General features: G+C 59.1%; 60 protein-coding genes and 1 pseudogene (2 of these 61 cut by a window edge). 26 read left to right on the top strand and 35 right to left on the bottom strand.

Annotated features, from left to right (window positions below; genetic code table 11):
* The 3 genes from BR48_RS0122865 to BR48_RS0122855 form a co-directional block, all read left to right on the top strand.
* Positions 1-1,109, top strand: partial view of a cytochrome b N-terminal domain-containing protein gene (locus tag BR48_RS0122865; RefSeq protein ID WP_027233439.1) — the 3' portion only. The gene continues 190 nt to the left of window position 1, outside the view; only the last 1,109 of its 1,299 coding nucleotides appear in the window; the start codon falls outside the window, past its left edge; it ends in the stop codon at positions 1,107-1,109.
* A 29-nt stretch (positions 1,110-1,138) separates the two neighbouring features.
* Positions 1,139-2,002 (top strand): cytochrome c1, encoded by an 864-nt coding sequence (locus BR48_RS0122860; protein ID WP_027233438.1) that lies wholly within the window; start codon positions 1,139-1,141, stop codon positions 2,000-2,002.
* 107 nt (positions 2,003-2,109) lie between these two features.
* The gene (locus BR48_RS0122855) at positions 2,110-2,655 is read left to right on the top strand and encodes an adenine phosphoribosyltransferase (RefSeq protein ID WP_027233437.1); all 546 of its coding nucleotides are present in this window, start codon (positions 2,110-2,112) and stop codon (positions 2,653-2,655) included.
* Between the two features lie 40 nt (positions 2,656-2,695).
* On the opposite strand, the gene BR48_RS0122850 is transcribed toward BR48_RS0122855, so the two are convergent.
* The 7 genes from BR48_RS0122850 to BR48_RS0122820 all read right to left on the bottom strand — a co-directional run bounded on the left by BR48_RS0122850 (position 2,696) and on the right by BR48_RS0122820 (position 7,979).
* The gene (locus tag BR48_RS0122850) at positions 2,696-3,163 is read right to left on the bottom strand and encodes a MaoC family dehydratase (RefSeq protein ID WP_027233436.1); all 468 of its coding nucleotides are present in this window, start codon (positions 3,161-3,163) and stop codon (positions 2,696-2,698) included.
* Complete coding sequence (locus tag BR48_RS0122845) at positions 3,160-3,630, bottom strand: MaoC family dehydratase (protein WP_027233435.1); 471 nt, start codon at positions 3,628-3,630, stop codon at positions 3,160-3,162. Before BR48_RS0122845 ends, BR48_RS0122850 begins: the two co-directional genes overlap by 4 nt.
* Positions 3,631-3,645: 15 nt before the next feature.
* Positions 3,646-4,749, bottom strand: coding sequence for a redox-regulated ATPase YchF (gene ychF / locus BR48_RS0122840; protein ID WP_027233434.1), 1,104 nt, complete (start codon positions 4,747-4,749; stop codon positions 3,646-3,648).
* Between the two features lie 12 nt (positions 4,750-4,761).
* On the bottom strand, positions 4,762-5,487 hold the full coding sequence (gene pth / locus BR48_RS0122835) for an aminoacyl-tRNA hydrolase (protein WP_027233433.1): 726 nt from the start codon (positions 5,485-5,487) through the stop codon (positions 4,762-4,764).
* Between the two features lie 30 nt (positions 5,488-5,517).
* Positions 5,518-6,147: a 50S ribosomal protein L25/general stress protein Ctc gene (locus tag BR48_RS0122830; RefSeq protein WP_027233432.1), complete on the bottom strand. Its 630-nt coding sequence runs from the start codon at positions 6,145-6,147 to the stop codon at positions 5,518-5,520.
* Positions 6,148-6,362: 215 nt separating this feature from the next.
* Positions 6,363-7,295 carry a ribose-phosphate pyrophosphokinase gene (locus BR48_RS0122825; protein ID WP_027233431.1) on the bottom strand — a complete coding sequence of 311 codons (933 nt, stop codon included), beginning with the start codon at positions 7,293-7,295 and terminating at the stop codon, positions 6,363-6,365.
* 144 nt (positions 7,296-7,439) lie between these two features.
* Positions 7,440-7,979: a hypothetical protein gene (locus BR48_RS0122820; protein WP_228017890.1), complete on the bottom strand. Its 540-nt coding sequence runs from the start codon at positions 7,977-7,979 to the stop codon at positions 7,440-7,442.
* 552 nt (positions 7,980-8,531) lie between these two features.
* Here BR48_RS0122820 and BR48_RS0122810 point away from each other — a divergent pair.
* The 3 genes from BR48_RS0122810 (at position 8,532) to BR48_RS0122800 (ending at position 9,613) form a co-directional block, all read left to right on the top strand.
* A complete protein-coding gene (locus BR48_RS0122810; RefSeq protein WP_027232003.1) occupies positions 8,532-8,711 on the top strand; it encodes a DUF3606 domain-containing protein in 180 nt (59 codons plus the stop codon).
* A 127-nt stretch (positions 8,712-8,838) separates the two neighbouring features.
* Positions 8,839-8,991: a hypothetical protein gene (locus tag BR48_RS26510; RefSeq protein ID WP_197030385.1), complete on the top strand. Its 153-nt coding sequence runs from the start codon at positions 8,839-8,841 to the stop codon at positions 8,989-8,991.
* Positions 8,992-9,136: 145 nt separating this feature from the next.
* Positions 9,137-9,613, top strand: coding sequence for an Hsp20 family protein (locus BR48_RS0122800; protein WP_027233428.1), 477 nt, complete (start codon positions 9,137-9,139; stop codon positions 9,611-9,613).
* 346 nt (positions 9,614-9,959) lie between these two features.
* Here BR48_RS0122800 and BR48_RS0122795 read toward each other — a convergent pair whose 3' ends face one another.
* The 4 genes from BR48_RS0122795 to lgt are packed head-to-tail and all read right to left on the bottom strand — an operon-like array spanning position 9,960 to position 13,908.
* Positions 9,960-11,111 (bottom strand): Xaa-Pro peptidase family protein, encoded by a 1,152-nt coding sequence (locus tag BR48_RS0122795; RefSeq protein WP_027233427.1) that lies wholly within the window; start codon positions 11,109-11,111, stop codon positions 9,960-9,962.
* 4 nt (positions 11,112-11,115) lie between these two features.
* On the bottom strand, positions 11,116-11,907 hold the full coding sequence (gene pgeF / locus BR48_RS0122790; RefSeq protein WP_027233426.1) for a peptidoglycan editing factor PgeF: 792 nt from the start codon (positions 11,905-11,907) through the stop codon (positions 11,116-11,118).
* Between the two features lie 49 nt (positions 11,908-11,956).
* The gene (locus tag BR48_RS0122785) at positions 11,957-13,060 is read right to left on the bottom strand and encodes a class I SAM-dependent methyltransferase (RefSeq protein ID WP_027233425.1); all 1,104 of its coding nucleotides are present in this window, start codon (positions 13,058-13,060) and stop codon (positions 11,957-11,959) included.
* Positions 13,057-13,908, bottom strand: a complete 852-nt coding sequence (gene lgt, locus BR48_RS0122780; protein ID WP_027233424.1) for a prolipoprotein diacylglyceryl transferase — start codon at positions 13,906-13,908, stop codon at positions 13,057-13,059. Before lgt ends, BR48_RS0122785 begins: the two co-directional genes overlap by 4 nt.
* A gap of 179 nt (positions 13,909-14,087) precedes the next feature.
* Here lgt and BR48_RS0122775 point away from each other — a divergent pair.
* A pseudogene (locus BR48_RS0122775) lies at positions 14,088-14,324 on the top strand (accessory factor UbiK family protein); the annotation flags it as partial.
* A 140-nt stretch (positions 14,325-14,464) separates the two neighbouring features.
* Here the strand turns inward: BR48_RS0122775 and BR48_RS26400 are convergent.
* The gene (locus BR48_RS26400) at positions 14,465-14,638 is read right to left on the bottom strand and encodes a hypothetical protein (RefSeq protein WP_155810955.1); all 174 of its coding nucleotides are present in this window, start codon (positions 14,636-14,638) and stop codon (positions 14,465-14,467) included.
* Between the two features lie 517 nt (positions 14,639-15,155).
* Here BR48_RS26400 and BR48_RS0122765 point away from each other — a divergent pair.
* From BR48_RS0122765 to BR48_RS0122750, 4 genes are all read left to right on the top strand, one after another.
* Positions 15,156-15,656, top strand: a complete 501-nt coding sequence (locus BR48_RS0122765) for a YbjN domain-containing protein (protein ID WP_027233422.1) — start codon at positions 15,156-15,158, stop codon at positions 15,654-15,656.
* Between the two features lie 32 nt (positions 15,657-15,688).
* The gene (locus BR48_RS0122760; RefSeq protein WP_091923824.1) at positions 15,689-16,024 is read left to right on the top strand and encodes a tRNA-binding protein; all 336 of its coding nucleotides are present in this window, start codon (positions 15,689-15,691) and stop codon (positions 16,022-16,024) included.
* Between the two features lie 97 nt (positions 16,025-16,121).
* The gene (locus BR48_RS0122755) at positions 16,122-17,111 is read left to right on the top strand and encodes an AraC family transcriptional regulator (RefSeq protein WP_027233420.1); all 990 of its coding nucleotides are present in this window, start codon (positions 16,122-16,124) and stop codon (positions 17,109-17,111) included.
* A 60-nt stretch (positions 17,112-17,171) separates the two neighbouring features.
* Positions 17,172-18,386, top strand: coding sequence for an MFS transporter (locus BR48_RS0122750; protein ID WP_027233419.1), 1,215 nt, complete (start codon positions 17,172-17,174; stop codon positions 18,384-18,386).
* 104 nt (positions 18,387-18,490) lie between these two features.
* Here the strand turns inward: BR48_RS0122750 and BR48_RS0122745 are convergent, their stop codons facing one another.
* From BR48_RS0122745 to BR48_RS0122735, 3 genes are all read right to left on the bottom strand, one after another.
* A complete protein-coding gene (locus BR48_RS0122745; protein WP_027233418.1) occupies positions 18,491-20,062 on the bottom strand; it encodes a GMC family oxidoreductase in 1,572 nt (523 codons plus the stop codon).
* A 46-nt stretch (positions 20,063-20,108) separates the two neighbouring features.
* Positions 20,109-20,675, bottom strand: a complete 567-nt coding sequence (locus BR48_RS0122740; RefSeq protein WP_027233417.1) for a hypothetical protein — start codon at positions 20,673-20,675, stop codon at positions 20,109-20,111.
* Positions 20,676-20,771: 96 nt separating this feature from the next.
* The gene (locus tag BR48_RS0122735) at positions 20,772-21,167 is read right to left on the bottom strand and encodes a glyoxalase superfamily protein (protein ID WP_027233416.1); all 396 of its coding nucleotides are present in this window, start codon (positions 21,165-21,167) and stop codon (positions 20,772-20,774) included.
* 218 nt (positions 21,168-21,385) lie between these two features.
* On the opposite strand from BR48_RS0122735, the gene BR48_RS0122730 reads away from it, so the two are divergent.
* Positions 21,386-21,706: a ribbon-helix-helix domain-containing protein gene (locus tag BR48_RS0122730; protein ID WP_027233415.1), complete on the top strand. Its 321-nt coding sequence runs from the start codon at positions 21,386-21,388 to the stop codon at positions 21,704-21,706.
* Between the two features lie 14 nt (positions 21,707-21,720).
* Here BR48_RS0122730 and BR48_RS0122725 read toward each other — a convergent pair whose 3' ends face one another.
* From BR48_RS0122725 to BR48_RS0122715, 3 genes are all read right to left on the bottom strand, one after another.
* Positions 21,721-23,061 (bottom strand): ATP-binding protein, encoded by a 1,341-nt coding sequence (locus BR48_RS0122725; protein WP_027233414.1) that lies wholly within the window; start codon positions 23,059-23,061, stop codon positions 21,721-21,723.
* A 125-nt stretch (positions 23,062-23,186) separates the two neighbouring features.
* Positions 23,187-23,891: a response regulator transcription factor gene (locus BR48_RS0122720; protein ID WP_027233413.1), complete on the bottom strand. Its 705-nt coding sequence runs from the start codon at positions 23,889-23,891 to the stop codon at positions 23,187-23,189.
* Positions 23,892-23,961: 70 nt separating this feature from the next.
* Positions 23,962-24,465, bottom strand: a complete 504-nt coding sequence (locus BR48_RS0122715) for a MarR family winged helix-turn-helix transcriptional regulator (protein ID WP_027233412.1) — start codon at positions 24,463-24,465, stop codon at positions 23,962-23,964.
* Between the two features lie 251 nt (positions 24,466-24,716).
* Between BR48_RS0122715 and BR48_RS0122710 the strand changes: the two genes are divergently transcribed.
* From BR48_RS0122710 to BR48_RS0122700, 3 genes are all read left to right on the top strand, one after another.
* Positions 24,717-25,607 carry a branched-chain amino acid aminotransferase gene (locus BR48_RS0122710; RefSeq protein ID WP_027233411.1) on the top strand — a complete coding sequence of 297 codons (891 nt, stop codon included), beginning with the start codon at positions 24,717-24,719 and terminating at the stop codon, positions 25,605-25,607.
* 132 nt (positions 25,608-25,739) lie between these two features.
* Positions 25,740-26,051: a hypothetical protein gene (locus BR48_RS0122705; RefSeq protein WP_027233410.1), complete on the top strand. Its 312-nt coding sequence runs from the start codon at positions 25,740-25,742 to the stop codon at positions 26,049-26,051.
* A 191-nt stretch (positions 26,052-26,242) separates the two neighbouring features.
* Positions 26,243-26,890, top strand: a complete 648-nt coding sequence (locus BR48_RS0122700) for an MBL fold metallo-hydrolase (protein WP_027233409.1) — start codon at positions 26,243-26,245, stop codon at positions 26,888-26,890.
* A 48-nt stretch (positions 26,891-26,938) separates the two neighbouring features.
* Here the strand turns inward: BR48_RS0122700 and BR48_RS0122695 are convergent, their stop codons facing one another.
* The 3 genes from BR48_RS0122695 to BR48_RS0122685 form a co-directional block, all read right to left on the bottom strand.
* Positions 26,939-27,352, bottom strand: a complete 414-nt coding sequence (locus BR48_RS0122695; RefSeq protein WP_027233408.1) for a BA14K family protein — start codon at positions 27,350-27,352, stop codon at positions 26,939-26,941.
* Between the two features lie 311 nt (positions 27,353-27,663).
* Positions 27,664-27,879, bottom strand: coding sequence for a cold-shock protein (locus tag BR48_RS0122690; RefSeq protein WP_027233407.1), 216 nt, complete (start codon positions 27,877-27,879; stop codon positions 27,664-27,666).
* A gap of 392 nt (positions 27,880-28,271) precedes the next feature.
* Entirely contained in the window at positions 28,272-29,102 is an 831-nt protein-coding gene (locus BR48_RS0122685) for a lytic transglycosylase domain-containing protein (RefSeq protein WP_228019381.1), read from the bottom strand.
* 166 nt (positions 29,103-29,268) lie between these two features.
* Between BR48_RS0122685 and BR48_RS0122680 the strand changes: the two genes are divergently transcribed.
* The gene (locus BR48_RS0122680; protein WP_244532949.1) at positions 29,269-29,994 is read left to right on the top strand and encodes an HAD family hydrolase; all 726 of its coding nucleotides are present in this window, start codon (positions 29,269-29,271) and stop codon (positions 29,992-29,994) included.
* Here BR48_RS0122680 and BR48_RS0122675 read toward each other — a convergent pair whose 3' ends face one another.
* The 3 genes from BR48_RS0122675 to BR48_RS0122665 form a co-directional block, all read right to left on the bottom strand.
* Positions 29,995-31,515 (bottom strand): ATP-binding protein, encoded by a 1,521-nt coding sequence (locus tag BR48_RS0122675; RefSeq protein WP_027233404.1) that lies wholly within the window; start codon positions 31,513-31,515, stop codon positions 29,995-29,997.
* Between the two features lie 128 nt (positions 31,516-31,643).
* A complete protein-coding gene (locus BR48_RS0122670) occupies positions 31,644-32,948 on the bottom strand; it encodes an MFS transporter (RefSeq protein WP_027233403.1) in 1,305 nt (434 codons plus the stop codon).
* 33 nt (positions 32,949-32,981) lie between these two features.
* Positions 32,982-34,025, bottom strand: a complete 1,044-nt coding sequence (locus BR48_RS0122665) for an aldo/keto reductase (RefSeq protein WP_027233402.1) — start codon at positions 34,023-34,025, stop codon at positions 32,982-32,984.
* Between the two features lie 116 nt (positions 34,026-34,141).
* Between BR48_RS0122665 and BR48_RS0122660 the strand changes: the two genes are divergently transcribed.
* Positions 34,142-34,714 carry a TetR/AcrR family transcriptional regulator gene (locus tag BR48_RS0122660; protein ID WP_027233401.1) on the top strand — a complete coding sequence of 191 codons (573 nt, stop codon included), beginning with the start codon at positions 34,142-34,144 and terminating at the stop codon, positions 34,712-34,714.
* A 27-nt stretch (positions 34,715-34,741) separates the two neighbouring features.
* Here BR48_RS0122660 and uvrB read toward each other — a convergent pair whose 3' ends face one another.
* From uvrB to BR48_RS0122645, 3 genes are all read right to left on the bottom strand, one after another.
* Positions 34,742-37,552 carry an excinuclease ABC subunit UvrB gene (gene uvrB / locus BR48_RS0122655; protein WP_027233400.1) on the bottom strand — a complete coding sequence of 937 codons (2,811 nt, stop codon included), beginning with the start codon at positions 37,550-37,552 and terminating at the stop codon, positions 34,742-34,744.
* Between the two features lie 114 nt (positions 37,553-37,666).
* Positions 37,667-37,924 carry a SemiSWEET transporter gene (locus BR48_RS0122650; RefSeq protein WP_027233399.1) on the bottom strand — a complete coding sequence of 86 codons (258 nt, stop codon included), beginning with the start codon at positions 37,922-37,924 and terminating at the stop codon, positions 37,667-37,669.
* Between the two features lie 199 nt (positions 37,925-38,123).
* Positions 38,124-39,320, bottom strand: coding sequence for a mandelate racemase/muconate lactonizing enzyme family protein (locus BR48_RS0122645; protein ID WP_027233398.1), 1,197 nt, complete (start codon positions 39,318-39,320; stop codon positions 38,124-38,126).
* 187 nt (positions 39,321-39,507) lie between these two features.
* Here BR48_RS0122645 and BR48_RS0122640 point away from each other — a divergent pair, with 187 nt between their 5' ends.
* Positions 39,508-39,885 (top strand): acyl-CoA thioesterase, encoded by a 378-nt coding sequence (locus BR48_RS0122640; protein WP_036815387.1) that lies wholly within the window; start codon positions 39,508-39,510, stop codon positions 39,883-39,885.
* A 4-nt stretch (positions 39,886-39,889) separates the two neighbouring features.
* Here the strand turns inward: BR48_RS0122640 and BR48_RS0122635 are convergent, their stop codons facing one another.
* A complete protein-coding gene (locus tag BR48_RS0122635) occupies positions 39,890-40,312 on the bottom strand; it encodes a VOC family protein (protein WP_027233396.1) in 423 nt (140 codons plus the stop codon).
* Between the two features lie 175 nt (positions 40,313-40,487).
* Here BR48_RS0122635 and BR48_RS0122630 point away from each other — a divergent pair, with 175 nt between their 5' ends.
* The gene (locus BR48_RS0122630) at positions 40,488-41,675 is read left to right on the top strand and encodes a low temperature requirement protein A (RefSeq protein WP_027233395.1); all 1,188 of its coding nucleotides are present in this window, start codon (positions 40,488-40,490) and stop codon (positions 41,673-41,675) included.
* Here the strand turns inward: BR48_RS0122630 and BR48_RS26875 are convergent, their stop codons facing one another.
* A complete protein-coding gene (locus tag BR48_RS26875) occupies positions 41,676-42,659 on the bottom strand; it encodes an extensin family protein (protein WP_348271670.1) in 984 nt (327 codons plus the stop codon).
* Between the two features lie 250 nt (positions 42,660-42,909).
* On the opposite strand from BR48_RS26875, the gene BR48_RS0122620 reads away from it, so the two are divergent.
* Complete coding sequence (locus BR48_RS0122620) at positions 42,910-43,260, top strand: DMT family protein (protein WP_027233393.1); 351 nt, start codon at positions 42,910-42,912, stop codon at positions 43,258-43,260.
* Here BR48_RS0122620 and BR48_RS25310 read toward each other — a convergent pair.
* Positions 43,189-44,133: a DMT family transporter gene (locus tag BR48_RS25310; protein WP_051615415.1), complete on the bottom strand. Its 945-nt coding sequence runs from the start codon at positions 44,131-44,133 to the stop codon at positions 43,189-43,191. The genes BR48_RS0122620 and BR48_RS25310 overlap by 72 nt on opposite strands.
* 83 nt (positions 44,134-44,216) lie before the next feature.
* A complete protein-coding gene (locus BR48_RS0122610; protein ID WP_027233392.1) occupies positions 44,217-45,353 on the bottom strand; it encodes a PQQ-dependent sugar dehydrogenase in 1,137 nt (378 codons plus the stop codon).
* A gap of 306 nt (positions 45,354-45,659) precedes the next feature.
* Here BR48_RS0122610 and greA point away from each other — a divergent pair, with 306 nt between their 5' ends.
* Genes greA through BR48_RS0122595 form a run of 3 tightly spaced genes read left to right on the top strand, consistent with a single transcriptional unit; the run spans position 45,660 to position 47,929 of the window.
* Complete coding sequence (greA, locus tag BR48_RS0122605; protein ID WP_027233391.1) at positions 45,660-46,133, top strand: transcription elongation factor GreA; 474 nt, start codon at positions 45,660-45,662, stop codon at positions 46,131-46,133.
* A gap of 3 nt (positions 46,134-46,136) precedes the next feature.
* Positions 46,137-47,198 (top strand): glycosyltransferase family 4 protein, encoded by a 1,062-nt coding sequence (locus BR48_RS0122600; protein WP_245273693.1) that lies wholly within the window; start codon positions 46,137-46,139, stop codon positions 47,196-47,198.
* Complete coding sequence (locus tag BR48_RS0122595) at positions 47,195-47,929, top strand: glycosyltransferase family 25 protein (RefSeq protein ID WP_027233389.1); 735 nt, start codon at positions 47,195-47,197, stop codon at positions 47,927-47,929. Before BR48_RS0122600 ends, BR48_RS0122595 begins: the two co-directional genes overlap by 4 nt.
* Here the strand turns inward: BR48_RS0122595 and BR48_RS0122590 are convergent.
* Both BR48_RS0122590 and BR48_RS0122585 read right to left on the bottom strand, forming a co-directional pair.
* Positions 47,926-48,396 carry an Lrp/AsnC family transcriptional regulator gene (locus BR48_RS0122590; RefSeq protein WP_027233388.1) on the bottom strand — a complete coding sequence of 157 codons (471 nt, stop codon included), beginning with the start codon at positions 48,394-48,396 and terminating at the stop codon, positions 47,926-47,928. The genes BR48_RS0122595 and BR48_RS0122590 overlap by 4 nt on opposite strands.
* 98 nt (positions 48,397-48,494) lie before the next feature.
* Positions 48,495-49,895 (bottom strand): TrkH family potassium uptake protein, encoded by a 1,401-nt coding sequence (locus tag BR48_RS0122585; RefSeq protein WP_027233387.1) that lies wholly within the window; start codon positions 49,893-49,895, stop codon positions 48,495-48,497.
* A gap of 312 nt (positions 49,896-50,207) precedes the next feature.
* Here BR48_RS0122585 and trxB point away from each other — a divergent pair, with 312 nt between their 5' ends.
* From trxB to BR48_RS25305, 3 genes are all read left to right on the top strand, one after another.
* The gene (trxB, locus tag BR48_RS0122580; RefSeq protein WP_027233386.1) at positions 50,208-51,182 is read left to right on the top strand and encodes a thioredoxin-disulfide reductase; all 975 of its coding nucleotides are present in this window, start codon (positions 50,208-50,210) and stop codon (positions 51,180-51,182) included.
* Between the two features lie 152 nt (positions 51,183-51,334).
* Positions 51,335-52,231, top strand: coding sequence for a LysR family transcriptional regulator (locus BR48_RS0122575; protein WP_027233385.1), 897 nt, complete (start codon positions 51,335-51,337; stop codon positions 52,229-52,231).
* Between the two features lie 81 nt (positions 52,232-52,312).
* Entirely contained in the window at positions 52,313-52,822 is a 510-nt protein-coding gene (locus BR48_RS25305) for a DUF2380 domain-containing protein (protein ID WP_051615414.1), read from the top strand.
* A gap of 232 nt (positions 52,823-53,054) precedes the next feature.
* On the opposite strand, the gene msrP is transcribed toward BR48_RS25305, so the two are convergent.
* Both msrP and BR48_RS0122560 read right to left on the bottom strand, forming a co-directional pair.
* Positions 53,055-54,026, bottom strand: a complete 972-nt coding sequence (gene msrP, locus BR48_RS0122565; protein WP_027233384.1) for a protein-methionine-sulfoxide reductase catalytic subunit MsrP — start codon at positions 54,024-54,026, stop codon at positions 53,055-53,057.
* Between the two features lie 134 nt (positions 54,027-54,160).
* Positions 54,161-55,079, bottom strand: partial view of a pyridoxal phosphate-dependent aminotransferase gene (locus BR48_RS0122560; RefSeq protein WP_027233383.1) — the 3' portion only. 284 nt of this gene lie beyond the right edge of the window; the window shows 919 of its 1,203 coding nt (coding positions 285-1,203); the start codon falls outside the window, past its right edge; it ends in the stop codon at positions 54,161-54,163.

The raw sequence follows: 55,079 nt of genomic DNA, 5'->3' as shown, positions 1-55,079 counted from the left end.
TGCTTGCCATGCATTATGCCGCCAGCACCGGCATTGCCTTCAATTCCGTCGAAAAGATCATGCGTGACGTGAATTCGGGCTGGCTCCTGCGCTACCTGCATTCCAACGGCGCTTCGATGTTCTTCCTCGCCGTCTACATCCACATTTTCCGCGGCCTTTATTACGGCTCGTACAAGGCGCCGCGCGAACTCCTTTGGATTCTCGGTGTAATCATCCTCCTCCTGATGATGGCGACGGCCTTCATGGGTTACGTGCTTCCGTGGGGCCAGATGTCCTTCTGGGGTGCGACGGTCATCACCGGCTTCTTCACCGCGTTCCCGATCATCGGCGATCCGATCCAGCAATTACTGCTCGGTGGATTTGCCGTCGACAACCCGACGCTCAATCGCTTCTTCTCGCTGCACTACCTGCTCCCGTTCATGATTGCCGGCGTCGTCGTCCTGCACGTCTGGGCGCTGCATGTGACCGGCCAGACCAACCCGACCGGCATAGAAGTGAAGTCGAAGACGGATACGGTTGCCTTCACGCCTTACGCCACCGTTAAGGATGCGTTCGGTCTCGTGCTGTTCCTGATCCTCTTCGCCTATTTCGTCTTCTACTTGCCGAACTTCATGGGCCATCCGGATAACTATATCCAGGCAGACTCGCTGAAGACACCGGCCCATATCGTTCCCGAATGGTACTTCCTGCCCTTCTACGCGATGCTTCGTGCCATCACCTTCAATATCGGCCCGATCAACTCGAAGCTCGGCGGCGTCCTGACGATGTTCGGTTCGATCGCGATCCTCTTCCTCGTGCCCTGGCTCGATACGTCGAAGGTTCGCTCGGCCGTCTACCGGCCCTGGTACAAGCTGTTCTTCTGGATCTTCGTTGCCAACGCCATCATGCTCGGCTGGCTCGGATCGCGTCCTGCCGAAGGTCTCTACGTGGTCTTCTCGCAGCTCGGAACGGCCTATTATTTCGGCTTCTTCATCATCCTCATGCCATTGCTTGGACTGGTTGAAACCCCGCGCCGACTCCCGAATTCGATCACCGAGGCGGTGCTCGCGAAAACCAAAGGTGGTGGCCGGCCGGTAGGCGTCACCGCGGCTCCGGAAACCAAAGGCTGAGAATCGTGAAGGGCTCAAGGAACTTTCCCATGAAAAAAATCCTCCTCGGTCTTGCAGCTGCCGGTCTCGGAACCATGCTGGCATTCGGAACGGTTGCGACCGCCGAAGAAGCGCATAATGCCGCCGAACCGACGCACTTCCCGATCAAGAAGCCGGAAGAGATGAACTGGACCTTTGCGGGGCCGTTCGGACGCTATGACAAGCAGCAGTTGCAGCGCGGCCTCAAGATCTACAAAGAGGTCTGCTCGGCCTGCCATTCGATGAACCTCGTGGCATTCCGTTCGCTGGCGGAACTCGGCTATAGCGATGCTCAGATCAAGGCATTTGCGGCCGAATACGAAGTGCCGGGCGAACCCAACGCCGATGGCGAGCCTACAACCCGCAAGGCTATCCCTGCCGATCATTTCCCGTCGCCTTACGCCAATCCGGAAGCGGCGGCAGCAGCCAATGGCGGCGCGGTGCCGCCGGACTTTTCTCTGATCGCCAAGGCGCGTGCGGTAGAGCGCGGCTTCCCGCGCTTTCTGATCGATATCTTCACGCAGTACCAGGAAGGCGGTCCGGACTACATCCACGCGCTTCTGACCGGCTTTAACGAAACGCCGCCGGAAGGCATGCAGATCCCTGAAGGCACGCACTATAACCCGTTCTTCATCGCCGCCAAGTCGTTGAAGATGGCGCAGCCTTTGCAGGACGGCCAGGTCACCTATGACGATGGATCGCCGCAGACACTTACGCAGTATTCGCAGGACGTTGCCGCGTTCCTGATGTGGGCGGCCGAGCCGCACCTCGAGGCCCGCAAGAAGACCGGCTTCCGCGTCATGCTGTTCCTGGTTCTCTTCGCAGGCCTCATCTATGTGGCGAAGCGCCGGATCTGGTCCGACGTCGAGCATTGACCGGATCGGTAGAATCAATTTGAGGGAAGGGCGCTATGCGCCCTTTTCTTTTGAGGGCGGGGCTGCATAGATTGTCTGCCCGCTGACAGCGCGAAGGGAACGATCAGATGGATTCAAGCCTCAAGCAGACGCTGGTTGATGCCATCCGCAACATTCCGGACTATCCGAAGCCCGGCGTCATGTTTCGCGATATAACCACACTCCTTGGCAATGCCCGCGCCTTTCGCCGCGCCGTGGATGAACTGGTGCACCCCTATGCCGGTGGCAAGGTAGATCAGGTTGCAGGCATCGAGGCGCGCGGCTTCATAATTGGTGGCGCCATGGCGCATCAACTGTCATCGGGCTTCGTGCCGATCCGCAAGAAGGGCAAGCTGCCGCGCGATACCGTGCGGATCGCCTACAGTCTCGAATATGGTCTCGATGAGATGGAGATGCACCGCGACGCTATCGCGCCCGGCGACAAGGTCATCCTCGTTGACGATCTGATCGCGACGGGCGGGACCGCCGAGGCCGCGGTCAAGCTTCTGCAGCAGATGGGCGCCGATATCGTCGCCGCCTGCTTCATCATCGACCTTCCGGAACTCGGCGGCCGCAAGAAGCTCGAGGCACTCGGCGTCAACGTACGGACGCTGGTCGCCTTCGACGGGCACTGAGCGGATTCATTGTTTTACACTTTTGTTGGCCTGCCGACCTTCAAGCGGGCAGCGCAACAAGGGCGGTGCTGTCGAATGAAAGAACCTTGTCGCCATTCTGGTTATAGGCGGCGGAGGACATCTGCATCATCGACCAGCCCGGCCGCGACTTGAGCGGGCGCACGTCGTGCAAGGTCCGGGTAAAGCGGATCGTATCGTCGGCATAGACCGGCTTCAGCCATTTCAGGTTCTCAAAACCCGGTGAGGGGCCGAATTGCGGCGGCTGTTCGCCTCGTTGCAAGGCTTCTGCGATGATCCGCTTCATGTCCTCGACATTGAGGCGCATCCATATAGCCGTCGTATGCCAGCCCGAGGCACAAAGTCCGCCGAAATTGCTTTTCCTAGCCGCTTCAGGATCGACATGAAAGCGTTGCGGATCGTACTTCGACGCAAAATCAATGATCTCGCTGGCGTTGAAGCGATGGGTGCCGAGGTCGCGCTCCACGCCAATGTATTGTTCGATGCTCATGCTTGCACGGGTTCCCGTGTCGAGAACATCGCGGTATGTTCGAGCTCGCATACCAATATGCCATCCTGATTGAAGACGTCGTGATGCATCTTGACGAACCCGAGGGAAGGTTTCGACTTCGACAGGCGTTGTTCGAGGATCGTCGTTCGTCCTGTGAGCGTGTCGCCGGCGAGAACCGGATACTTCCATTTGACGAAGTCGATCCCTGGCGCGCCTTGCGAGGTCGAATCGAGAAGATAGGCGTCGCATAGCATGCGCATGAACATCGAGACCGTGTGCCAGCCCGAGGCCGCCAACCCGCCGAGGATACTGGCCCTGCCCGCGGCCTCATTCAGATGAAAGGGCTGGGGATCGAACTGACTGGCGAAATCGATGATTTCTTCCGTCGTCACCTGCTTGGAGCCGAGCGACCATTCACTGCCGACGATGAAATCCTCATAGGCGTAGGTGGGCGTGCGTTCAGCCATTTCAATACAACCGTATCAGGTGTTGAACTTGAACAGCATGATATCGCCGTCCTGGACGATGTATTCCTTGCCCTCGTCGCGGGCCTTGCCAGCTTCCTTGGCGGCCGCTTCGCCGCCGAGGCCCACATAGTCTTGATAAGCGATGGTCTGGGCGCGAATGAAGCCACGCTCGAAATCCGTATGGATGACACCAGCCGCCCTTGGCGCTTTCGAACCGCGCTCGACGGTCCAGGCGCGTGCTTCCTTCGGGCCTACGGTAAAGTAGGTGATGAGGTGCAGCAGTCGGTAGCCGGCGCGGATCAACCGATCGAGGCCGGGCTCGTCGAGGCTCATTGCCTCAAGATATTCGCGCGCTTCTTCATCGGGAAGCTGCGCGACTTCGGCCTCGATGGCGGCTGAGATGGTGACTGTCTCGGCGCCCTGTCCGGTCGCCATTTCCTCGACAGCCTCGGTATATTCATTGCCGGTTGCGGCATCGCCTTCGGCAACGTTGCAGACGTAAAGAACGGGCTTGGAGGTCAGGAGATTGAGGTCCTGAAGGATAGCGAGATCGTCGGGCGCGATGCCGTTCAGCATGAAGCGAACCGGCTGCCCGTCCTGGAGTAGTGAGAGGGCCTGTTCCATGATCGGAAGCACAGCGAGCGCTTCCTTGTCCTTGCTGCTCGCACGCTTGCGGAACTGGACGATGCGCCGTTCGAGGCTTTCGAGGTCGGCGAGCATCAGTTCGGTCTCGACGGTCTCCGCGTCGGCGACGGGATCGATGCGGCCTTCGACATGGGTAATGTCGTCGTCCTCGAAGCAGCGCAGCACGTGCACCACTGCATCCACTTCGCGAATATTCGCAAGGAACTGGTTCCCGAGGCCTTCACCCTTCGATGCGCCGCGCACGAGGCCGGCAATATCGACGAAGCTGATACGCGTCGGGACAATATTGGCGGACTTGCCGATCTTGGCGATGGTTTGCAGGCGCGGGTCGGGAACCGCCACTTCGCCCGTATTGGGTTCGATCGTACAGAACGGGTAGTTGGCGGCCTGCGCCGCCGCCGTCTTGGTCAGGGCATTGAAGAGCGTGGATTTGCCGACGTTAGGCAAGCCAACGATGCCGCATTTGAAACCCATAATGTGCGATCCTTATTCTTTCTTGCCGAAGAGCTTGTTCAGCATGTCGGCCATGGGGCCGGATTTTGGAATGGTGACGGCAGGCTTTTGCTGGCGCGCCTGCCGGATATGGCTTTGTCCGGTACTTTTTGCAACCGGCTTTTCGGTTGTCGCGGGCTCGCTCCTGGCGTTGCCGCCGACGGCAAGCGCGACGCGGTTCATGAAACCGGAATCATCCTTGCGGACCAGCAGTCCGGCATTGGCGGCAATCGCCTCGAGCAGGGGATCGAGCCATTCGCGATCCGCCTTGGCGAAATTGCCGAGAACATGGTTGGAGACCATTTCCTTGCCGCCTGGATGGTTGATACCGAGGCGGACGCGCTTGTAATCCTTGCCGCAATGGGCGTCGATCGATTTGATGCCGTTATGGCCGCCCGAACCGCCGCCGATCTTGACGCGCACCTTGCCTGCGGCCAGATCGAGTTCGTCATAGATCACGATGAGATCGCCGACGCCGAGCTTATAGAAGCGCATGGCTTCGCCGACGGCCTGGCCTGAAAGGTTCATGAATGTCTGGGGCTTGATCAGGATGGTCTTTTCGCCGTCGATCATCCCATCGGCGATCAGTGCCTGGAACTTGCGGGTCCAGGGAGAAAAACCATGGCGGCGATGTATTTCATCCGCCGCCATGAAACCGATATTGTGCCGGTTTGCAGCATATTGGGAGCCCGGATTGCCAAGACCTGCGATAAGCAGCACGCGCCTAGCTCCCAATAGTCGAAAGGACGATTACTCGCCTTCTTTTTCTGCAGTTTCAGTCGGTTCCGCTGCTTCGGTGATGTCTTCGTCAGCGGTTGCATGGCCAGCGATCGTAGCAATCGTGAAATCGCGATCCTGAATGACCGGTGTCGCGCCCTTCGGCAGCGTCACAGCGGAAATGTGGATCGAGTCGCCGATCTGCGTGCCGGTGAGATCGATTTCGATTGCTTCCGGAATTGCATTGGCCGGAACATGCAGCTCGATGTCGTGGCGAACGATGTTGAGAACGCCGCCGCGCTTGATGCCGGGCGAAGCCTCTTCGTTCAGGAAGTGGATCGGTACATGGACGTTGACGACCGACTTGGCCGATACGCGCAGGAAGTCGACATGGACCGGCTTGTCGCTGACCGGATCGAGCTGGTAATCCTTGGGCAGGACCTGGATCGACTTGCCATCCAGAAGGATGTTGGCAATCGTCGTCTTGAAGCCGCCGCCGTGAATCTTGTAATACAGCGTCTTGTAGTCGAGGGTGATCGAGATTGGCGCCTGCTTGTCACCATAGATGACTGCTGGCACTTTACCGTTGCGGCGAATGTCCCGGGCGGACCCCTTACCGACCCGTTCGCGCGCCTCGGCCTTGAGCTCGTATGCTTCGCTCATGGCATTTCCTTTCGAGGTTCAAATCTGGAGTGTTTTTCGAGACCACAAGGTGGATGCACAAAAAACATGAAGCGGTCCAATGCTCATCCGAGACCGGATGAATGACCGCCCCATTCCGCGTTGCCTCCAAGGGTGTCTACGCGGATGGCGGCTCTATAACGGAAACCCGGCGCCAGTGCAAGTTTGTTGGTCGGCGTCCGATCAACCCGTTCGGCTTAGTCGAACAGGCTGGAAACGGATTCTTCCGAGGCCGTGCGCGATACCGCCTCGCCGATCAGGTCGGAAATCGACAGGACGCGGATGTTGTGCGCAGATTCGATAGCTGGCGTCGGCTGAATGGAATCGGTGATGACGAGTTCCTTCAGCTTCGAACTCGCTATGCGGGCGACTGCGCCGCCTGAAAGAACACCGTGGGTGATATAGGCGGTGACGCTCGTTGCGCCCTTGGCGAGGAGGGCCTCGGCCGCATTGCACAGCGTGCCGCCGGAGTCGACGATATCGTCGAAAAGCAGGCAATCCTTGCCGCGCACATCGCCGATGACGTTCATCACTTCGGATTCGCCCGGGCGGTCACGCCGCTTGTCGACGATTGCTAGCTGCGCATCGATGCGCTTTGCCAGCGAGCGCGCGCGCACCACGCCGCCGACATCGGGGGAGACGACCATGACGTTCGATGTGCCGTAATGGGCGCGCACATCGCGCGCAATGACCGGCACAGCATAGAGGTTGTCGGTCGGGATATCGAAGAAACCCTGGATCTGGCCGGCATGGAGATCAAGCGTAAGGACGCGATTGGCACCGGCCTCGGTGATCAGATTGGCAACGAGCTTTGCCGAGATCGGCGTGCGCGGACCAGGCTTGCGGTCCTGGCGGGCGTAACCGAAGTAGGGAAGCACCGCGGTGATGCGCTTGGCCGAGGAACGGCGGAACGCATCGATCATGATGAGCAGTTCCATCAGGTGGTCGTTGGCGGGAAACGAGGTGGACTGCATGACGAAGACATCTTCGCCGCGGACATTCTCCTGGATCTCGACAAATATCTCCTGGTCGGCAAAGCGGCGAACGCTGGCTTTTCCAAGCGGAATATTCAGATATTTGGCGACAGATTCAGCGAGAACACGATTGGAATTGCCCGCGAACAGTTTCATGCCGATTTTTCCCCACGTCTTTTCAGAGCGTCAGCCAATTAAAGGATATGGCGGGCCTTTTACTGTGCTTCCCGCACAATGCAAGCATGCAGCAAGAAATCCAACTCTATTCCGTGGCATTATCCGGCAAAACGCGTAAATATGTCACGTCTTGGCGCCGGAAACCCAGGCGAGATAACCCTGTATCGCCTTGTCGGCGATGCCTTCCATGGTCTTGGCCGGTACCGTGCTCCAGGGATCGGCGCCGCCACCCGGCACTTTTTCCTGGCCCTGGATACGGTGCAGCCGGGTTCCGGCCGGATCGAGTACGTCCCATACATAGATGATCGTCGTCTGGTTGCCGTCGGGCAGGGCCGAGAAATAACCCTTCATGATGTGCGTGTTGTCGGTATCGGCGGCGGTGCCGAGGACAATACCCTTTTCCTTGGCAAGAGCCGAAAGGCGCTGCGACAGCGGCGTTGCGGCAGCGATTGGCGCGCCGACGATAGGGGCAAAGCGAAGCTTGGCGGTGCGCGCGGCGCCTGGCGCATTGGCGGTGGTGGTCGGTGCGGCCCCGGCAGTTGCGGGGAGGGGGGCACCGGCAGTCGTCTGCGCCGCTGTGGCGGTCGTTTGGGCTGTACCAGGCGTTGCCGGTGTGGTCGCGCCGCCCTGTGCCGCGGGCAGGTCGGCCTTGCTGACGCCCATCGGCGATTCCGAACTGTTGCAGGCGGCGAGCGCGAGTGTTGCAAGCAATGCGACCGCGCATGTCAGTGAGTTACGAGACCACATCTTCAGTCAAACCCCGTCATGAGCCACCTTATCAAAATAGAAGCAGAAGAGAGTTTTATTTTACGATCAAGTCAACCCGGCTATTGACTATGCTTCGTTTTTTGTCGCGTCGCCCGCACCTTTATCGCGATGCGGGTATAGTTTGTTCGCTGCACGTTCTGCAAGCCTCTTCCGTTCAGCGCTTCTCGCATCAGTTCTGCGAAACCCCGTATAAGCATTATGTTCATCGCGAGATGGGCCTGTGTTGCGACGGCGTGCTTGGCCTGAAATCTCTCACCGCGTCCACGTATGATGGACATTGCTTTTAGGCAATTCCGTGGAGACGTCGTCACCCTTGCGCTTCACGCGCTTGCGAGCTGCCGGACTGCTCCAACCCCGACGAAGCTTCTATCAGTTCGGGCCGGGAGCGGAACCTAAATCCTTTGCGGCTGTTGAGAAACAATCAGCCACAGCCGCGGAGAAACCCAAATGTCAGATGACAAATCCAAGCAGGACAATCGAGACCGCGCCACAGTATCGGCAAGCGAGGACTACGAGGTGAACTACCTCATGACGAAACATGACATCAGCAAGGACCGGGCGCTTGAGCTGATCAAGAAGCACGGCGGCAGTCGCAAGAAGATCGAGAGCGAACTTGGAGGCCGCTGACCCATGGCCGCCTATGATCTGTTGTGGACGACACTTCCAGTTTTGATCGCCGCCCTTCTCTTCTCCATTCCCGAGATCGGCCCACCCAAAAGTGGTCATCGTCATCTTGCTACCGAAGGACGGTAGAATGGAGTATTTGTGGTTTGCGGTGGTGTTTGGCGGCCCGATCGTCCTCGGCGCAATCCTTGCCTTTGGCATGATGAAGCGCCGGCGCCTGACGGAACGAGAAAAACAGGCCTCAAAACAAGCAACCAGGAAGCTTTATCGCTCGGACGATTAGCAATTTTTTTGCACCGAAAATCTTGACAGCGTTTCCTGCCATTACCAAATTTTCGCGGTCGGTTGCACGTCAGTGGACCGACGTCAGGGAGCGCCAAGCTTCTTGGCGCGCCTCATTTCTATGTTGCTCAAAGGAGGACCTAGCTATGAGAAGCAACGTCGATTTTTCCCCGTTCTACCGGTCGAGCGTCGGCTTTGACCGAATTTTCAATCTGCTCGAAAACTCCACCCAACCGCAAGGCTCGGACAGATGGCCCCCCTATGACATCGTCAAGCTCGGGGAGGACAAATATCGCATCGTGATTGCTGTGGCCGGCTTCAGGCAAGATGACCTCGCCATCACCCATGAGCCGAATCTGTTGGTGGTCAAGGGCGACAAGTCCTTTGATGAAGAGCTGCAGTATCTTCACCACGGTCTGGCGCTGAGGCCATTCGCCCACCGCTTCGAGCTCGCGGACCATGTAAGCGTCACCGATGCGCGTGTCGACAATGGTCTGCTGATCATCGATCTCAAAAAGGAGATCCCCGAGGAAATGAAGCCGCGTCGGATCGCGATCAGCGGATCCGCCAATACGATAGCCGGCGATAGTTCCAACCGGGTCAGCGATAATCGGGCTGCCTAGGAGTGCCTTCCTCCACCTCATCAACTGGGTGAGGTGGAGGCCAGTTTGCCTTGATCTTTGTGAAGGGTGAAAGCCATGCAAGCTATAACATCAGGACCAAAACAGCAGCGGACAGTCCCTCCGGACCTGTTGCGAAAGATAAAATCCCAAGCGTCGGAAACCGTCCAGGCCACCCAGACACTTGCCGACATTTTACGAAAAGCCAAGGGTGGGTATATGAGGCATCGATTCAAAACCAATAAGTCTTGACCGATGCATTTATTGGCGAGTCCCTGAGTTGGGACTCGCACTTGGTTGCGGCAGGCCGGATTTGCAGCGACGATCTAGTTTGCGATAGCAACCATGGTTACTTTACGATCAAGTCAAGAGGTTGGCGCGACAGGGTTTCAGCCGCGCCGTTGGTCGTAAGATAGGTCCGGCCCAGCGTCATCGCCGTATTGGTGTCGGAGTCGAATATGATCATGTGCCCAAACAGCGTCATGTCCGGCTGGATACGCTCTGAGTTTCCCGGATAGAACATCGGCATGTCCATCCAGGACGGGGTAAAGCGCGCGCCAACAGAATATCCGCAAGCATTCAAGCGATGGCGGGTCAGTTCATGGGCTTCCATGACCTTGGCATGGGCCTCGAAGACGTCGCCGAAGGTCGAGGCGGGGGTCATGGCCGCCTCGACTGCAAGCAGGGCCTCCTGCGCCGCATCGAAGAGTTCCTGATGGCGTTTCGATGCCTTGCCGGTAAGGACCGTCCGCATCATCGGTGCGTGGTAGTGGCGGTAGACACCAGACCATTCAAGCGTCAGCTGGTCGTTCTTGGTCAGTTTGCGGCGGCCGGACTTGTAGCGGCACAGAAGCGCATCGTCGCCCGAACCGATGATGAATTCATTGGCCGGGTAGTCGCCGCCGCCCGCAAAGATCGTCGATTGCATGGCCGCAAGAATGGCGCCTTCATCCGCGCCTGCCTTGATCAGTTTCAACGCCGCATCGAGGGCGTCGTCGCTGAGTTCGGCGGCCTTGCGGGCGTAGACAATTTCCGCTGGGCTTTTCAGCGCGCGGAGTTTGTCGACGATGCCGGAAATGTCGACCAGTTGCCCGAAAGCCGTCAACTGCTCGTCGAGTCGTCGGCCGTCAGCGGCCGTCAGCCCGTGGGTCTGGTATTCGATGCCGATGCGGCGGCCAAGAAGATCGAGGTCATTCAATATTTCGCGCAAGTCCGCCGCGGGATTCGCATTCTCGCGATCCGCCCAGACGACGACGTTTTCGATGTTCGAGGTCTGGCGCGCTTGCCGCAGATCAGCGGACCGGGTCATAAGCACGTGACTGCCGTCGGCCTTCATCACAAGGCACTGGAAAAAGCAGAAGCCGAATGTATCGTAGCCGGTCAGCCAGTACATGCTCTCCTGCGCAAACAGCAGGACCGCATCGAGCTTCTGCTCGGCCATCACGATCATCAGGCGATCGCGGCGCGCAGCAAATTCTTCCGGTTCGAAATGAAGGGCCATACTGTTACTCCGTAATGGTGATCGCCGAGATTTGCCGACCGTAGTCTGGTTCCTTGCGATGCGTCGTCCGGCGATAGGAGAAGAACTGATCCTCGTCGGCATAGGTGCATTGGCGAAGCGCCGACGCATTCACGCCGGCCTTTTCGAGCCGGCCGACGATGAAACCCCAAAGGTCGAACATCTTGTGGCCATTGTTGTGCGACGGACGGAAAAAATCCTTGTAGGAAGCGTCCCGCTCGACGAACTGGTCATAAAATTCGCTGCCGACCTCATAATTGTCGGGGCCGATCGTTGGGCCGAGGACAGCCTGAATGCGATCGCGTTTTGCACCGAGCGCGATCATCGCTTCGATGGTGTTTTCGAGGACGCCGCCAAGCGCCCCGCGCCAGCCGGCGTGGGCGGCGCCGACCACCTTCTTGTCCTTGTCGGCAAAAAGTATCGGACCGCAATCGGCGGAAAGCGAGCCGATGACGATGCCTGGCGTTGCCGTCACCATGGCATCGGCGTTCGGCCGCGTTCCGACAAAGGGACGGTTCACCGTGATGACGTCCGGCGAGTGCACCTGATGCACCGTGACGAGGTGTGTCAGCGGGGCACCGAGCGTTTCGGCGACGCGCCTGCGGTTTTCGCGGACGCGCTCCTGATTGTCCTTGGAGCCGCTTCCGACATTGAGGCCGCGATAGATCCCGTCCGACACCCCGCCCTTGCGGGTGAAAAATCCATGGGCGATTCGGTCTTCTTCGGGGGATCCGAGCAGGGCTGAGCGCAACGGTGCCGGTTTTTCGGAGTTGATCATGCTGTATGCCTTTCAAGGCCCGGGATGGTGGTTGAGCGAGCGCGCGAAGTCAATTGCCCTGGGTTCCGGCTTCGCTGCGTTCGAACGGAAAGGTGTGCGTTGCCACGTCCGCGATGCACAGCACCTTGAACAGTGTGCCCATCTGGTCTGGCCCCGCGAGGCGCTGGACATCGGCGCGTATCCGTTCCTGAAATTCCGGCGGTTTGTCACGGCCAAGCGCGCCGGCCCGGTCGAGGATGCCCATGGCGACGAGAAAATTGCCCTGGGTCATGGCATTCGTCTTGCAGCCCTCATGACGGGCGGCCTGCGCCAGACTGTGGAAATCGACGTGGGTGGTAAGATCGGCTGCGCCGGGTATGTGCAGCACGTCAACCGATTCATGGCGGCTGAGCGCCTGCAGCGTATCGCCAAACCCGGGTTGCAGGTGGCCGTAGTCGAACAGCAGCGCGGCGCCGCGCTGCTTGCGCATACGCATGGCGATCTCCTGCATCAACGCGCTTCGCGCCGGAGCGATCTCGAATATGCTGCCTTCGGGTGCAACATCGCTTCCGGCCGGCAACAGGGCAGCGTCGATCGAACCGGAACCCGCAGCAAAGAACAGCCGGCCTGCGAGGTCGGCCGCTATCATGCGCTCAACGAAACGACCGTTGGTCTTGACGTATTGTCGCGACGGAATGGCGTCGAAAAGCTCATTGGCAACAAGGAGGAGGGGGCCATCGGCGACTTCGCCGAAGGTCTTTGTCCAGGTGATGCGTTCGGCATGCGCCGTCAGCTTTTCCTGTTGCACCGACCGCAGGCGATCGCTGATCTCGACCATGTGGATTTTGGCGGCGGCGGCGAACTGCGGCGAGAGCTTGGCTGCGGCGCGCAGGAGGTCCTGCATCAGAGTGCCGCGCCCCGGACCCATTTCGCAAAGAACGAAGGAGGCAGGAGCGCCGAGCGCGCGCCAGGCATTGACGCACCAGACGCCGATGAGCTCGCCGAACATCTGGCTGATTTCCGGCGCGGTGATGAAATCGCCATCCTTGCCGAAGGGTTCGCGCGTCGTGTAGTAGCCCGCATCGCGATCAAACAGGCACATCGCCATGTAGTCGGCGACGCTGATCGGGCCGCTCGCTTCGATCTGCCTGATGATCCGCTCTTTCAGGTTCATCGCCCTGTTGCGACCTCGGGATTTCGTGCCGACACTATAAAGGCAAGTCCAACCAGAATCATCGGTATCGACAGCACCATGCCCATTGTGAGCCAGCCGCCGTAAAGATAGCCGAGCTGCGCGTCCGGCTCGCGGAAAAACTCGACGAAGATGCGCGACAGGCCATAGAGGCCAATGAAGGTTCCGCTGATAAAACGCGGGTATTTCAGCTTTCGTCCGTAAAATATGAGCACGGCGAGTACCGTGAAGAGGACGATGCCTTCAAGTGCTGCCTCATAGAGCTGGCTTGGGTGGCGGACGAAGGGTCCGCCCGTCGGAAAGACCATGCCCCACGGCACATCGGTCGGACGTCCCCAGAGTTCGCTGTTGATGAAATTGGCAACGCGCACAAGTCCAAGCCCGACAGGCACGCCAGCCGCGATCGTATCGAACATGCTGTACACGTTGATCCTGCGCGAACGGGCAAACAGGATCATCGCAAGGATAACACCCAGCAGGCCGCCGTGAAACGACATGCCGCCTTCCCAAACTTTGAAGATATCCAGCGGATGGGACAGATATTTCGGCAGATCGTAGAAAAGAATGTAGCCGGTGCGCCCGCCAAGGACGACACCGAGGGCGGCCCAAAGGACGAAATCGTCGAGATCGGTCGGCTTCATCGGCGGTGTATTGTTCGCCCACAGACGTGGCTTGGAGATGAGTTTCTTCGCATACCACCAGGCAAAGAGAATGCCGACGACGTATCCAAGTCCATACCAGTGCACGGAAAGCGGGCCGATGGAAAATATGACAGGATCAATATCAGGAAAAGCAATCGCAGCTAATGCAGGAAGGAGGATTTCGCTCACAAAGGCGCTCCGTGGCAGGACAAATGTTGGCGGGACCATGCGCGAGGGCATGAACAGCGTCAAGCGGCGTGTTGGGTAACATTTGTGCGGGCTTGCGCCAATCACGGCGATTGTCGGACTTGCTTGCAATCGCTGTCGGCGACGATTATTTGTTTCACGAAACCAGAGAGGTATCCGCCATGAGCAATGGACCAAACCGCGTTCTCGATGAACTGGCAAAGCTTGTGACCGATGCTGCGGGCGCGGCGCAGGGCGTCCGGCGCGAAGTCGAAACCGCCTTTCGCGGTCAGGCCGAACGGCTGCTCAACACCATGGACGTCGTCCAGCGCGAGGACTTCGAGGCCGTACGCGAGATGGCGATCAGAGCCCGGGCCGAAAACACCGCGCTGCTGGCGCGGATCGAGGCGCTGGAGGCTCTCGTAGGCGCCGATGGCAAAACCGCGGACGCCGCCGAGAAACCCGGCATATCGAGGGCCAGGCCAAAGAAAGCATAGCCTCGAGCACCGCGATCTCGATCAGAAGCGTCTCATCAGACCTTTTCGCGTGCGGGCTCGATCTAAGCCGATTCGCCTTTTGCCAATCTGTCCTCGCCGGCTGCGAGCGCCGCTTCCTCCGTATCGAACGGGCCAACCTTTGGTCCCTGTTTGCCCTCGGCGGTTATCGCATAGTACCAGAGCCCGTCGTCATTTTTCTGGTTCACAGTCACTTTTTCACCTGGTTCACTAGACATTGCACATCTCCGTTCTTTGTTGGTCGCCCTGTCGAACGACAGGTTAGATGCCCACGATATCGGAGATATGACGAAACCATGCATTGGCCTTATCGCGAGAAATAGATCGCGTCGTTTAAATTTACGAAATGAACGGGCTTTTCATCGCCGGCGTTGTGTATTTCCGCCGCCAATGCGCAATCCCCAAAATAAATCTTAAGAATTTATCAACAGGTGGAAATCGCCGAAAATCGTTTTCTTAGAGTCGGTTAAAGGGGGCTCGTGAATCTTTTTGGCAGCGTCTTTCCACACCCATTCGCGCCATTCTGCCAAAAGGGGGCTGGCGCTCGGACTCAGCATCAATACACTGAAATTACAGCATGATTCGTAAAAGGGATCATGCAGCGGTTGGGCTGGCGTCCAGCCGTCATCCGGCTGGTGCGTTCTGCCTGTCGGTGCGGTTTCAAGCGTATGTGTGCTTTGGGTGGGTGCTGCATTCCCGCAGCGTCGATGGGATTCGAAATAGCAGGTAATGGCGATGAACCTTCTGGAAATAGAAATTGCGCGTGATCTCCATCCAGTGGATGTGATTGAACATGTTGCCCACACCAATGAGTGGGCATTCGAGCGCACCGGGGAAGATGAAATTGCCATAACCGTCGAAGGGAGCTGGACCGACTACCAGATTTCCTTTTCGTGGATGGAGGATTTCGAGGCTCTGCATCTTGCCTGCGCCTTCGACATCGCGATCAGCGAGCCGCGCGTCAACGAGGTCATGCGTCTGCTTTCCCTGATAAATGAACAATTGCTGATGGGCCACTTCGACCTTTGGCGTCAGGAAGGCGCCATCATGTACCGTCAATCGCTGCTGCTTTCGGGCGGCGCCGAGCCAACCAGCAAACAGGTCGAAGTTCTGCTTTCAAGCGCGCTCGATGCCTGCGAGACCTATTTCCAGGCTTTCCAGTTCGTCGTCTGGTCGGGCTCGACCGCACGGGAATCACTCGACAGCATCCTGTTCGAGACGGTAGGTTCAGCCTGATCGGTTCAACGTTCAGGCAGCATCCAAAGATCATGACGATAAGTTTTGACGATTTCGAAAAGGTCGATATCCGCGTCGGTACCATCATCGAGGCGCAAGCATTCCCGGAGGCACGCAAGCCTGCCTTCAAGCTGAAGATCGATTTCGGCTCCGAGATCGGGATCAAACGCTCTTCGGCGCAGATCACCAAGCATTATACGATCGAGGAATTGCAAGGCCGGCAGGTCATGGCGGTGGTGAATTTCCCACCCCGCCAGATCGGGCCCTTCATGTCGGAAGTCCTGACGCTCGGGTTTCCGGATGATGAAGGCGCCGTCGTGCTTGCGGCGGTCAGCAAGCCAGTGCCCAATGGGGGCAAGCTCTTTTAGTTGGCAGCCGTCTCGCCTTCGCGCCGAAGGCTGGAAAGGCTATTGCAGAATATCGGCCCCACTTGCCTGCCGGACGCTCAGCATATAGATTAGCAAAATGCTTGATCATTCGTCCCGACCCAATTCGCCGCCACATATTCCAATGGATGCGCTGAGCGAGGTCCTGCAGGACTTTCGCTTGAATGGGGTCAATTATGGTCGTTGCGAGCTCCGACATCCATGGAGCATCGCCTTTCCGCAACAACCACTGCTTCGTTTTCACTTTGTCGGGCAGGGTCCCTGCTGGATGCACACGGATGTGCAAGGCTGGCAGGAATTGCACGATGGCGACCTGGTGCTGCTGCCGCAGGGCATCGCCCATCGGCTCGCCAGCGCGCCGGACGTGTCGGGCGACTCGCTCGAGAGTTGCCAGGTGACCAAGTTAGGGAGCAACGTCTGCGAAGTTGTGCGCGAAGGTACCGGGGCGACCAGCACCCTTTTCTGCGGTTCCATGGCGCTGAACGCATGTGCGCTTAACCCATTGATCACTTTGATGCCACCGATCATCAAGGGCTGCGACGTAGCAGGAAATGACCCGATCGTCGGTCCATTACTCGCAGCCATGACGACCGAGGCCGCGCAACCGCAGATGGGGAGCGCCACCATCCTGTCGCGCATGGCGGATCTCCTCACGGCGCGGCTCATCCGTTGCTGGGTCAATTGCAACGGAGCCTCGACGACCGGTTGGCTCGCCGCTATCCGAGACCCGCATATAGGGCGCGCCCTGGCAGCAATGCATCGGGACCCCGGCCGTAACTGGACTCTCGAAAGTCTCGCCGGCCTCGCCGGCCAGTCGCGGTCGATTTTCGCCGAACGCTTCAGCGCTGTTTTAGGTGAGGGTGCGGCACGCTATCTCGCCCGTCTGCGTATGCAGCTTGCCCGCGAATTGCTGGGGCAAAGCGGCATGTCGGTTGCCGAGGTTGCTACACGGTTGGGCTATGAATCCGAGGCATCCTTCGCCCGCGCATTCAAGCGCATCACCAATGTCTCGCCGGGCGTTGTGCGCCGCACAATTTCCGGACGAACAGACATGAATTTCGGATTTTAGGATACAGATCATCCGAGGTAACTGATTTATGAAGTATCTCCAAACCTTGGAGATGCTTCGATGACAGACACAACACTACAGCTTGAAGGCGCGGCAATAGAGCTTGATGGCGCCGCACCAGTTGCGTGGAGCCGGGGTACCTGGTTCGCGGTCCTTTCAATGGCGGCGGCGAGCTTTGCTCTCGTCTCCGCCGAATTCCTGCCGGCCGGCCTGTTGACGCCGATGGCGCGCGATCTCGGCATCAGCGAGGGGACGGCCGGACAGGTCGTCACTGCCACTGCTTCCGTCGGCGCCGTCACGGCCATGTTGAGCAATGTTCTCATCGGCCGCTTGAACCGTAAGACCGTGCTGGTCGGCCTCAGCGCCCTTGCGATCGGTTCCAACATTCTTGCGGCGCTAGCCACCGATTTCTGGCTATTATTGCTGGGCCGGGCCGGGCTGGGCATCGCCCTCAGCGCGTTCTGGGCGCTTTCAGTCGCCGTCGTCGCAAGGCTGGTCGGCGCCAATGCGACAGGCCGGGGCATGGCTATCGTCACCCTCGGCGTATCGCTCGCCACCATTGCCGCACCGTCGATGGGTGCATTAATCAGCGACTGGCTAGGGTGGCGCAGCGCCATGGCCATGACCGCGGGGCTGGCGGCGTTTGCCATGCTGCTGCAGTTGCTCAGCCTGCCGACCCTGCCTGCAACCACAAGCAACAGCCTTGCCGATGTCCTTCGGCTGACAAGGCGGCGCGGCATTCAACTCGGCATGCTCGCCATTCTTTTGCTGATGACGGGGCATTTTGCCGGCTCGGTCTATGTGCGCCCCTTCCTCGAACACGTAACGCTCCTTGCAACCGGGCCGATTGCCCTGGCGCTGCTCGGCTTCGGTGTCGCCGCCGTGGTCGGTAATATCGCCGGCGGCCGCTTGGCCGACGCCAATATCCGCATGGCGCTGGCTGTCACCGCCGCCCTGATGGCATTTGCGGCGCTCGCCTTGGTACTTTGGGGCGTGCACATTGGCGTTGCCTTCGGCTTCGCTACGCTGTGGGGCTTCGCCTTCGGCATGGCTCCGGTGGTGCTGCCGACAAACTTGTCCCGCGCCGCGCCTGACGCGCTGGAGGCAGCGGGCAGCCTGATGGTCACCTCTTTCCAGGTCGCCATCACGATTGGCGCGGTTGTCGGCGGTTATGTCGTCGATACCTATGGCGCCACGGCTCCCTTGACCCTTACCGGCATACTTGCCGCAGCGACAGCCGTGCTGGCGCTGCTACAGCCCCGCACTGAAGAATAGGATCGGCTGGTTCAAGGGCCTAGCTACACCATTGACGCAATCTCGACGGGAAATTGCGCCAATGGCGTAGCCCGGTCTGCTTGGGAGAAATCAACCGGGCGTTTTCAGATTGTCTTGGCCGCCATCTCCTGTGCGATATAGTCGGCCTGGCGGATTGCCAGGCTGACAATGGTGAGCGTCGGGTTCTCCGCGCCGCCCGTCGTGAACTGGCTCCCATCCGCGATAAACAGGTTCTTGATGTCGTGGCTCTGCCCGTTCTTGTTGACGACGCCGTCCTTTGCCTTCTCGCTCATCCGGTTGGTGCCGAGATTGTGGGTCGAAGGATAGGGCGGTGTCGGGAAGGTGCGCACTGCACCGACGGACTTATAGAGTTCCTGACCCTGTTTATAGGCATGATCCCGCATCGCTTTGTCGTTGGGATGGTCGCTGAAGTTCACATTGGCGATGGGTAGGCCATATTTGTCCTTCTCATCCTTGTGCAGGGTGATGCGATTGTCCTCTTGCGGCATGTCTTCGCCGACGATCCACATGCCAGCCATGTTTACATATTGGTCGAGCGCCGAGGTGAAAGACCGGCCCCACGCGCCCGGATCGAGGAACGCCGCCAGGAAGGGGATGCCAAGGGACAACGTCTCCATCTCATAGCCGCCGACAAAGCCGCGCGACGGATCGTGTTTTGCCTCATCGCGAATTATACCGGCCATTGTGGTGCCGCGATACATGTGCACCGGCTTTTCGAACACGGCATAGACGGAGCCGGTGGTGTGGCGCATGTAGTTACGTCCGACCTGCCCGGAGGAATTGCCGAGCCCGTCCGGGAACATGCTCGACGCGGAGTTCAGCAGCAGGCGCGGGCTCTCGATCGAATTGCCGGCAACGGCGACGATGCGAGCCTTCTGCAATTGCTGCTTGCCATCCTTGTCGACGTAGAGGACGCCGGTAACCTTGCCGCTCTTGTCGTGCTCGATCTTCTGCACCATTGAATTGGGACGGACCTCGAGCTTGCCGGTCTTCTCCCCTTTCGGAATTTCCGTATAGAGCGTCGACCATTTCGCGCCCCATTTGCAGCCCTGGAAGCAGAAGCCCGTCTGCTGGCAGGACATGCGGTCGTCGCGCTCGGCCGAATTGATGGCCATGTGTCCGGTATTGCATTCCTTGTAGCCGAGCTTGTCGGCGCCGGCTTTCAACACCTTGAAATTGTTGTTGCCGGGCAGACCCTCGATATTATTGGTGCGCGTGACGCCCATCTTGTCCTCGGCCTTGGCATAGTAGGGCTCGAGTTCGGCAAGGGTGATCGGCCAGTCGAGAAGGTTTGCACCCTTGACCTTGCCGTAGTGCGTCAGCGCCTCGAACTCGTGGTCCTGGAAGCGTAGCGATGCGCCGGCCCAGTGCGTGGTCGATCCGCCGACGGATTTGACGATCCAGGCTGGAAGATTTGGAAAGTCCTTGGCGACGCGCCAGTCGCCCGAGGTGGTGCGCTTGTCGACCCATGCAAGCTGGCCGAAGCTATCCCACTCGTCATTGATGAAATCATCATATTCGTGACGCGCGCCCGCTTCGAGTATGACGACGTCTATGCCTTTTTGTGCAAGTTCGTTGCCCAGCGTGCCGCCGCCGGCGCCGGAGCCGATGATGACGACGACGCTGTCGTCTTTGAGATCATAAGGTGCAGCCATGGTTTCCTCCCATTAGCCAAAATCTTCGGTTCTATCGGTCTTGCCGTCAGAGCCACTCAATGTCGCTGAAGCCACGGGCGATGTAGCCACCCTTCGAGAAGGATTCGCCTTCGTAGCCAAAGATCGGCCAAAGGTCCTTTTGGTTGTAGAGGCCCGTTACGAGTCCGCCGCGAATGGTCTGGAAGAACGGCGTGTCCTCGATCTTGCGAAGAATGGCCAGGCGATCTTCTTCCCAGCCGAGACCAAGGTAACCGCCCTTGCCGGCACGCTTGTCGAGATCGGCAACGCCGTCGACGACAAGCTTCTTGGTTTTCGGGTCCTCACCGGCCTTGGCGTCGTAAGGCTTGACGGCGATCGCATAGAAGCGGTCGGGGACCTGATCGTGCGGATAGACGTCGCGCGCCATCTGGATCAGGGTCGCCATGGTCTGCGGATCGAGATTTGTCGTCTCCAATCCCCAGGCGAATTTTGGATGGATGATCGAACTGCCGCTGATGATGAAAATGGCGCCAAGGCTGGCGCTGCCACTTTTCAGAAGATCGCGGCGGGATATGCCCTTGCCGCTAGGGCCGGACTCGTCCAGATCCGGCTTGCGGTTGAAGATTGTAACCATTGAATTCCTCCCTTGCTTGCTATCGGCACCCGCCGGAGAACCGGCGAAATGCCCTTGCTGGCTATGACGGCGTTCCTCCAACGCCGCTCGGCCGGTTCAGACGAACCGGCCTTGTCTTTCCAGGACTTCGATCTTGTATCCGTCCGGATCTTCGACGAAGAAGAAGCGCGCGATCATCGTTTCCTCCCGCTTGAATTCGACAATATCGCGGACCTTGTAGTCGAGGCCTTTCAGCCGCGCGTGGATGGCGTCGAGGTCGTCGACGCTGACCGCTAGATGACCGTATCCGTCCCCAAGATTATAGGGCTCGGTCCGGCCTTTGTTGATCGTCAGTTCGAGTTCGAACGGCGTTTCTTCATTGCGCAGATAAATGAGCGTGAACGTATCGAAGTCCAGCCGGTCGGCGACGTCGAGACCGAAAGCCGACTTATAGAATGACCTCGATTTTTCCTCATCGAGAACACGGATCATCGAATGAATGGCTTTTGCCAAGGGCGCCTCCATGGAGGTTGACGGGTTCGTCTCAAAACGAGGTTGCAGTGTCAAGACTTGTCGGTGATTATGCGCCTGGGAGAAGAAAAGTGGTGGCAATCGGCTACCACACCGCCTTGCAAGCGGAATAAATTTTCTCAAAACGCACCAATGACCATTCCGTCCGTTCGGGCACCGATTACGGACGCGGTCATCAGGCAGAAAGGGAGGTCTTGATAATGTGCAAGGTATTTGCAGAACAGGATCCGCAGGGTTATCGGCAGATCAATCGTTCTGTGCGCATCGGCGGACATTCTACCAGCATTCAACTTGAAGCGACGTTCTGGCAACTGCTCGACGAGATTGCCGAAAGCCAGAAAATGACGACGCCGCGCTTCATTTCGACGCTTTATGACGAGGCTTTGCAAGCACAGGGAGAGATACCCAATTTTGCTTCAATGCTGCGCACGACATGTGCGCTTTATCTGCGCGGCGTCCAGATTGCAGCCGAAAAACCCGGAGAATGCGGGTCGGCGCTGATCAATGAACATGCGGCCTGACTGCCGCAACAGGCCTAGGCCGGAATTCGCACGACAGCCCTGAGCCCTCCGGCCGGGCTTTCATCCAGCGTAATGTCGCCGCCATGGCTGCGGGCTATATCGAGCGCAATGGCAAGGCCGAGCCCGGTTCCGCTCGAGTCCTGATTGCGTGCCTCGTCGAGCCGGAAGAATGGCTTGAACACCTCGTCGCGCATCTCCTTCGGAATGCCGGGACCATCATCGTCGATGGTGATCGTCAGCCAGCCTTCACGATGGTCGGCCAGAACCAAGACATTCCTGGCGTAGCGGAACGAATTCGACACGAGGTTCGAGATCAGGCGCGAAAAAGCATTGGGGCGGACCTGAATGACCGGCTCGCCCTTGATGATCGAGCTGAAGCCGCGCTCGAGCAGCGTTCCTTCCTCCTTGAGCTTGGCGAAGAAGCGCTCGAGGCTGAATGCGCCGGTTTCCTCCTCGGCCTCGCTACGCGCAAAAGCAAGATAGCCTTCGAGCATCGACTGCATGTCGTCGATATCCTGCTCCATGGCTTCGGTATCGACCCTGTTGCCGACGAGGGCAAGTTGCAGCTTGAAGCGCGTAAGGATCGTGCGCAGATCGTGGCTTACCCCGCTCAGCATGGTCGTGCGCTGTTCGATCTGCCGTTCGATGCGCTCGCGCATGACGATGAAGGCGGCGCCGGCGCGCCGCACTTCCTCGGCACCGCGCGGCTTGAAGTCGGGAGGCGGCGAGCGTCCCTTGCCGAAACTGTCTGCCGCCGATGCAAGCTGCTGGATCGGCTTGATCTGGTTGCGCAGGAAGAGGATCGCAATCGCCAGGAGAACCAGGGCTGAGCCTGCCATCCAGACCAGGAAAATCAGTGTGTTCGACGCATAGGCCTGGCTGCGGCGCGCGAAGACGCGCAGCACCTTGTTGTCGAGCTGGATGCGAATTTCCACGAGGTCTGAGTCCCCGATCGTATCGATCCAGAACGGACGGTTGATCTGGCGCGTGATTTCCTCGCTGAGGATGCCGTCGAGAATTGAGAAGAACGGCTTCGGGCCTGGTGCGGGCAGCGGATCGCCCGGCAATATGGAAATGTTGAGCGCGAGGCGTTCGCGGGCGATTCGGATGAGATTCTCGTAGCCGGGATCCTGTGGATAGGTGTCCATCAGGTCGATAATGCCGGCAATGTCGCGCACAACTGCCGTGGAAAGGCGCTGGGTAACGGTTTGCCAGTGTCTCTCCATGAACACGAAGGCGATTACCGACTGCAACAGGACCATCGGAGCGATGATGATGATCAGGGATCGCGCGTAGAGCCGTTTCGGCATCCAATGCGCGAGCCAGCGCGTGAACTTTCGCCAGGGACCGAGCAGCGTGCTGCGCCTGCGCCGCCAGTGACGCTTTCTGACGGCCAATGCGCGCTTTGCGGTATCAGTCTGTGCCATTACTCGTTGTCCGCTCACGCATTGGAATGGCGCGGATCACGAGGGTCGGGATCCTACTCCACGCTGAGTTTATAGCCGACGCCGCGCACGGTCTGCAACCAAACCGGATTGGCTGGATCGTTTTCGATCTTGCGGCGCAGCCGGTTGATCTGGACGTCGATCGTACGCTCGCCGACATCGCCCTCCTGGCCCGTCAGTTCGTGCCGGGGCACGGTCTCGCCGGCGCGCGCGGCGAAGATTGCCATGATATCCTGTTCGCGATCGGTGAGGCGAATGATTTCGCCGGACCGTTTCAGTTCGCGCTTGGCGATGATGAACGTATAGGGGCCGAATACGATCTGTTCGATCTTGGCCTGGGCTGCCGGGGCGCCGCGGCGTAATATGTTGTTTATCCTGAGAATCAGTTCGCGCGGATCGAACGGCTTCGGCAGATAGTCGTCGGCGCCGGCTTCGAGCCCGGCGATGCGGCTGTCGGTTTCCGACAGCGCCGTCAGCATCAGGATCGGCACGGTCTTTTCCTTGCGCAGCGACTGCGTCAGGGCAACGCCGGTTTCGCCCGGCATCATCACATCCAGAATCAGGAGGTCGAAATCAATGCCGGCAAGTTTGCGGCGGGCGTCGTCGGCGTTGGCGGCCACCGTAACACGAAAGCCGCTGCCGGTAAGATATTGCGACAGTAGATTGCGAATTCGGGTGTCGTCGTCGACGATGAGCAGATGCGGCGCATCGTCCGATAGCGGATGTTCTTCACTCACCAGGTGTGTCCCTCTGATTGCCGGGTCTTGCGTCCCTTGTTCTTTCAATTCCAATTCTTCGTGCACTAAATTTCTATCCTGCCTTGGGTAGACTGTCGATCTGTTGCCATTGTGAAGGATTGACCATTGCCTTGAGGAAATGTTCGATCACGGCGCGGTCGGAGTGACCGATTTGGTCCAATGCACCGGCAATGCGGCGTGATTGCGGTGCGGCAAGTTCAAGCGCAAGTTCGCGCCCTTTGGGTGTGGGGTATAATTCGCGCTGGCGCCGGTCGTGCGGGCCCGGTATCTGGACCACATGGTCGGTATCAATCAATTGCTTCAAGACGCGGGCGAGGCTTTGCTTGGTGATCTGCAGAACGTCCAGAAGTTCGGCCACCGTCATTCCCGGCTTGCGATTGATGAAATAGAGAACGCGGTGGTGCGCGCGCCCGAAGGAAAGTTTCTCGAGGATCATGTCGGGATCGGCCGTGAAGTCGCGATAGGCAAAGAAGAACAGCTCGATGATGTCAAGTTCACGCGCGTCGCTTTTCGTCAGGGCTGTCTCGATATGCCGATCGGGTGTATAAGATTTCATGCAGGTTTCCCGCTCCAGTTGGAAAATTATGTCAGCGTTGTTGACATAATTTTAGACTGTTGATAATTTTTGGCAAGCTGTTGGCCGCGTTTTGAACAAAACGAAAAGCCGATGAGTGTTTCCGAGACATTTTCCTCTTCGAAACGCCTGTTTGTGCCTGCCGGCAATGGTACACCAATCGGTATTCTGGACCAGTTGGTAGCAACTCGAACTTGAAAAAATAACAGGAATCCAACGCCTGGAGGAAAAACATGGCATCCGTCCCATTTGATCAGCTTGAAGGTTACATCTGGATGAACGGCGAATTCGTTCGCTGGTCGGATGCAAAAATTCACGTGCTGACCCACGGGCTGCACTATGCAAGCTCGGTTTTTGAAGGCGAACGCGCCTATGGCGGCGAGATCTTCAAGCTCAATGAACATACCGAACGTCTGCACGAATCAGCGCGCATCCTCGGCTTCAAGATACCCTTCACTGTGGAAGAATTGAACGATGCCTGCCGCAAGCTTCTGGCAAAGCAGGGGTTCAAGGATGCCTATATACGTCCCGTCGCCTGGCGCGGCAGTGAGACCATGGGTGTTTCCGCCCAGGCCAACAAGATCAATGTCGCCATCGCCATATGGCAATGGCCGAGCTATTTCGATCCTGCGCAAAAGCTGAAGGGCATTCGTCTTGATCTTGCCGAGTATCGCCGGCCGGATCCGAAAACGGCTCCATCGAAGTCGAAAGCCGCCGGCCTCTACATGATCTGCACCATCTCCAAGCATGCCGCTGAAGCCAAAGGCTACGCCGATGCCCTGATGCTCGACTGGCGCGGACAAGTCGCCGAAGCCACGGGCGCGAATGTCTTCTTCGTCAAGGACGGCGTCATCCATACACCGACGCCCGATTGCTTCCTCGACGGCATCACGCGGCGCACCGTCATCGATCTAGCCAAACGGCGCGGCTACGAGGTTGTCGAAAGGGCGATCATGCCTGAGGAACTGGAAGGTTTCGAACAGTGCTTCCTGACTGGAACCGCCGCCGAAGTGACGCCAGTCTCCGAGATCGGACCGTATCGTTTCAGCGTTGGTGAAATCGCAATCAAACTGATGAATGATTACGCTGCGGAAGTAATGCCAAAGAAAGCGGCTGCAGAGTAGACGAAAGTCTAATGAAATTAGTGTTTGATACCCTGTTAAAACGACGCCAAGTTGTTTGACTTTGCTTAAAACATAGTCATCATGACCATGTCAGGCATGAGTCTGGCATGAAACGTTGACGGGGTGTCAATCATGGAAGCGCTTCTTCCTATCATTATCCAGCTTATCTCAGGTGGCGTCGGCGGCAATATTGTCGGCGGACTTCTCAAGAACCTGAGCCTCGGCACAACCGGCAACACGGTTGCTGGCGGTATCGGGGGTCTCATCGGCGGATATCTGACGCAATTTCTCGGCGCCGGCGGTGCCGAGGCGGTCGCGAACGCAGCAGCATCGTCGGGGCTCGATCTTGGCGCGATCATCGGCCAGGTCGCCGGCGGCGGTATCGGCGGCATTATCCTGACGGCGATCATCGGCGCGATCAAGAATTCGATGGCGAAGACCTGATCTGGTTTCGGGACATAACGAGTTTTGGGCGGCCACTGGCCGCCCTTTTCATTTGCGGATTGAGGCTTATAAGGTTGAGCGAATAGAGGATGGTTGCGCTTCATAAGCGGCCCGCCATCTGAAATAAGAGGGCTTTTCCGCGATGATAGGCCCGCTGGTGATATGTTAGACAGGAACAGGAAGGCATATTAATGGGACAGTTGCAGGCAGGAATCATCCCCGTTACGGCCTTCCAGCAGAATTGCACGATCCTTTTCGACAGTGACGACAAGCATGGCGTGCTTATTGATCCGGGCGGCGACAATGAACAGGTGCTGGGCGCAATCCAGGCGAACGGCATCATCATCGAAGCGATCTGGATTACGCACGGCCATATCGATCACGCGGCCGGCGCAATGGATATGAAGGAAGCGCTCGGCGTCGAAATCATAGGACCGCACGAGGCGGACCGCTTCCTGCTCGACAGTATCGAGGCGAAGGCGGTGCAATACGGCATCACCGATAATGTGCGCAACTGCACGCCGGATCGGTGGCTGAAGGACGGCGACACCGTGTCGTTCGGCACGCATGTTTTCGAGGTGCTCCATTGCCCAGGCCATGCGCCGGGACATGTCGTCTATTACAACCGCGCCGCCAAGTTCGCGCATGTCGGTGATGTGCTTTTCAATGGTTCGGTTGGGCGGACCGATCTGCCGGGCGGGGACCACGCAACGCTGGTCAACTCGATCAAGACGAAGTTGCTGCCACTTGGCGACGATATTGGCTTCATCTGCGGCCATGGCCCGGGCGGGCGCTTTGGCGAGGAGCGCCGGACCAACCCTTTCCTGACCGGCGAATAGCAAAACCGCCGGACTGGCCGGCGGTTTTGGAATGTTTATGGCTGCAAGTCAGTTGGCGTTGCAGAAATAGTCGCGGCCATCATATCCACGGAAGGTACCTGTTTCCGGGTTGAATGACCGGTACCGGTTCGAGCAATAACGGTACCATTCACGCGACCATGGCCGTGCGCCGGCGCCGTAATAACGCGGAGCTTCGCGGTAGACCGTTACAGGGCGGCGATAATAGCCGTCATCGTAGTCGCGATAGATCACGTCGGGCTGGCGCGGCGCTGCAAGAGCGCCACCGATCAGGGCGCCAGCAGCAAGACCTGCGGCACCTGCGACCCAGGCGTCGCTGTTGTCGTGATGATAGTAACCGCCATGACGCCAGCGCCAGTTGTCGGCGGAGGCAGAGGTCAGCGGTGCAACGACGGTTGCAAGCGCGGCGGTTGTGAGAATGGCAATCTTGGTGCCGATATTCATGTGTGCCTCCTTGAAGCATGCTGCAGAGCGCCATGCGCTCTGGCGTAGTCCTGACTGAGACAATGCTGTAGCCTCAGTTGTAGTTCCGTTTTAAGCCTTTCAGAATGAATGCAGGCTGAACAAATGCCAGTGCGCTCGCCTGCCGGTCATTTCTGACGGCAGCCCGAGAAAGCACATAGAATTTTAGCAAATCCAAGGCATCGAAGCACAAAACGCTTAACGTGGCGACTGGCCGAATGGCGCGCCAAAATGATGCCGTCTGAAATCCCCGACAGCCGATCGGGGATCTTTGGCAGCACAAGCTGCCGGTATTATTCGGTGATCGTGATGTTGACGGCCTTGGGGCCCTTGCCACGACGATCCGGTTCGGTATCGAAGGAAACCTTCTGATTGTCCGCGAGACCTGTGAGCCCAGAAGCCTGTACGGCGGAAATGTGGACGAAAATGTCCGCTGCGCCGTCGTCGGGCTTGATAAAGCCAAAGCCTTTTTCACTGTTGAAGAATTTGACCGTACCGGTCTGTGCCATGCTTCGTTCCTTTTCCTTACTTACCGCGTCCCCCCTCGGGTTAGCGGGATTGGTAGAGCCGTTTTCGGTGCGTTACGTCCAACGGTGTCATGCAGGCAGTTCTCGAATTCAGGAAAGGAGCCGATCATTGCCGGGATTGCTCCCGACCCGGTATTCTTGCGGTTCCGGCGCGCCGTTCTTCCAGTCTTCCAGTGTTCGCAGATGCCCGAACGCTTTGAGACTGCTAGAATAAGTGTTTTTTGGCAAGCAAAAGTTTTACTACCTTTTAGTCGACTATATCGAAGGACATTGCGGGCTGCATACTTGGCGAAGTAAAAAATCGCCTGAAGTTCGCCCGATGACACCTTTGACGCGAAAGAAACGAGACGTTCCAAGGGGTGTATCGCGCCCGCTCAGCGGTTGCGCAGCACGATGCAAGCGCCGCCAGCGCTGTGCAACTGGGCGCAGATCTTGTCGGCTTCCGGACGGCTGTCGGCGCCTATCCGCACCGCATAGATGCCGCGCCTTCCCATCGGAGTGCGGTTGCGGCTGATGACCGGCTCATGCGTATTGAGGATGGCGGGGAAGCTCTGGCGCAGGCGGTCGAGCTGGCGGGCCGCGGCAGCGCGGCGGAAATTGCCGGCGATCTGGATTCCCCAGGGCTTGGGCTTGATCTGCGACATGGCAACTGTCTCAAACCGGACGATCGGCAACTGGCGGCACGCGGCATCGAAGCTGAGCTTGGCGTTGAGCGGACGCTTGTTGATGTCGGCTCCCGCAGCAAAATCATCGGGCGATTGCCCGGTTATGTCGAGGACGTATTCCTCGGTTTCGAGGGGAAGGAATCCGCCGCTGGCCAGCCAGTTGGCAACGCGCGTCGGGCCGGCATTATAGGCGGCAGCGGCCAATCCCCAATTGCCGAATGCCTTGCGCAAGTCCTTGAGAAAGCTCGCGGAAGCCGGCAACGCCTTGTGAAAGTCGAAGGGGTCGTCGAGCCGCCTTTCTTTGGCCGTACGCGGCATGAACTGGGCGATGCCCTGCGCGCCGACCGGGCTCTCCGCCTGCACATCAAACCGGCTTTCCTTCCAGATCAGCCGGGCGAAGAAATCGCGTGGCACACCGAAACCGTCGGCATGGGTCGCAATGGCGGCGCATATCTGCCCGATGGTCGGAGGCGGCGGTGGCACCTGCGGCGCGGCAGCCGGGGACTCGGCCGCCGACGCGCCCAGCGAAGGCAGGAGCATCAATGCCAGGAGCATGCCGGGCTTTGCGAGCCAATTCACTCTGATGCCATTCCCCGTTTACGCTTCGGCGGAAGATGCCAAGCATGGCCCCAAATCTGCTAAAAGGTCGAACGCCCGATTCCATGCTCGGGCGCTGCAGACAATGTTTGAATGAAGGAAAATAATCATGCAAGTGGAACGCGATATGCTTGCGCCTGGCGCTCTTACCACGATCGGTTTCGATGCCGATGACACGCTGTGGCAGAACGAACAGTTTTTCCGCAGTTCAGAACGGCATTTTGCCGATCTCCTCGCGCCCTATGCCGACGTTCCTGACCTTTCCGGGCGGCTTCTTGCCGTCGAAAAGCGCAATCTCGACCTGTACGGCTTCGGGATAAAGGGGTTCACCCTGTCTCTCGTCGAGACCGCCGTGGAGGTCACCGAAGGCCGGGTGCCCGCATCGATCATCGCCGATATTCTCGCGGCGGGCCGCGAAATGCTGCGCCACCCCGTCGAGACGCTGCCGCACGTTACGCAAACGCTGGAGGCGTTGTCTGATGCCTACCGGCTGGTGCTGATCACCAAGGGCGACCTGTTCGATCAGGAGCGCAAGCTGGCGCAATCGGGGCTTGGCGACTTTTTCGATGCGGTCGAGATCGTAAGCAACAAGGACAAGGCGACCTACGAGACCATTTTCCGGCGTCATGGCGATGGCGCGGAGCGGGCCATGATGATCGGCAATTCGCTGAAATCCGATGTGGTGCCGGCGCTCGAGGCGGGGAGCTGGGGCGTCTTCGTACCGCACGAACTCACCTGGGTGCTCGAGCACGTCGATGCGCCTGTTGAGGAGCCACGCTTCCGGCAGATCAACCATCTCGGCGAACTCTTGCCGCTGTTGGGCGATTTAGCCTGACTATTCCGCTGCTTCCTGTTCGGGCGCGGCTTCCTCGGGGCCGTTGGGATCGCCGGGGCCGGTCTCGCAGCCAAGATCGGGAAAGGCAACGATGCGATTGCCGGTAAAATCGGTGCGGACCACGATCAGGCCCTGTTCCTCGAAATAGGTGAGCAGCCGGCGGGCACGTCGGGCCGAGTGCGTACCGTAGGCCCGCGCCAGCGTAGCGTCGGACGGGCAACTGCTGCCTTTAACCGCGGCTTGCGCAACAATGAAGAACACGCCTTGAACATCGTCAGGCAATGTCTTGGAAAGTTCGAGCGCCTGCTGCCATGGCTCGCTTTGCGCCGTTTCACCATCGATGCCGGCGCGGGCGACTGCAAGGCGGCGCCGGAATTCTGGCAGGGTGAGTGCATCGCCTGGCACGCGGCGAATGCGGCAGCGGACGAGGAAATCCTGGTAAAGGACGGCATCGGTGCGGAATGACGCGTCCGGATCTGCCAGCATTTCCTGCATGACGGCGCTGATCGACGTGTTGCGCTCCGCCTCGTCGATTTCGGGGAAGAGCATCGGGGCAGGGTTGTCCGGCTGGGCAGCCGCCTTTGCCGCCTGGTTGAGCTGGCTCAGAATGTCCGCAGTCGACGTTGTCGGCGGCGGAGTGGGCGAACGCCGGATTGGCGTCCTGCGCTCTTCCGGGGCCGGCGTAAAGATCAGGTCTCGGGCATCCTCACCGGGCTGCGGCAGCGGCGTGAGCTTGGGGCTCGATGACCGCGCCGAGGTCTCGACCGCGCCGATTGTCACCGCCAATGGCCTTCGTGAAAGTGCTGGTCCAAGCGCCACGAAATGACCGCGGGCGAGGTCGCGGAACTGTTCGGCCTGGCGTCGCTCCATGCCGAGCAAATCCGAAGCGCGGGCCATGTCGATATCGAGGAACGTCCGTCCCATGAGGAAATTGGAGGCTTCGGCAGCAACATTCTTGGCGAGCTTTGCGAGACGCTGGGTGGCGATAACGCCGGCAAGGCCGCGTTTGCGCCCCCGGCACATGAGGTTGGTCATCGCGCCGAGCGACAGCTTGCGGGCCTCGTCCGACACTTCGCCGGCGACTGCCGGAGCGAAAAGCTGGGCTTCGTCGACGACGACGAGCATCGGATACCAGTAGTCGCGCTCCGCATCGAAGAGGCCGCCGAGAAAGGCCGCCGCGCAGCGCATCTGCTGCTCGACATCAAGGCCTTCAAGATCGAGGACCACTGAAACGCGGTGCTGGCGAATACGCGCTGCAATGCGCGTCAGCTCGTTTTCCGTGCGTGCGCCATCAACAATGACATGGCCGTATTTCTCGGCAAGGGTGACGAAATCGCCTTCCGGATCGATCACGCATTGCTGGACCCATTGCGCGCTCTGTTCGAGCAGGCGGCGCAGGAGGTGGGATTTGCCGGAACCGGAATTGCCCTGCACGAGAAGACGCGTGGCCAGAAGCTCTTCGAGATCGAGCATGGCTCTTGCGCCGGCGGGCGCCGCTCCCATGTCGATGTCGACCTTCATCCATGCTCCAGTTGCTTCAAGTGATTCCGCGCGACGAACCGGCGCGCGGACTCTCTTAGCATCGGTCGATGTCCTCGACGCAGGATTTTCGACGGAAACCCACAGCTCGTTTCGTCGCTGCCCGGCGCTCAACCCGCCGGTGCGGGTTCAGGGACGGCATCGTCCTTGCTCTGCTTGCTCAATGTCAGCACCAGCAGCGCTGCAATGAGGCACAGGATGCCCGCGACAAGGAATGCGGGGACATAGGTCGCATATTCAGTGCGGGCAAAACCACCGCCATAGGCCGCTGATGCTGCGCCGAGCTGGTGTCCGGCAAAGATCCAGCCGAACATCAGGCCTGCCTTTTCCCGGCCGAAGCGCTCGGTCGCAAGCTTGACCGTCGGCGGCACTGTGGCGATCCAGTCGAGCCCGTAGAACATGGCAAAGAGGGTGAGGCCGTAAAAGGAGAAATCCGAATAGGGCAAATAGAGCAGCGAGAGGCCGCGCAGGCCATAGTACCAGAACAGCAGCCAGCGATTGTCGACCCGATCGGAAAGCCAGCCCGATCCAATCGTGCCGAAGAAATCGAAAAAGCCCATCATGGCCAGTACGCTTGCCGCGCCAACGGCGGCAAGACCGTAATCGCCGCACAGCGCCACGAAATGCGTGCCGATGAGGCCGTTGGTGCTTGCGCCGCAAACGAAGAAGGTGGCGAACAGCACCCAGAAGGTCGAGCTGCGCGATGCTTCCTTCAGCGCCAGCAGCGGCATAGTAATGAGCGAGATGAGGCCGCCGGTTACCGGCAAGGTGGTCGCGACGAGCTTGTCGCCATAGGCCGGCAAGCCTAGATCGGACGGGCGATCGCGCATCAGGAAAAAGACACCCACAACAGCGACGAGCAGCATGGCACAGATGAGAACGATTGCCGTGCGCCAGCCGTAGTTTTCGCTTAACGAAGCCATCAGCGGCATGAAGATCAACTGACCGGTCGCGGAACTTGCGGTCAGCATGCCCAGTACGAGGCCGCGCCGCTCGGTGAACCAACGCGTCGCCACGGTTGCGCCGAGCACCATGGCGGTCAAGCCGGTGCCGAAGCCGACGACGACGCCCCACAGAAGCACGAGCTCCCAGATCCGCGTCATCGCCAGCGAAGCAAAAAGTCCGGCCGCGATGAGGATCAACGCAACGCAGACGACACGTCTGACGCCGAAATAGTTCATGAAAGCGGCGGCGAAAGGCCCCATGAGGCCGAACAGCAGGAGGCGGATGGAAAACGCGGTCGCGATCTGTTCCGTTTCCCAGCCGAACTCCTTTTCAAGTGGAACGATGAGCACGCCGGGCGCGCCCACCGCCGCGGCGGTGACCAGCATCGTGATAAAGGCGACGGCAACAACGACCCAGCCATAATGAACATTGCGGCGGGCCAGCAGGGCGGCGAGAGGTGTGGAGAGCATGGTTCGGCTTTCGCAAATGTGGTGTGGCGTCTATCAGATGAGGGGAGCCGAAGGCAGGTCGAGAACTTCGAGCATGCCGCCCGTCAGCCGCTGGCGCGTGCGCTTGCTGCCGATCAGTTCATGCGGGGCGCCCAGTGCAATTGCGCTGACGCGGTCAAGTCTTTCTACCTGTTCATTGGTGAGAACTAGTGCTGTGGCGCCGATATTGTCGCGGAACTGATCGAGCGTCTTCGGGCCGATGATCGGCAGGACGCCCTTGGCGGCGACCCACGCAATACCGACCTGGCTAGGCGTTACGCCGATTTCTGCAGCGATTGCAATGACTTCATCGATTATGAGCGTGCGCTGCGTGCTGTCTTCGTGCTGAATGACGACACCAAGACCGGTTGCGCGGCCTTCTTCGCCCTTACGGTATTTGCCGGTCAGAAGTCCGCCGCCGAGCGGCGACCAGCCGACGACGCCAAGGCCGAACCCGCGCGCCATAGGCAGCAGTTCACGATCGGCAGTGTGCTCCACAAGACTGTATTCGGTCTGGAGGCCGACAATCGGCGTCCAGCCGCGCAGCGCAGCGATGGTCGCGCCGCTGGCGATCCGCCAGGCGGGGAAATTGGAGAAGCCTGCATAGACAATCTTTCCGGCGCGAACGAGGTCTTCGAAGCCGCGCACGATCTCGTCAATGGGCGTCATCTCATCGGACATGTGGGCCCAAAGCAGGTCGATGCGCTCCGTCCTCAGCCGCTTCAGGCTTGCTTCCACGGCCTGGATCATGGATTTGCGGCTATTGCCGACAACCGAGGGACCGACATTCGCAGAAGCGCCGTGTGAATATTTGGTGGCGAGAACGAAGTTGTCGCGCTCTGCCGCGATGAGATCGGAGAGGATAGTTTCAGACTGCCCGAACTGATAGCTGTCTGCGGTATCGATGAAATTGCCGCCTGCTTCAGCATAGGCGTCGAATATCTGCTTGGCGACGTCGGCGGTGGAGCCGTAACCCCAGCCGGTACCGAAATTGCCGGTACCGAGCGCAAATTCCGAAACCCGCAGGCCCGTATGGTTGCCGAAAAGCTTGTAGCGCATGAACTGCTCCTGTGCGGGCATATCGCAGCCGCATTTAAATGATGATCATAATGATTGACTATAAATGACGTTCATCATATAAAATGTCAACAAGGAATTTTCGTGAGGATGGTGTCATGCGTGTGAGCAAGGAACAGGCTGCCAAGAATCGGGACCGCATCATCGAAGTTGCGAGCCGCGAATTTCGCGACAAGGGCTTCGATGGCATAGGCGTCGCGGATCTTATGAAAAGTGCTGGCCTCACCCATGGCGGCTTCTATGGCCACTTCGCCTCAAAGGACGATTTGATCGCCGAAGCCTGTGCGGCTTCCATGGACCAATCGGCGGAAAAGTGGGGCAAACTGGCGGATCGGTCGCCCGAAGAGGCGTTCGCAGCCCTCATTAATGCCTATCTCCTAAAGGAGCATCGCGATCACCGGGCAACGGGTTGCACCATGGCGGCGCTTGCTCCCGACATCGCGCGGCAGAGCGGACGCGTCCGCGAGCGCTTTACGCATGGAACGCGTGCTCTGCTTGATATTCTGGCGAAGATCATCCCGGGCGTATCCGCAGAGGCGAAACGCGAGAAGGCGCTTGCCACCATGGCGGGTCTCGTGGGCACGCTGGTTCTGTCGCGCGCCGTCGATGATCCGGCATTTGCCGACGAAATCCTTGCGGCAGGGCAGGCGGCCTTCGGCAAGCAGAACTGATCAACCAGCCGTCACTGCGCTGCCCGATTACCGCCCCGGCCGACCGGTCTTACCGGGTCGCCGCTTCTTGCGCGCATCGCCTGCATCTTCGTAGGACCCGACGCCCGAACGCTCACGCCGAACGATCTCGTGGTCGTTCTTGTTCGTGCCGGTAAAGGCGGGCTTTTGCGGAACTGAACCGACGACTGGTTTTTCCGTCCGGCCAACCGTCATCTCGTCGAGCGTGTTCTTGCGGAAGACGCCGAGCGGGCGCGTGGTATCGCCGCCCATCTCGTCGAGATGCGGCTTGCGGAACAGCTGTGAGTCCTGATCTTGATCGTCGGTGACGACGCGGTGCATCGCCCGTCCCGCATTGTGACGTCCCTTGGTGCGTCCTGTGGCCGGACTTTCCAGTTCCACCTCGCGCGCCATCGGGTCGTCCGCGATAGCAAGTTCCGTCTCGCGCAGGCGCTTGATCTCGTCGCGCAGCCGTGCCGCCACTTCGAAGTCGAGGTCGTCGGCCGCTTCGCGCATCTGCCGTTCGAGATGCTCGAGATGCGACTTCAGATTGTTGCCGATCATGGCGCCGGACTCGGCAAAGCCGGAAATGTCAGCCCGTACGTGGTCACGTTCGTAAACACTGTTGAGAATGTCGGCGATGTTCTTCTTGACGCTGGCGGGCGTGATGCCGTGCTCGGCGTTATAGGCCTCCTGCTTCTCGCGGCGGCGGTTGGTTTCCGCCATCGCCCGCTCCATGGAGCCTGTCACGTGGTCCGCATAGAGGATGACCTTGCCGTCGACATTGCGGGCGGCACGGCCGATCGTCTGGATCAGCGAGGTTTCGGAGCGCAGGAACCCTTCCTTGTCGGCATCGAGAATGGCGACGAAACCGCACTCGGGAATGTCGAGACCCTCGCGCAGAAGGTTGATGCCGACGAGAACGTCAAAGGCGCCAAGCCGCAGGTCGCGCAGGATTTCAATGCGTTCGAGCGTGTCGATATCCGAGTGCATGTAGCGCACCCGCACACCCTGCTCATGCAGATATTCGGTCAAATCCTCGGCCATGCGCTTGGTGAGAACCGTAACGAGGGTGCGGTAACCCTTGGCGGTCGTCTCGCGAATTTCGCCGAGCACATCATCGACCTGGCTCTTCGCCGGGCGCACCTCGACAGGCGGATCGATCAGGCCGGTTGGCCGGATGACCTGTTCGGCAAAGACGCCGCCCGATTCTTCCATCTCCCAGTTGCTCGGTGTTGCCGACACCGCAACGGTCTGCGGGCGCATGGCGTCCCACTCCTCGAAGCGCAGCGGACGGTTGTCCATGCACGAGGGGAGGCGGAATCCATATTCGGCGAGGGTCGCCTTGCGGCGGAAGTCGCCCTTGTACATGGCGCCGATCTGCGGAACCGTAACGTGGCTCTCGTCGATAAAGACCAGCGCATTGTCCGGAATATACTCGAATAGCGTCGGCGGTGGTTCCCCGGGTTTGCGGCCGGTCAGATAGCGCGAATAATTCTCGATCCCGGCGCAGGAGCCAGTGGCCTCCAGCATTTCCACATCGAAGGTGCAGCGCTGCTCGAGGCGCTGCGCTTCGAGCAGGCGTCCAGCGGCGTTGAGTTCCACAAGCCGATGCTTGAGCTCTTCCTTGATCGATCGGATCGCTTGGTTCAGCGTAGGGCGCGGCGTCACATAGTGCGAATTGGCGTAGATCTTTACCGAACGCAAATCGCCCGTCTTTTGCCCGGTCAGCGGATCGAATTCGGTAATTGCCTCGATCTCGTCGCCGAACATGGAAATGCGCCAGGCGCGGTCCTCAAGGTGGGCCGGGAAGAGTTCGATCGTGTCGCCGCGCACGCGGAACGAGCCACGCGTGAAGTCCATGTCGCGTCGCTTGTATTGCTGCGCCACGAGATCGGCGAGCAGGGCGCGCTGGTCGAGGCGGTCGCCGATCTTCATCTCGAAAGTCATCGCCGTATAGGTTTCGACCGAGCCGATACCGTAGATACAGGAGACGGAAGCGACGATGATGACGTCGTCACGCTCGAGCAGCGAGCGTGTGGCCGAGTGGCGCATCCGGTCGATCTGCTCGTTGATCGAGGATTCCTTTTCGATATAGGTGTCCGAGCGTGGAACGTAGGCTTCCGGCTGGTAGTAATCGTAGTATGAAACGAAATACTCTACCGCATTGTTCGGAAAGAAGGATTTGAACTCGCCGTAAAGCTGCGCGGCCAATGTCTTGTTTGGCGCGAGAATGAGGGCCGGACGCTGGGTCTGCTCAATCACTTTAGCCATGGTGAAGGTTTTACCCGAACCCGTAACGCCGAGCAGGACCTGGGTGCGGTCATCATCCTTGATGCCGGAGACGAGATCCTGGATTGCCGTCGGCTGGTCGCCAGATGGTTGGAAATCGGTCTCCATGCTGATCTGGATGCCGCCCTCGGATTTTTCCGGGCGGGCCGGTCGGTGCGGCTGCCATGCGGCTCCGTTCTTGAAGAGCGGATTGCCACTCTCGATGAGCGCCGCCAGCGCTGCGACCGTTGCCGTGGCTCCGCCCGGTGCGATACTTCCAGCATCCTCGAGCCCGATATCGAGGCCTGCAACGGGATTAAGGCCTGCGGCCGCGCGCGTCTTCGGGTCGGTCGATCCGCCGATCGACGTCCCGCGTGATGTCCGCGACGCGCTGGATTGCGTCTTGGCGCCCTGCTTTGCCTTGGCCTTCGCTGGCTTGGCTTTGGCCGAAGCTTCTGTGATCTGGTTCGCCCAATCGCTGATAGAGCCGGAAAGCGGCGTGCCTTCCAGCTCGGATTGGGGCGCTTCGCCGAAACCGCTTACTTTGTACTTGTCAGGAGATTTAGCCATTCGTCGAATATGGTAAGAGTCCGGCGAAATGGAAAGGGCGGCCCGGCAGAAACTGACAGGCTCCTGACAACAGGTTGTCAGGAGGGCGGCCAAGCCAGGCCGGTTTGCTGGCAATCAGCCGTAGCGGATTTTCAGGCCGAGAATGGCGAGGATGAGCAGGAAAGTGACGCCGTTTGCCATGATCACCGGCCATGAGCCGATCATCATGCCGTAGATCAGCCACAGAAAAACGCCGAGCATCAGCGAAGCGTTGGATACAAGGGAAATGCTGGCCGTTTCGCGGTGCCGCATGATCTTGATGATCTGCGGGATCCAGCACAGCGTGGTGATCACGGCAGCAAGGCTACCGACAAGTTCAATATGGAGCGGCACGGATCGGGTCTTTCGAAGAAAAATGCGATTAATATATGAGCTGATTTTTCCTTGAAATACAGCGGAATAATGGCATCAAGCTTTACATGCGACAATTATTTTCGTGGAACGCGGGAAGGCAGCTTTGACGGCTATGGCTGAGCGCGCCGAGGCGGGAACGCGACCGGCCTCAGAGCCCAGATCGATAGGTCCATTGGGATCATACGATAAGCGGATCACGTCCCATGCCGAGATGCAGGTCATGGCCGTCATACGCGTGCGCGGCGGCGACGTCCTCGTTAAGTTCGACGCCGAGGCCGGGGTCCGAAGAGGGGATGACGTAGCCATCCTCCCACTTGATCGGCTTCTTCAGGATATCGGCGTGGAACCCTCCGAAGCCCTGGATACATTCAAGGATCAGGAAGTTCGGGCTGCAGGTGGAGATCTGGATGTTGGCGGCTCCGACGATCGGCCCGCAATAAAGGTGCGGTGCGATCTGCGCATGGAATGTCTCCGCCATGCCTGCGATCTTCTTGGCTTCGAGAATGCCCCCGACGCGGCCGAGATTCATCTGCAGTATATTGGCGGCACGATTGACGAGAAGGCGCTGGAATTCGTACTTCGTCGTCAGGCGCTCGCCGGCCGCGACCGGGATCGAGGTGTGCTGCTGCACATACCCCATGTTCTCCGGCATATCAGGCGGCACCGGTTCCTCCAGCCACAGCGGAACATAGGGTTCGAGCCGCTTGGCCAGCCGCACCGCGCTGGTCGGCGTCATCTGGCCATGGGTGCCGAACAAAAGGTCGGCCTTGCTGCCCACGGCTTCACGCACGAGGCGAACGAATTTCTCGCCGAGATCGAGTTGTTCGAGCGAAAGCTGGCGCGGATCGAACGAGGTATAGGGGGCAACGGGGTCGAACTTCACCGCGGTATAGCCTTCCTCCACATATTCGGCAGCACGCTCCGCTGACGCTTCCGCGTTCCAGTAGATGGCGGAAGTTTCGCCGAGTTCGGGCTTGGGATAGATGTAGGTGTAGCTGCGCAGACGCTCGTGCACCTTGCCGCCAAGAAGTTCATAGACCGGCTTGTCGGCTTCCTTGCCGATGATGTCCCAGCAGGCCATTTCCAGCGCCGAAACGGCGCCCATGACCGTCACGTCAGGACGCTGGGTGAAGCCGCTCGAATAGGCGCGGCGGAAAAATCGTTCGATGTGGTGTGGGTCTTCGCCTATGAGCCAGCGCTCGGCGACGTCCTCGACGACCTTGCGCATAATCTGCGGACTGACCGTGGAATTATAGGCCTCGCCATAGCCGACAACGCCGGAGTCGGTCGTCAACTTGACGAAGAGGAACCATGTGCCGCCGAACGAGGGCGGCGGATTACCGACCACGAAGGTCCTGACGTCGGTTATTTTCATGATCCCCTCCGGAACGTTCGCTGTATTGCCAGACTAAGCCAGCGGCGATACGAAACCGAAACCGGTCAACGACCCGCAATGTCGGGTTTCTGACAGTTGCGGGCGAAGGCCCCTTTTCAATCCCGCGACCGCACCCCATCATGGCGGCAACGCAATTCATTGACGGAGACGGCAATTGACCGAAGAGATGAAGCCTATCGGCGAACTCACCCTGCGCACGCTGGCGATGCCGGCGGACGCCAACGCGGCCGGGGACATTTTCGGTGGCTGGGTCATGGCGCAGATGGATTTGTCCTGCGGCATTCGGGCCGCGGAACGGGCGCGCGGACGCGTAGTGACGGCTGCCGTCAAGGAAATGGCCTTCGCAAAACCGGTCAAGATCGGCGATACGCTGTGCATCTACACCCATATCGCCCATGTCGGACGCACTTCGATCACGCTGAAGGTCGAGGCCTGGGCGCAACGTTACCTGTCCGATCTGATGGAACTTGTCACCCACGCCGACTTCATCATGGTTGCGCTGGACAAGGACGGCAAGCCCACCCCGGTTCCGAAGGAAATCTGACCGATCAGCTCTGGCTGCCGATCATGTAGCGATCCCAAAATCCAGCTGCCGCTTCGATTTGCTCGACAACGTCGATCCAGAGGCCCGATGGATCATGAAAGCCAAAGCGGCGCTGGCCAAACGGCTCATCGGTCAGCGGGTATTCGATCTTGAGGCCGGTGGACGCGATCTTGTCAAAGGCTTCCCGGGCATCCTCCACCTGGAGTTCGAAACACATGCCGGCTCCGCTGAACTTTTCCGGGCCGGGCGGGGCGGACGGGTGGTCCGGCGTCATGAAAGCAATACTGGCCGATTGATCTTCGGCCATGAGGTAAGAGAACCAGGTGCTGTCGAATGCGCTGACAAAGCCAAGATGCTCGATCCAGAAGTCGCGGCAGGCCTCCTTGCGGTCTGTGACGATGATTGGATAGCGGTCAACGAAGCGCATGGGTTCCTCCCGGAGTTGTTTGATCATCTAAAAGTGGGAAAGCGGCGCGCGAGCGCAACCCCAAATTGTCAGGAGTGTCGAGCGCGCATTCAGGTCCTGGCCGCGCCAAAAACCATTTCATTTTTGGCTGGAACCACTTCATCTTACGGGCAGGGCAATGATTTGGGAGATGGGCGTGGCATTCTTCGGGGCAATTCGGGACTATTCCCGTCAGCGGGATGCTGCTGATAGTGCGAAGGTCGATTTTGTCGAACTCTTCTTCGATCTCGTCTTTGTATTCGCCATTACGCAGATATCGCATTTCCTCCTGCATGATCTGAGCCTCAAGGGCCTTGCCGAAAGCGCGCTGCTGCTCACCGCCGTATGGTGGGTATGGGTCTATACGATGTGGGTCACCAACTGGCTCGACCCCGCGACCGCGCCAGTCCGCACGATGCTGTTCGCGTTGATGCTCGCCGGGCTTGTGCTCTCCACCTCGATACCCGCCGCCTTTGCCGGACGTGGCATCGTCTTTGCGCTCGCCTATGTCTCAATGCAGCTTGGACGCACGCTGTTCATGCTGTGGGCAGTGCGGCATCACGACGACGCCAACTTCCGCAACTTCCAGCGGATTGCCGTGTGGCTCAGTATTTCGGCGATCTTCTGGCTGGCCGGTGGCCTGGCCATGCCGGAATATCGTCTACCGCTGTGGGCAGGGGCGCTGGCAATTGAGATCCTTGGGCCGGCCGTGGGATTTTGGGCGCCCCGGCTTGGCGCTTCAATCACCACGGACTGGAATGTCAGCGGCGACCATATGGCCGAAAGGGCTGCCCTTTTCATCATCATTGCACTCGGCGAATCCATCCTCGTATCCGGCGCCACCTTTTCGGAGCAAGAATGGAGCCTGGTTTCGCTGGCGGCGTTCTTGACGACTTTCGTCGCGTCCGTCGCCATGTATCTTATCTATTTCAATCTCGGCCAGTCGGCGGCGCATCACAAGATTGCAGAGACCGACGATCCGGGGCGAATCGCCCGCATCGCCTATACCTATGTCCACGTGTTGCTGGTCGCTGGCATCATCGTCGTCGCCGTCTCGGACGAGTTGGTGCTGGATCATCCGCTCGGCCATGCGGAAGCTGCCATGATCTGGACGTCGGTCGGCGGCACGGCGCTTTATCTTGTCGGCAATCTTCTCTTCAAGCGCTATGTCAATGGCCGGGTGCCGCTATCCCATCTCGTGGGGCTGGTGCTGTGTGCCGGATTGGCGGTCATTTGCCCGGCTCTTTCACCGCTGGCGATCGGCGCCGCGACCAGCGCCATCCTGATCGTCGTCACCGTCTGGGAATATCGGAGCTACAAGCAGCGGCAATTAAATCCGCACTGATCAGCGGCAGGCGCGGTGGCCGCTGCGCCGCTGCATCAGGTCGAAATGGAAGTGCGTGCTGTGAAAACGGTCGTAGCCAGGTCCGAGCACCGTGGTGAAATAGTCGCAAGCATCCGAACGAACGGTGTTGAGAAGACCACGCTGGCGGAACGAGAAGAGCCCCGGCCTTTCGACCTCGATTTCGCGGCCGTTGTTGAGCGTGATTTTCGCAATGTCGAGCGCATTGCCCCTGGCGTGCTCGGACATGGGCCGGCCGCGCTGGCTGCTCATGGTGCGGCAAGAATAGCTCGACGCCTGATGTATGGTGTTGATGCCCGAAAGGTAGCGCAGCCGCGTCGAGGGCGAGAGGTCGCCCTTGACCCAGCGGGCAAATGCAAGCGTCATCTGGCAATTCAGGGTCGCCGTCGGCTTCAGCTTTATATTGCCGCTGGCAAAGCCGCTGACCGCGAGCGGATGGTCGATGCGGCAGGCGCCGCCATCGTTGATTGGCGGCTTTTCCTGAAACACCACGCCAAGCTTCTTGAGTTCGGTGCGGCAGGCCATCTCGCCGCCGGACATGCCGAGAACGCTTTCTCCGCGTGCGATAGGATCGCGTATCGCATTGGGATAACTATAATTTTTCAGATACCCATAGCTCTTGTCATCATCCGACGGGGGTTCCATTTCCGGCAGGGAATAGGGCTTGGTCTCGCCAAGCCGCGGAATTTCCGGTGCTGCCTCGGGTGGCTGCAGGGTCGGCGTCGCCGGCTCGATCGGTTCGCTTGCCGCCTGGCTGGTGTCGGGCACAGAAATGACGTCGGGGGGTGGCCCAGACATTTGGTCCATCCCGGAGCTCGGCAGCGTTTGCGTTTCGACGGCGACCTGGTTTTCCTCGCTGGCGAGCGATCTGCTGGCAATGGCGGTATCCGAACCGCTGCCGACGTCGGCCATGGGACGGCGCACCTCGTCCATGCCACAGCCACTGAGGGTCGTCGACACAGACAACAGCAGTATCGTGGATAAGCGCTTCAAGCGCACAGCGGACGACAACGCACAACTCATGTCACCACATCCCATTGCCTGAATCGAGGCGCAGCAACGGGTGAAAGTAGAGGCAAATCGTAAAGGAAAGGTCAGCGGCTTCTTAACATTTGGGATCGAAACATGGCGTGCCCGCAAATGGCTTGATTTTGCTGCAATTGCCGGTGCATTTAGCCTGCCGTAGCCAACGACCTAGCTTCCTGAAAGAGCGATCATGCCGAATTTTCTATCGCCATCCATTGCGCCCATTTTCCTGCTTATTGCTTCCAATGTTTTCATGACCTTCGCCTGGTACGGTCACCTCAAGTTTCCGTCAGCGCCACTGGCGAAGGTGGTTTTCATCAGCTGGGGCATTGCGCTGATGGAATATTGGCTGGCCATTCCCGCCAATCGCATCGGCCACACGGTCTATTCGACCGCTGAACTGAAGACGATGCAGGAAGTCATCACGCTCGTCGTCTTCAGCCTGTTTTCGGTGTTTTATCTCAAGGAATCATTCACCTGGCAGCACGTGGCCGGATTTGCCCTGATTGCCGGCGGGGCGACCTTGATCTTCAAGGCGTGACTTGTTGCGCAGCATCGGGATGAGTTCGACAGCGATCATTGCCGAAAAAATGAGGGCGCACCCGACAAGGCCCTGAAGCGTCAGGCGCTCGCCGAGCAGAATGATGCCGAAGATCGCGGCAAAAAGGGCTTCGGACGAAAGCATGATGGCAGCCTGCGGCGCCGTTGTGAAACGCTGGCCGACGGCCTGCAGGGTGAAGCCTACGCCCGACGACAGGACACCCGCAAAAATGAGTTCCGGACCGGCCGCGAGGATCGAAAACAGTTCGGTCCGCTCGCTTGTCATCGAGACCACCAGGCCGAGGACGCCGCAAACCAGATACTGCACGAGGCACAGCATGATCGGGCGCCCACTCTGAACGCCGATGCGGTTGATGAAGATGATCTGCAGTGCCCAGAAAACCGCACATCCCACGATAAGCCAGTCTCCAACAGTCAGACCATCGAGCCGGCCTCCGGAAAGAAGGTAGATACCGGCAAGCGCAGTCAGGGCGCAGGGCCAGACGACTGGATGGGGCCATTGCCAAAACAGGAATACGCCGAGGATCGGTACCATGACGACGTAAAGCCCAGTCAGGAACCCGGCATTGGTGACCGACGATGTGAGCATGCCAACCTGCTGCAGGGCTGCGCCGGAAAAGAGCAGGAGGCCGATGAAGACAAAGCCGAGATAATCGCGCTGTGTCAGCCCTTGGCGCGCGTTTTTTGCCTCGCGAATCGCGAGAGGCAGGACGGTCAGCGCCGCAAGAAAAAAGCGGATGGCGACAAACATGAACGGCTTGACGCTGGCCATCGCCGTCGACTGGGCAACGAAGCCGAAACCCCAGATCGCTCCGGCAAGAAGCAACAGAATATTGGCCCGGCCATGCGTCATGACGATCCCACAAGTTGGTGCGGTTACATCAGGTTCCGCAGTCGCAATTGCTCTAACTGCTGCAACCGCCGACTGCAAGACGCTTAGCTCGCTCGCGCGCGTGTCAATCGAACGATCCTGCCATCAGCATCGTCGGTTAGAAGATAGACCGAGCCATCCGGCGCGACGCGGACGTCGCGGATACGGCCGAACGCGTCCTTGAGCATGCGCTCCTCGGTTCCGATCGTGCCTTTTCCATCGCGTTCAAGTCGCACCAGCGTTGCAAACTTCAGCGATCCGACAAGAAGATCGCCCTTCCATTCCGGAAACATCTCGCCTTCGTAGACGGCGAGCCCCGACGGCGCAATCGACGGATCCCAATAGTAGAGTGGCTGCTCGTAACCCTTGGCTTTCGTGCCCTTGCCGATCTTGGCGCCGGAATAATCCTTGCCGTAGGAGATGACCGGCCAGCCATAATTCTTGCCTGCCTGGGGTTGGTTGATCTCATCACCACCCTTGGCCCCATGCTCCACAGTCAGGAGCGACTGCGTGACTGGATCCCAGGTCGCCCCTTGCGGATTGCGATGGCCCTTCGACCAGATTTGCGGCAGGCCACTCTTGCCATCGGCAAAAGGATTGTCCGCCGGCGTGGTACCGTCGGCATTGATGCGAAGCACGGAACCTGCTTCATCCTTGAAATCCTGGGCGCGGTTGCGGTCGCCGCGCTCGCCCATCGTCACGAACAGCTTGCCATCTGGCGTAAGGACGATGCGCGAGCCGAAGTGCTGGCCCTTGCTGGTCTTCTTGCGCATCGAGGTGAGGACGGTGACGTCCTCGAGGGTTCCGCCCTGTCCAATGCCCACGAGTCTGGCGCTTGCAATCGCAGTGCCGGCGCCGTCCTTGCCAGGTTCTGAGAAGGTGAAAAAGATGCGCCCGCTTTGCGCAAAATCCGGCGCCAGCACGACATCGAGTAGGCCGCCCTGGCCCATCGCAGCGACCTCCGGTACACCTTTCAGCGGGTCCGATACATTGCCATCCTTGACGATCCGCATATTCCCGGCGCGCTCCGTGACGAGAAGGGCGCCATCGGGAAGGAAGGCGAGGCTCCAGGGGTGGTCGAGATTGCTCGCGACCGTCTCGGAGGCGACGGGCGCTTTCTCGGTGTCGAAGGTCTCGGCCTGTGCCATCTGGGCGCCAAAGCAAAGGGCGCTTGCCAGCAAAATAGCTATTCTCCGTCGCATCGATGAGGGTCCTTTCATCGTGGGCGTTGTCGGGCGTGGCGAGTCAATTTGGGAAATTGAGAACACATTTCGACGGTTCGGTCGCCTCACAGTGATGTGAGTCCCTCGTGATTCGATAATGCATCGCCCCGCAAATCCGTTTGCCGGCACTATTTCCACTTTCTTCGTGAAATTGCCTGAAACGATGCTATATTAAGTCAGGAATGATTGAACGGTTCCGAAGCTTTAAGCTCCGGCGACCGTTTTCTTTTTGTGCCGCGCGGCTCTGTTTTGGCCCGTTTTGGCACTACAACGAAAGGAGAGGACATGGAAAAGGTCCCGATGACTCAGGCAGGATTTGACAAGCTCAAGGAAGAGCTGCGCTGGCGCCAGCAAGAAGAGCGGCCGCGCATCATCCAGGCGATTGCGGAGGCGCGCGCTCATGGCGACCTTTCGGAAAACGCCGAGTATCATGCTGCCAAGGAAGCGCAGAGCCACAACGAGGGTCGCGTCGGCGAACTCGAGGACTATACGGCGCGCGCCGAGATCATCGACATTTCCAAGCTTTCCGGCGACAAGATCAAGTTCGGCGCAACGATCCGTCTTGTCGATGAGGATACCGAGGAAGAGCGGACGTACCAGATCGTCGGCGACCAGGAAGCCGATCCCAAGGCGGGCCGGATTTCCGTTTCCTCGCCAATCGCCCGCGCCCTGATCGGCAAGAGCGAAGGCGACACGATCGAAGTCAATGCGCCAGGCGGCGCACGGTCCTACGAGATCCTCGGCTTCAGATTTGTTTAAGCGGTGTCGTTCGATACCGTGTCAAACGTCGAGGTGATCGCGCCGAACTTCAAGCGCACGCTTTCCGGCGTCACCTCGACCATCATCCAGCTTATTCCATTGCAACGCGCGAACGGCCTCAAGATAGCAACCTTGGGGCCGGGCCTGCCGGACGATCTGCCGAAGATCCGCTGGTTGGGGCTACCTGGCCTATGGCTAAGGCCGCGAACCCGTCCGTTCCGCATCTGGCACGCCCGCCGCAATACGGAGATGGTCGCAGGCATTTTCATGCGCTCGGTCTTGCGTATGCGGCTGAAGTTGCTTTTTACCTCGGCGGCGCAGCGCGACCACAGGTCCTTCACCAAGTGGCTTATCCGGCAAATGAACGCCGTCATTGCGACGAGCGGGAAATCCGGCAGCTTCCTCGAGGTGCCGCACACGGTGATCATGCATGGTGTCGACACCGAGCGGTTTCACCCGCCATCGGGCGAAGAGGACAGCTTTGCGGCCTCTGGCCTGCCGGGGAAATATCTTATCGGCTGTTCGGGCCGGATTCGGCATTCGAAAGGAACCGATCTCTTCGTCGACGCAATGATCAGCCTTTTGCCGCAGCATCCGGAATGGACGGCAATCATGACCGGCCGCACGACCGTTGAAAACAAGGGTTTCGAGCAGGAACTGCGGCAGAAGATCGCCGCCGCCGGACTTGAGGACCGCATTCTTTTCCTCGGCGAAGTGCCGGACGTGCGCGTCTGGTATCGCCGCATGACGCTTTACGTTGCCCCGTCCCGCAAGGAAGGCTTCGGCCTGACGCCGCTCGAAGCCATGGCGTCGCAGACGGCGGTTGTCGCGAGCGATGCGGGCGCCTATGCCGAGATGATTACACCCGGAACAGGATCGGTCGTTCCTGCGAGTGACGGTAAGGCGCTGGAAGCAGCGATCGCGCCTTATCTTGCCGATCCGGCCCATTGCGCCGATATGGGCAAGGCCGGCCTTGCGCATGTCCGGCAGAATTTTCCGCTGGAAAAGGAAGCCGGAAAGATTCTCGACGTCTACGAAGCTATGTTCGCGGGTGGGCTGCGGTGAAGACTGCGGCGCTGATCATCCATCTAAAGCGCGCCACAAAGCGCGGCGAACACGTCGAGAAGCTGATCAAGCGCCTGCCAATCAAGGCTGAAATCCTCAATGCCGTTGACGCCGTGAACATGACGCCGGGCGAAATCGATACGGTCTATGCCCGGTCATTGCACATGCCCTACTACCCGTTCGAGCTGCGTCCTTCGGAAATCGCCTGCTTCCAGTCGCACCGCAAGGCCTGGGCGACGATCGTCGAGCGCGATCTCGATGCGGGGCTTGTCATCGAGGACGATGTCGATATCGACGACGGTCCATTCGCCGAGCAACTGGCGCTGGCGCTGGAGACCATTCAGCCCGGCGATTATATCCGCTTTCCGCGCTGGACGCGGGGCGAACATGGAACCGACATTGCGCGCAAGGGCACCTGTTCGATCATGCAGCCGCGCTTGCCCGGCCTTGGCATGCAGATGCAACTTGTCGGCCGCGAGGCGGCCGCAGAACTCCTGAAGGCGACGGAGCGGTTCGATCGTCCGGTCGACACGACGATACAGATGCGCTGGCTGCATACCGCGCGCATTCTTTCCGCGCGGCCGACCACCATTCGCGAGATCGATTTCGATCTTGGCGGCACGGTCGTTCAGGGCAAGAACAAGAATTTCGGCGCCCGCTTGAAACGGGAAATTCTAAGGCCGTATTACCGGGTCGCCTTGAACCTCTACAGCCGCACGCGACGAACCTAGAGCACCATCAAAGGTTCGTTCTTTACCGAGCGGATGGTCAGCGATGTACGCACCGAATCGACGTTCGGCGTCGAGGTGAGTTCCTCGATGACGAAGTTCTGGAAGGTGGAAAGGTCGCTCGCAACGCAGTGAAGCAGGAAGTCCGATTCACCCGAAACCATCCAGGCGCGGCGCACGAGCGTCCAGTTTTGGGTCTTTTCGGCAAAGCTCTTCAGATCGGCATCGGACTGGCGGTGCAGGCGGATCATGCAGAACGCGACGATGTCCTGGCCAAGTACCGCGCCATTGAGTATCGCGCGATAGCCCTGAATGACGCCGCTTTCCTCAAGTTTGCGCACGCGGCGCAGGCAGGGCGGCGCCGAGATACCGACGCGTTCGGCGAGCTCCACATTGGTGATGCGGCCATTGTCCTGCAATTGTTTCAGGATTTTCCAGTCGATCGCGTCGAGTTCCGCCTTCAGAGGCATGGGTGCCTTTATCCTGTTTCACACGGTAAGTGCGTTATACATAAGCGATTCCTGCTGCTGTGTAATGCATTGCCCGCCGGTTGCAAACAGGTTGCGATTTATCTCGTCCAGAAGCGACGGGTAAAGAGAATAACGACGGTGACGATTTCGAGACGTCCTGCGAGCATCAGATAGCTCAGAACCAGCAGCGATGGATCGCCGATTGTCGAGAAATTGCCGGCCGGGCCGATCGTTTCGCCAAATCCTGGGCCGACATTCGAAAGCGCAGTCAGCGCGCCGGTGAAAGCTGTCCCGAGATCGTTGCCGAGCATGGCAAGCACCGTGGCGCCTGCGACGAGCGAGGCCATGTAGAGAAAGATGAACAGGAGCGCCGATTGTGCGACTTCGTCGGTGATTTCCGATTTTCCATAGCGCATCTTGACGATGGCATTCGGCAGGATCAGACGCGTCAGGCTCGCAGATGCCATCTGCCAGAGAATGATGAGGCGATTGATCTTGATGCCGCCGGAAGTTGAACCGGAGCAGCTGCCGATGAATGTCACGAGGAAGAATATGCCGAGTGCCTCGGCACCCCAAAGCGTATAGTCTTCTGTCGCAAAGCCCGTCGTGGTGATCACCGAGACAAGGTTGAACGTTGCCGCGATGATCGCGTCAACAAGCCCTATGCCGGTTTCCAGCATCAGCCCGGCGGCAAGGATCGCACTGAAGCCGACAATGATGATGAAGAACAGCGTAACCTGCGGATCGCTCATCGATACCCGGCGTTGCGGCATCGCCGCTTTGATATAGAGCACGAAGGGCAAGGCACCGAGGATCATGAACACGGTGGCGATGATGAGGATGGCGCGGTTGTGCGCGTAAAAGCCGAGTGATGAATCGTGCGTCGAAAAGCCCGCCGTCGCAACGGTGGTCATGCCATGATTAATAGCGTCGAACATGCCCATTCCGGCAACAAAATAGAGAATGGTGCAAATCAGCGTCAGGCTGACATAGGCGAGGACGATGCCGGTCGCGATCTGGTGGATGCGCGGCAGTATCTTCTCCGACTTGTCCGAGGATTCCATGTGCAGCAGCTGGATGCCGCCGACGCGCAAGGACGGCAGCAGCAAAAGGCCGAGGCCAATGAAGCCGAGGCCGCCGAACCAGCACAGCATCGAGCGCCAGAGCAGGATACCGCGCGGCATCCTGTCGAGACCGGTCAGAACCGTGGCGCCGGTGGCAGTAATGCCGGACATCGACTCGAAGAAGGCCTTGATGATGCTGATAGGCAGGGGCGAGAAGATGAAGGGCAGGGCGCCGAACACGGCCGCACTAAGCCAGAGGGCGACTATCAGCAGGAATCCAAGCCGGGGGGTGAAGCGGATCTCGGGGTGGTGCGTGGCAAGGCTGGTCAGCCAGCACAGGACAGCGGTAAGACCTGCTGCCTGGACGAAGACGAGCCAATCGCGGCTGCCGGCCTTGAGGTCGATGAGGGCCGGTATGAGCATCGTCGCTGCCATGATGAGGCCGAACCGCGCGCATAGATTGATGATGGTGCGAAAAATGGCGTTGACCTCCATCCGTCAGAAATCGGTCGCTACGTTCTGGAAAGGGCGGTGGTCCGCATTTTTGACATCTTCAGTTTCATAACTGGTTCGTGCAGAGCGCACAATGGAACGAAGAGGCGGGAAACGCAGCAGCAAGCTGTGGCTAACCCGCCTATGTTTTGCACAGACCTTGCAACACCGGGGGCTGAGCCACTACCTTATGGCGGTCGAACGCGAGCTGTGGCCCGCGCCAACTTTTGTGAGAAATGAATTTAAGGTCTTGTTATGTCGAAGCGCCATGTGCCCGTTCTCATTATCGGCTCCGGTCCAGCGGGTTACACCGCTGCGATCTACGCTGCCCGCGCTAATTTGAAACCGCTTATCGTGGCGGGCCTGCAGCAGGGCGGCCAGTTGATGATCACGACGGATGTCGAGAACTATCCGGGCTACGCCGATCCCGTCCAGGGACCCTGGATGATGGAGCAGATGCGCATTCAGGCCGAACATGTCGGGGCCGAAATTGCGCATGACATCATCACCGAGGTCGACTTGTCGATGCGCCCCTTCCGGCTGGTCGGGGACGGTGGAACGCAATACACCTGCGATGCGCTGATCATTGCCACAGGCGCACAGGCGAAGTGGCTCGGAATTCCGACCGAACAGTCCTTCATGGGCTTTGGCGTTTCGGCCTGCGCCACCTGCGACGGATTCTTCTATCGCAACAAGGACGTGGTCGTCGTCGGCGGCGGCAATACTGCCGTCGAGGAAGCGCTCTACCTTGCCAATCTTGCAAAGTCGGTGACCATCGTTCACCGCCGCGACCAGTTCCGTGCCGAGAAAATCCTCCAAGATCGCCTGTTCAGCAAAGAAAACGTCACGGTCATCTGGGACAATGTCATCGACGAGATCACTGGGACCCAAGCCAAGGCGCCGCTGCCGGCATCGGTCTCGGGCGTGCGCCTGAAGAACATCAAGACTGGCGAAACCACTGATCTTGAGACAGATGGCGTCTTTGTTGCCATCGGTCACGCGCCGGCCGTGGAGCTCTTCAAAGGCAAGCTCAAGCACAAGCCGAACGGCTATCTTTGGACGGCGGCGGATTCCACGGCAACCGATGTTGCGGGCGTCTTTGCTGCCGGCGATGTCACGGACGACATCTACCGTCAGGCGGTAACTGCAGCAGGCATGGGTTGCATGGCAGCACTTGAAGCCGAACGCTGGTTGGCCGCCCAGGAACCAGTACGCGAAGCTGCTGAATAAGAATAACCGCCGCGCACCGCGCCTGATGGCACGCGGGGCTGCGGTGGAATGTTGACTGGCCCAACCTCAGACAATCAAACATGATTTTGGGGGCAATGGGTCAAATGGAGCTGGCCGCGATGGCGCGGCCGGAGTGGGGAGAAAACTGCGCGATGTCGCTTGATTGGGACAAGTTGCGAATATTTCATGCTGCGGCAGAAGCTGGGTCGTTCACCCATGCTGCCGAGACATTGCACCTGTCGCAATCGGCTATTTCCCGTCAAGTCAGCGCCCTGGAGCAAGATGTCGGCGTGCCGCTGTTCCATAGGCATGCACGCGGTCTCATCCTGACCGAACAGGGCGAGGTACTTTATCGCACCGCCCACGAAGTTCTCATGAAGCTTGAAAACGTCAGGTCGCGACTTACGGAAAGCAAGGACAGGCCGTCTGGAAAGCTGCGCGTGACGACGACGGTCGGCCTCGGTTCAGGCTGGCTTATCGAGCGCGTTCAGGAGTTCATCGAACTCTATCCTGAAGTCCAGTTGCAACTCCTCCTCGACAATGAGGAACTCGATCTGACGATGCGCCATGCTGATTGCGCCATTCGCCTGCGCCAGCCGCAACAGCCGGATCTTATTCAGCGTCGACTCTTTACCGTACACATGCACGTCTACGCCGCGCCGGGTTATATTGCCAAGTATGGCAAGATCGAAAGCATCGACGAAATCGATTCGCATCGCATCATCAGCTTCGGCGAGCCTGCGCCCTCCTATCTCACCAATCTGAACTGGCTGGAGGTCATCGGCCGATCGGATGGGAACCTCAGGCCGGCGGTACTGCAGATCAACAACCTTTTGTCGATCAAGCGTGCCATCCAGAAAGGTGTCGGCATCGGCGTGTTGCCGGACTATATGGTGGAGAAGGACTCGACCCTTGTTCGGCTTCTGCCCGAGATGGAATTGCCGTCCTTTGATACGTTCTTCTGCTATCCGGAGGGCATCAAGAACGCCGCAAAGCTGCATGTTTTCCGCGATTTCCTGTTTTCCAAGGCGCGCACCTGGGCGTATTAGACTATCCTTTCTTCGCAGGCGAATTATAGTCCATCGTGAGGCACCTTCGAACGGACGGCCATTTCGCCGGCACGGTGTGTCATGCCTGCAGTTGCTCGCATATCGATTGCGTTTTTGAGTCTGCTCCTGGCCTCTGGTCACAGCGATGCAGAAACACAAACGCTGATCGCCTCCGCCAATTTCGATTTCGTCGATACGTCCGGTGAGCCCCGGGACCAGTCCGCCGACCATCAGAGGCGGCTGAGGGAGCTTGCCGACTATCTGCGCCGGCAACTGGCGGAGCAAGGCAAGTTCAAACTGGTGCCGTTGCCATGCCAGGACGGCCAATGCACCGCGACCGACCCGGGATTTGCAGCGCTCTCCGCAATGGCGAGGCAGAACGGCGCGTCCTATGTCGTCATCGGCGCCGTGCAGAAAACCAGCACGCTCATCGGCTGGCTGCGATACTCGGTGCTGGACGTGCGGGACAGCCGCGCCGTCTGCGGCGACTTCATCACCTATCGGGGCGATACCGACGAAGCGTGGCGGCGGGCTGCAAAGTTTTCGGCCGGACAAATCGTTCGGCATTGCGATTTCAATACGCAAAAATGATGAATTCTTAAGCGAACTGGCGCGCTATGCATCAGATGCATGGGTGCAATGCACAATTGGGTGTTGCAAGAAAAGGTCAAAACCTTCATATCCACATCACTTGCCGGTGCGTCTCCTCCTCCCATTGCGCGCCCGCAAGTGTTCCCCTCTGGAGGTTTTAGCCGGAAACGGCACCTTCAAAACTTAAGGCCGGGCATTTGTCCGGCCTCTTTTCTTTTCAGGGGTATGCTTTTTAGCGATAGAGTTCTTCACCCTCGATCCCCGCATATAATCCAGCCACCTGTTCGCCATACCCGTTGAATAGCAACGTCGGCACGGTCTCGCCCGTGTGCAACACACGCTCCTGCGCCTGGCTCCAGCGCGGGTGCGCTACATCCGGATTGACGTTGGCCCAGAATCCATATTCGTTCGAGGCGAGCCCTTCCCAGAAGCTTACCGGCTGCTCGTCGGTGAAGCTGATCTTGCGGATCGATTTGATCGATTTGAATCCATATTTCCACGGCAGGGCAAGGCGAAGCGGCGCGCCAAACTGGTTGAGCAGCGGCTTGCCATAGGCGCCCGTCACCATGAAGGCGAGTTCGTTGGCCGCCTCCGCCATGGTTACCCCCTCCACATAGGGCCAGGTATAGAGGAAGCCATTCTGGCCGCTCGCCATCGCCGGATCGTAGAATGTCTCGAAGCGAATATATTTCGCCGAGGCGGTCGGCTTTGCCAGTTCCACAAGCTTCGCCAACGAGAAGCCGGTCCAGGGTATGGTCATCGACCATACCTCGACGCAGCGGTGCCGGTAGAGACGCTCCTCCAGCGGCATTTTTGCCTCGAGTTCGGCAAAGGCGATGGTGAAGGGTTTTTCAACCATGCCGCCGATTTCAATGTCCCAGGGATTGGTGACGAGTGTCTGCGCCTCGGTCCATATGTCCTTATCGCCACCGAACTCATAGAAATTATTGTACTTCGAATTGATCTCTTCCGGTGTCAGGCTGCGGTCGAGTTTATAGGCCGCATCCTGTTTCGCGGGGTAGAGCGCCGGGTTGCCCGCAGGCAAAGTTGCAGCCCGCGCAGCTTTCGGCAGGCTCGCGCTGGCCGCAAGCGCCAGCGCACCGAGGCCCCAGGCCTTCAAAATGTCCCTGCGATCGAGAAATGCCGTTTCAGGGGTCGCCAAGGCGTCGGAACTCGCCCAGGGCTTGCGAATTATTATGGCCATGACCACTCCGTTATGTCGGTTTCGGGGTGCAAAATAGCCAGTAATCGTGGGTCGTTCTCACACAATGGCGTGATTAGTCGGCGGAACGGAAAGGGGCCGCTTTACGGCCCCCTTCGCTGGTCTTCTGCAATCAATCAGCGAAGGCTGGCGCAGAATCGCTGAATGCGCTTGCCGGCCTCTTCGAGGTTGGAGTCGGAGGTTGCATAGGAAATGCGGAAGTTCGGGCCAAGCCCGAATGCCGAGCCATGTACGGCCGCGACAGCTTCGATTGCCAGCAATTCGCTGACGAAATCCTCGTCAGTTTCGATGACCTTGCCCGACGGCGCGGTCTTGCCGATTGCGGCCGCGCAGGACGGATAGACGTAGAATGCGCCTTCGGGTTTGGGGCATTCGAGGAGCTTGGTCTGGTTCAGCATCGAGACGATCAGGTCGCGACGTCCTTCGAAGGCCTTCTTGAACACCGGCAAATGTTCTTGCGTTCCATCAAGCGCTTCCACGGCCGCCCACTGCGAAATGGAACTCGTCCCGGAAGTCTGCTGGCCCTGGACCATGTCCATTGCCTTGATCAGTTCGAGCGGGCCGGCGGCGTAGCCGATGCGCCAGCCGGTCATGGCATAGGCCTTCGAAACGCCGTTCATCGTCAGGGTGCGGTTGTAGAGGTTCGGCTCGACCTGCGCCGGCGTGACAAACTTGAAGTCGCCATAGGTCAGGTGCTCGTACATGTCGTCGGTCAGCACCCATACATGCGGATGGCGCATCAGCACATCCGTCAGCTTCTTCATTTCGTCCCACGTATAGGCCGCGCCCGAGGGGTTCGAAGGCGAATTCATGATGATCCACTTGGTCTTCGGCGTGATCGCACGCTCGAGATCCTCGGGCTGCAACTTGAATTCGTTCTTCTGCAGCGCGGAGACGATCACCGGGGTGCCGCCGCAAAGCGCCACCATTTCCGGGTAGCTTACCCAATAGGGCGCAACGCAGATCACTTCATCGCCTGGATTGAGCGTCGCAAGCAGCGCGTTATAGATGACGTGCTTGCCGCCGGTGCTGACG

The organism is Phyllobacterium sp. UNC302MFCol5.2 (assembly GCF_000686005.1).
In the GTDB taxonomy this organism is placed as follows: domain Bacteria; phylum Pseudomonadota; class Alphaproteobacteria; order Rhizobiales; family Rhizobiaceae; genus Phyllobacterium; species Phyllobacterium pellucidum.
Note: the sequence above shows the minus strand (reverse complement) of the source record. Positions and strands in the feature narration are given on the sequence as shown.

Bases quoted from the DNA above. Each gene is read 5' to 3' on its own strand.
- BR48_RS0122610 (WP_027233392.1), bottom strand. From the start codon at position 45,353: ATGCGACGGAGAATAGCTATTTTGCTGGCAAGCGCCCTTTGCTTTGGC.
- BR48_RS25310 (WP_051615415.1), bottom strand. From the start codon at position 44,133: ATGACGCATGGCCGGGCCAATATTCTGTTGCTTCTTGCCGGAGCGATC.
- BR48_RS0122820 (WP_228017890.1), bottom strand. From the start codon at position 7,979: ATGGGCGTCAGCAAGGCCGACCTGCCCGCGGCACAGGGCGGCGCGACC.
- BR48_RS0122760 (WP_091923824.1), top strand. From the start codon at position 15,689: ATGACGATAAGTTTTGACGATTTCGAAAAGGTCGATATCCGCGTCGGT.
- BR48_RS0122660 (WP_027233401.1), top strand. From the start codon at position 34,142: ATGCGTGTGAGCAAGGAACAGGCTGCCAAGAATCGGGACCGCATCATC.
- BR48_RS0122830 (WP_027233432.1), bottom strand. From the start codon at position 6,147: ATGAGCGAAGCATACGAGCTCAAGGCCGAGGCGCGCGAACGGGTCGGT.
- BR48_RS0122640 (WP_036815387.1), top strand. From the start codon at position 39,508: ATGAAGCCTATCGGCGAACTCACCCTGCGCACGCTGGCGATGCCGGCG.
- BR48_RS0122665 (WP_027233402.1), bottom strand. From the start codon at position 34,025: ATGCGCTACAAGCTTTTCGGCAACCATACGGGCCTGCGGGTTTCGGAA.
- BR48_RS26400 (WP_155810955.1), bottom strand. From the start codon at position 14,638: ATGTCTAGTGAACCAGGTGAAAAAGTGACTGTGAACCAGAAAAATGAC.
- BR48_RS0122845 (WP_027233435.1), bottom strand. From the start codon at position 3,630: ATGGCTGAACGCACGCCCACCTACGCCTATGAGGATTTCATCGTCGGC.
- BR48_RS0122750 (WP_027233419.1), top strand. From the start codon at position 17,172: ATGACAGACACAACACTACAGCTTGAAGGCGCGGCAATAGAGCTTGAT.
- BR48_RS0122680 (WP_244532949.1), top strand. From the start codon at position 29,269: ATGCAAGTGGAACGCGATATGCTTGCGCCTGGCGCTCTTACCACGATC.
- BR48_RS0122810 (WP_027232003.1), top strand. From the start codon at position 8,532: ATGTCAGATGACAAATCCAAGCAGGACAATCGAGACCGCGCCACAGTA.
- BR48_RS0122745 (WP_027233418.1), bottom strand. From the start codon at position 20,062: ATGGCTGCACCTTATGATCTCAAAGACGACAGCGTCGTCGTCATCATC.
- BR48_RS0122825 (WP_027233431.1), bottom strand. From the start codon at position 7,295: ATGAAACTGTTCGCGGGCAATTCCAATCGTGTTCTCGCTGAATCTGTC.
- BR48_RS0122695 (WP_027233408.1), bottom strand. From the start codon at position 27,352: ATGAATATCGGCACCAAGATTGCCATTCTCACAACCGCCGCGCTTGCA.
- BR48_RS0122740 (WP_027233417.1), bottom strand. From the start codon at position 20,675: ATGGTTACAATCTTCAACCGCAAGCCGGATCTGGACGAGTCCGGCCCT.
- BR48_RS0122705 (WP_027233410.1), top strand. From the start codon at position 25,740: ATGGAAGCGCTTCTTCCTATCATTATCCAGCTTATCTCAGGTGGCGTC.
- BR48_RS0122675 (WP_027233404.1), bottom strand. From the start codon at position 31,515: ATGAAGGTCGACATCGACATGGGAGCGGCGCCCGCCGGCGCAAGAGCC.
- BR48_RS25305 (WP_051615414.1), top strand. From the start codon at position 52,313: ATGCCTGCAGTTGCTCGCATATCGATTGCGTTTTTGAGTCTGCTCCTG.
- BR48_RS0122800 (WP_027233428.1), top strand. From the start codon at position 9,137: ATGAGAAGCAACGTCGATTTTTCCCCGTTCTACCGGTCGAGCGTCGGC.
- BR48_RS0122850 (WP_027233436.1), bottom strand. From the start codon at position 3,163: ATGAGCATCGAACAATACATTGGCGTGGAGCGCGACCTCGGCACCCAT.
- trxB (WP_027233386.1), top strand. From the start codon at position 50,208: ATGTCGAAGCGCCATGTGCCCGTTCTCATTATCGGCTCCGGTCCAGCG.
- pgeF (WP_027233426.1), bottom strand. From the start codon at position 11,907: ATGATCAACTCCGAAAAACCGGCACCGTTGCGCTCAGCCCTGCTCGGA.
- BR48_RS0122755 (WP_027233420.1), top strand. From the start codon at position 16,122: ATGCTTGATCATTCGTCCCGACCCAATTCGCCGCCACATATTCCAATG.
- BR48_RS0122710 (WP_027233411.1), top strand. From the start codon at position 24,717: ATGGCATCCGTCCCATTTGATCAGCTTGAAGGTTACATCTGGATGAAC.
- BR48_RS0122645 (WP_027233398.1), bottom strand. From the start codon at position 39,320: ATGAAAATAACCGACGTCAGGACCTTCGTGGTCGGTAATCCGCCGCCC.
- greA (WP_027233391.1), top strand. From the start codon at position 45,660: ATGGAAAAGGTCCCGATGACTCAGGCAGGATTTGACAAGCTCAAGGAA.
- BR48_RS0122575 (WP_027233385.1), top strand. From the start codon at position 51,335: ATGTCGCTTGATTGGGACAAGTTGCGAATATTTCATGCTGCGGCAGAA.
- BR48_RS0122690 (WP_027233407.1), bottom strand. From the start codon at position 27,879: ATGGCACAGACCGGTACGGTCAAATTCTTCAACAGTGAAAAAGGCTTT.
- uvrB (WP_027233400.1), bottom strand. From the start codon at position 37,552: ATGGCTAAATCTCCTGACAAGTACAAAGTAAGCGGTTTCGGCGAAGCG.
- BR48_RS0122860 (WP_027233438.1), top strand. From the start codon at position 1,139: ATGAAAAAAATCCTCCTCGGTCTTGCAGCTGCCGGTCTCGGAACCATG.
- ychF (WP_027233434.1), bottom strand. From the start codon at position 4,749: ATGGGTTTCAAATGCGGCATCGTTGGCTTGCCTAACGTCGGCAAATCC.
- BR48_RS0122855 (WP_027233437.1), top strand. From the start codon at position 2,110: ATGGATTCAAGCCTCAAGCAGACGCTGGTTGATGCCATCCGCAACATT.
- BR48_RS0122715 (WP_027233412.1), bottom strand. From the start codon at position 24,465: ATGAAATCTTATACACCCGATCGGCATATCGAGACAGCCCTGACGAAA.
- BR48_RS0122585 (WP_027233387.1), bottom strand. From the start codon at position 49,895: ATGGCAGCGACGATGCTCATACCGGCCCTCATCGACCTCAAGGCCGGC.
- BR48_RS0122685 (WP_228019381.1), bottom strand. From the start codon at position 29,102: ATGCTCCTGCCTTCGCTGGGCGCGTCGGCGGCCGAGTCCCCGGCTGCC.
- BR48_RS26510 (WP_197030385.1), top strand. From the start codon at position 8,839: ATGGAGTATTTGTGGTTTGCGGTGGTGTTTGGCGGCCCGATCGTCCTC.
- BR48_RS0122670 (WP_027233403.1), bottom strand. From the start codon at position 32,948: ATGCTCTCCACACCTCTCGCCGCCCTGCTGGCCCGCCGCAATGTTCAT.
- msrP (WP_027233384.1), bottom strand. From the start codon at position 54,026: ATGGCCATAATAATTCGCAAGCCCTGGGCGAGTTCCGACGCCTTGGCG.
- BR48_RS0122795 (WP_027233427.1), bottom strand. From the start codon at position 11,111: ATGGCCCTTCATTTCGAACCGGAAGAATTTGCTGCGCGCCGCGATCGC.
- BR48_RS0122635 (WP_027233396.1), bottom strand. From the start codon at position 40,312: ATGCGCTTCGTTGACCGCTATCCAATCATCGTCACAGACCGCAAGGAG.
- BR48_RS0122765 (WP_027233422.1), top strand. From the start codon at position 15,156: ATGAACCTTCTGGAAATAGAAATTGCGCGTGATCTCCATCCAGTGGAT.
- BR48_RS0122785 (WP_027233425.1), bottom strand. From the start codon at position 13,060: ATGAACCTGAAAGAGCGGATCATCAGGCAGATCGAAGCGAGCGGCCCG.
- BR48_RS0122730 (WP_027233415.1), top strand. From the start codon at position 21,386: ATGTGCAAGGTATTTGCAGAACAGGATCCGCAGGGTTATCGGCAGATC.
- BR48_RS0122620 (WP_027233393.1), top strand. From the start codon at position 42,910: ATGCCGAATTTTCTATCGCCATCCATTGCGCCCATTTTCCTGCTTATT.
- BR48_RS0122590 (WP_027233388.1), bottom strand. From the start codon at position 48,396: ATGCCTCTGAAGGCGGAACTCGACGCGATCGACTGGAAAATCCTGAAA.
- BR48_RS0122700 (WP_027233409.1), top strand. From the start codon at position 26,243: ATGGGACAGTTGCAGGCAGGAATCATCCCCGTTACGGCCTTCCAGCAG.